Source organism: Aeromonas sp. R5-4 (assembly GCF_040908215.1).
Lineage (GTDB): Bacteria > Pseudomonadota > Gammaproteobacteria > Enterobacterales > Aeromonadaceae > Aeromonas > Aeromonas veronii.
Genome location: NZ_JBFODG010000034.1, coordinates 287,127 through 344,797, shown reverse-complemented (window position 1 = coordinate 344,797; position 57,671 = coordinate 287,127). Strand labels below are relative to the sequence as shown.

At 60.2% G+C, this 57,671-nt stretch carries 47 protein-coding genes and 1 riboswitch (2 of these 48 cut by a window edge); of the genes, 28 read left to right on the top strand and 19 right to left on the bottom strand.

The window, feature by feature from the left end; all coding sequences use genetic code 11:
• A protein-coding gene (locus AB5Y83_RS20075) for an IS3 family transposase (protein WP_279487891.1) occupies positions 1-851 on the bottom strand; the annotation gives its coding sequence in 2 pieces (ribosomal slippage) (positions 1-503 and positions 503-851; 1,221 coding nt in all); it reaches 369 nt to the left of the window's first position.
• A gap of 228 nt (positions 852-1,079) precedes the next feature.
• Between AB5Y83_RS20075 and AB5Y83_RS20070 the strand changes: the two genes are divergently transcribed.
• The 8 genes from AB5Y83_RS20070 (at position 1,080) to AB5Y83_RS20035 (ending at position 10,779) form a co-directional block, all read left to right on the top strand.
• Positions 1,080-1,565, top strand: a complete 486-nt coding sequence (locus AB5Y83_RS20070; RefSeq protein ID WP_005333692.1) for a YqhA family protein — start codon at positions 1,080-1,082, stop codon at positions 1,563-1,565.
• A gap of 128 nt (positions 1,566-1,693) precedes the next feature.
• A complete protein-coding gene (locus tag AB5Y83_RS20065) occupies positions 1,694-2,143 on the top strand; it encodes a hypothetical protein (protein WP_005352687.1) in 450 nt (149 codons plus the stop codon).
• A gap of 4 nt (positions 2,144-2,147) precedes the next feature.
• On the top strand, positions 2,148-5,138 hold the full coding sequence (locus AB5Y83_RS20060; RefSeq protein ID WP_162516136.1) for a YncE family protein: 2,991 nt from the start codon (positions 2,148-2,150) through the stop codon (positions 5,136-5,138).
• Positions 5,138-5,977 carry an FTR1 family protein gene (locus tag AB5Y83_RS20055; RefSeq protein WP_042029904.1) on the top strand — a complete coding sequence of 280 codons (840 nt, stop codon included), beginning with the start codon at positions 5,138-5,140 and terminating at the stop codon, positions 5,975-5,977. Before AB5Y83_RS20060 ends, AB5Y83_RS20055 begins: the two co-directional genes overlap by 1 nt.
• Before the next feature lie 102 nt (positions 5,978-6,079).
• A complete protein-coding gene (locus tag AB5Y83_RS20050; protein WP_139731043.1) occupies positions 6,080-7,504 on the top strand; it encodes an NAD(P)/FAD-dependent oxidoreductase in 1,425 nt (474 codons plus the stop codon).
• Between the two features lie 48 nt (positions 7,505-7,552).
• A complete protein-coding gene (locus tag AB5Y83_RS20045; RefSeq protein ID WP_368175837.1) occupies positions 7,553-8,113 on the top strand; it encodes a hypothetical protein in 561 nt (186 codons plus the stop codon).
• Positions 8,114-8,126: 13 nt separating this feature from the next.
• Positions 8,127-9,497 (top strand): hypothetical protein, encoded by a 1,371-nt coding sequence (locus AB5Y83_RS20040; protein ID WP_368175836.1) that lies wholly within the window; start codon positions 8,127-8,129, stop codon positions 9,495-9,497.
• 70 nt (positions 9,498-9,567) lie between these two features.
• A complete protein-coding gene (locus tag AB5Y83_RS20035; protein WP_236294031.1) occupies positions 9,568-10,779 on the top strand; it encodes a Bcr/CflA family multidrug efflux MFS transporter in 1,212 nt (403 codons plus the stop codon).
• 76 nt (positions 10,780-10,855) lie between these two features.
• Here the strand turns inward: AB5Y83_RS20035 and nhaD are convergent, their stop codons facing one another.
• Both nhaD and AB5Y83_RS20025 read right to left on the bottom strand, forming a co-directional pair.
• On the bottom strand, positions 10,856-12,280 hold the full coding sequence (nhaD, locus tag AB5Y83_RS20030; protein ID WP_058060016.1) for a sodium:proton antiporter NhaD: 1,425 nt from the start codon (positions 12,278-12,280) through the stop codon (positions 10,856-10,858).
• A gap of 107 nt (positions 12,281-12,387) precedes the next feature.
• The gene (locus tag AB5Y83_RS20025) at positions 12,388-12,855 is read right to left on the bottom strand and encodes a DUF4357 domain-containing protein (protein ID WP_005333716.1); all 468 of its coding nucleotides are present in this window, start codon (positions 12,853-12,855) and stop codon (positions 12,388-12,390) included.
• A gap of 197 nt (positions 12,856-13,052) precedes the next feature.
• Here AB5Y83_RS20025 and AB5Y83_RS20020 point away from each other — a divergent pair, with 197 nt between their 5' ends.
• The 5 genes from AB5Y83_RS20020 to AB5Y83_RS20000 all read left to right on the top strand — a co-directional run bounded on the left by AB5Y83_RS20020 (position 13,053) and on the right by AB5Y83_RS20000 (position 19,535).
• Complete coding sequence (locus AB5Y83_RS20020; protein ID WP_368175835.1) at positions 13,053-13,733, top strand: ABC transporter ATP-binding protein; 681 nt, start codon at positions 13,053-13,055, stop codon at positions 13,731-13,733.
• A gap of 30 nt (positions 13,734-13,763) precedes the next feature.
• Entirely contained in the window at positions 13,764-16,193 is a 2,430-nt protein-coding gene (locus AB5Y83_RS20015; protein WP_368175834.1) for an FtsX-like permease family protein, read from the top strand.
• A gap of 185 nt (positions 16,194-16,378) precedes the next feature.
• Positions 16,379-17,431: a lipocalin-like domain-containing protein gene (locus tag AB5Y83_RS20010; protein ID WP_368175843.1), complete on the top strand. Its 1,053-nt coding sequence runs from the start codon at positions 16,379-16,381 to the stop codon at positions 17,429-17,431.
• A gap of 511 nt (positions 17,432-17,942) precedes the next feature.
• Complete coding sequence (locus AB5Y83_RS20005) at positions 17,943-18,563, top strand: hypothetical protein (RefSeq protein WP_159158712.1); 621 nt, start codon at positions 17,943-17,945, stop codon at positions 18,561-18,563.
• A complete protein-coding gene (locus AB5Y83_RS20000) occupies positions 18,564-19,535 on the top strand; it encodes a Kiwa anti-phage protein KwaB-like domain-containing protein (protein WP_120414474.1) in 972 nt (323 codons plus the stop codon).
• A 176-nt stretch (positions 19,536-19,711) separates the two neighbouring features.
• On the opposite strand, the gene AB5Y83_RS19995 is transcribed toward AB5Y83_RS20000, so the two are convergent.
• Positions 19,712-20,503: an alpha/beta fold hydrolase gene (locus AB5Y83_RS19995; RefSeq protein ID WP_368175833.1), complete on the bottom strand. Its 792-nt coding sequence runs from the start codon at positions 20,501-20,503 to the stop codon at positions 19,712-19,714.
• Between the two features lie 118 nt (positions 20,504-20,621).
• Here AB5Y83_RS19995 and AB5Y83_RS19990 point away from each other — a divergent pair, with 118 nt between their 5' ends.
• Genes AB5Y83_RS19990 through AB5Y83_RS19980 form a run of 3 tightly spaced genes read left to right on the top strand, consistent with a single transcriptional unit; the run spans position 20,622 to position 21,883 of the window.
• Positions 20,622-21,005: an MmcQ/YjbR family DNA-binding protein gene (locus AB5Y83_RS19990; protein ID WP_019446158.1), complete on the top strand. Its 384-nt coding sequence runs from the start codon at positions 20,622-20,624 to the stop codon at positions 21,003-21,005.
• Positions 21,002-21,490, top strand: a complete 489-nt coding sequence (locus AB5Y83_RS19985) for a GNAT family N-acetyltransferase (RefSeq protein WP_115520955.1) — start codon at positions 21,002-21,004, stop codon at positions 21,488-21,490. Before AB5Y83_RS19990 ends, AB5Y83_RS19985 begins: the two co-directional genes overlap by 4 nt.
• 57 nt (positions 21,491-21,547) lie before the next feature.
• Complete coding sequence (locus tag AB5Y83_RS19980) at positions 21,548-21,883, top strand: DUF3802 family protein (protein ID WP_368175832.1); 336 nt, start codon at positions 21,548-21,550, stop codon at positions 21,881-21,883.
• 261 nt (positions 21,884-22,144) lie between these two features.
• Here the strand turns inward: AB5Y83_RS19980 and msrA are convergent, their stop codons facing one another.
• On the bottom strand, positions 22,145-22,777 hold the full coding sequence (msrA, locus tag AB5Y83_RS19975) for a peptide-methionine (S)-S-oxide reductase MsrA (RefSeq protein ID WP_201914474.1): 633 nt from the start codon (positions 22,775-22,777) through the stop codon (positions 22,145-22,147).
• Positions 22,778-23,045: 268 nt separating this feature from the next.
• Between msrA and argA the strand changes: the two genes are divergently transcribed.
• A complete protein-coding gene (gene argA, locus AB5Y83_RS19970) occupies positions 23,046-24,374 on the top strand; it encodes an amino-acid N-acetyltransferase (RefSeq protein WP_005345063.1) in 1,329 nt (442 codons plus the stop codon).
• A 107-nt stretch (positions 24,375-24,481) separates the two neighbouring features.
• Positions 24,482-24,705: riboswitch (Lysine riboswitch) on the top strand.
• Between the two features lie 90 nt (positions 24,706-24,795).
• Entirely contained in the window at positions 24,796-26,148 is a 1,353-nt protein-coding gene (lysC, locus tag AB5Y83_RS19965; RefSeq protein WP_368175831.1) for a lysine-sensitive aspartokinase 3, read from the top strand.
• An 81-nt stretch (positions 26,149-26,229) separates the two neighbouring features.
• Here lysC and AB5Y83_RS19960 read toward each other — a convergent pair whose 3' ends face one another.
• Positions 26,230-27,315 (bottom strand): hypothetical protein, encoded by a 1,086-nt coding sequence (locus AB5Y83_RS19960; RefSeq protein ID WP_368175830.1) that lies wholly within the window; start codon positions 27,313-27,315, stop codon positions 26,230-26,232.
• A gap of 255 nt (positions 27,316-27,570) precedes the next feature.
• Here AB5Y83_RS19960 and AB5Y83_RS19955 point away from each other — a divergent pair, with 255 nt between their 5' ends.
• Positions 27,571-29,826: an LTA synthase family protein gene (locus tag AB5Y83_RS19955; protein ID WP_368175829.1), complete on the top strand. Its 2,256-nt coding sequence runs from the start codon at positions 27,571-27,573 to the stop codon at positions 29,824-29,826.
• Positions 29,827-29,890: 64 nt separating this feature from the next.
• Here AB5Y83_RS19955 and AB5Y83_RS19950 read toward each other — a convergent pair whose 3' ends face one another.
• Positions 29,891-30,907 carry a S66 peptidase family protein gene (locus tag AB5Y83_RS19950; protein WP_368175828.1) on the bottom strand — a complete coding sequence of 339 codons (1,017 nt, stop codon included), beginning with the start codon at positions 30,905-30,907 and terminating at the stop codon, positions 29,891-29,893.
• A gap of 264 nt (positions 30,908-31,171) precedes the next feature.
• Here AB5Y83_RS19950 and AB5Y83_RS19945 point away from each other — a divergent pair, with 264 nt between their 5' ends.
• The 5 genes from AB5Y83_RS19945 to cysG all read left to right on the top strand — a co-directional run bounded on the left by AB5Y83_RS19945 (position 31,172) and on the right by cysG (position 36,725).
• A complete protein-coding gene (locus AB5Y83_RS19945) occupies positions 31,172-32,014 on the top strand; it encodes a patatin family protein (protein ID WP_005333746.1) in 843 nt (280 codons plus the stop codon).
• A 200-nt stretch (positions 32,015-32,214) separates the two neighbouring features.
• On the top strand, positions 32,215-33,273 hold the full coding sequence (asrA, locus tag AB5Y83_RS19940) for an anaerobic sulfite reductase subunit AsrA (protein WP_368175827.1): 1,059 nt from the start codon (positions 32,215-32,217) through the stop codon (positions 33,271-33,273).
• A 1-nt stretch (position 33,274) separates the two neighbouring features.
• A complete protein-coding gene (gene asrB / locus AB5Y83_RS19935) occupies positions 33,275-34,114 on the top strand; it encodes an anaerobic sulfite reductase subunit AsrB (protein WP_021229668.1) in 840 nt (279 codons plus the stop codon).
• A gap of 11 nt (positions 34,115-34,125) precedes the next feature.
• Entirely contained in the window at positions 34,126-35,136 is a 1,011-nt protein-coding gene (gene asrC, locus AB5Y83_RS19930; RefSeq protein WP_158109271.1) for a sulfite reductase subunit C, read from the top strand.
• Positions 35,137-35,333: 197 nt separating this feature from the next.
• Entirely contained in the window at positions 35,334-36,725 is a 1,392-nt protein-coding gene (cysG, locus tag AB5Y83_RS19925) for a siroheme synthase CysG (protein ID WP_368175826.1), read from the top strand.
• Between the two features lie 100 nt (positions 36,726-36,825).
• Here the strand turns inward: cysG and AB5Y83_RS19920 are convergent, their stop codons facing one another.
• The 9 genes from AB5Y83_RS19920 to AB5Y83_RS19880 all read right to left on the bottom strand — a co-directional run bounded on the left by AB5Y83_RS19920 (position 36,826) and on the right by AB5Y83_RS19880 (position 47,110).
• Entirely contained in the window at positions 36,826-37,428 is a 603-nt protein-coding gene (locus AB5Y83_RS19920) for a hypothetical protein (protein WP_368175825.1), read from the bottom strand.
• A gap of 252 nt (positions 37,429-37,680) precedes the next feature.
• Positions 37,681-37,998 carry a heavy metal-binding domain-containing protein gene (locus AB5Y83_RS19915; protein ID WP_005333757.1) on the bottom strand — a complete coding sequence of 106 codons (318 nt, stop codon included), beginning with the start codon at positions 37,996-37,998 and terminating at the stop codon, positions 37,681-37,683.
• Positions 37,999-38,170: 172 nt separating this feature from the next.
• Positions 38,171-38,971: a cell division protein DedD gene (dedD, locus tag AB5Y83_RS19910; RefSeq protein WP_075115149.1), complete on the bottom strand. Its 801-nt coding sequence runs from the start codon at positions 38,969-38,971 to the stop codon at positions 38,171-38,173.
• Positions 38,972-39,045: 74 nt separating this feature from the next.
• Complete coding sequence (gene folC / locus AB5Y83_RS19905; RefSeq protein WP_368175824.1) at positions 39,046-40,305, bottom strand: bifunctional tetrahydrofolate synthase/dihydrofolate synthase; 1,260 nt, start codon at positions 40,303-40,305, stop codon at positions 39,046-39,048.
• A 2-nt stretch (positions 40,306-40,307) separates the two neighbouring features.
• The gene (gene accD / locus AB5Y83_RS19900) at positions 40,308-41,171 is read right to left on the bottom strand and encodes an acetyl-CoA carboxylase, carboxyltransferase subunit beta (RefSeq protein WP_005333765.1); all 864 of its coding nucleotides are present in this window, start codon (positions 41,169-41,171) and stop codon (positions 40,308-40,310) included.
• 119 nt (positions 41,172-41,290) lie between these two features.
• Entirely contained in the window at positions 41,291-42,100 is an 810-nt protein-coding gene (truA, locus tag AB5Y83_RS19895) for a tRNA pseudouridine(38-40) synthase TruA (RefSeq protein WP_368175823.1), read from the bottom strand.
• 202 nt (positions 42,101-42,302) lie between these two features.
• The gene (locus AB5Y83_RS19890; RefSeq protein ID WP_368175822.1) at positions 42,303-44,507 is read right to left on the bottom strand and encodes a FimV/HubP family polar landmark protein; all 2,205 of its coding nucleotides are present in this window, start codon (positions 44,505-44,507) and stop codon (positions 42,303-42,305) included.
• A gap of 271 nt (positions 44,508-44,778) precedes the next feature.
• Entirely contained in the window at positions 44,779-45,795 is a 1,017-nt protein-coding gene (locus AB5Y83_RS19885) for an aspartate-semialdehyde dehydrogenase (RefSeq protein ID WP_368175821.1), read from the bottom strand.
• Between the two features lie 193 nt (positions 45,796-45,988).
• Entirely contained in the window at positions 45,989-47,110 is a 1,122-nt protein-coding gene (locus AB5Y83_RS19880; protein ID WP_368175820.1) for a 4-phosphoerythronate dehydrogenase, read from the bottom strand.
• Positions 47,111-47,358: 248 nt separating this feature from the next.
• Between AB5Y83_RS19880 and AB5Y83_RS19875 the strand changes: the two genes are divergently transcribed.
• The 3 genes from AB5Y83_RS19875 to AB5Y83_RS19865 all read left to right on the top strand — a co-directional run bounded on the left by AB5Y83_RS19875 (position 47,359) and on the right by AB5Y83_RS19865 (position 50,477).
• Entirely contained in the window at positions 47,359-48,102 is a 744-nt protein-coding gene (locus AB5Y83_RS19875; protein WP_201956061.1) for a phosphatase PAP2 family protein, read from the top strand.
• Positions 48,103-48,202: 100 nt separating this feature from the next.
• Positions 48,203-48,880, top strand: coding sequence for a ribonuclease T (gene rnt, locus AB5Y83_RS19870; protein WP_005333780.1), 678 nt, complete (start codon positions 48,203-48,205; stop codon positions 48,878-48,880).
• 274 nt (positions 48,881-49,154) lie between these two features.
• Positions 49,155-50,477 (top strand): Na+/H+ antiporter family protein, encoded by a 1,323-nt coding sequence (locus AB5Y83_RS19865; RefSeq protein ID WP_005333782.1) that lies wholly within the window; start codon positions 49,155-49,157, stop codon positions 50,475-50,477.
• Positions 50,478-50,564: 87 nt separating this feature from the next.
• On the opposite strand, the gene purL is transcribed toward AB5Y83_RS19865, so the two are convergent.
• Positions 50,565-54,488 (bottom strand): phosphoribosylformylglycinamidine synthase, encoded by a 3,924-nt coding sequence (purL, locus tag AB5Y83_RS19860; RefSeq protein ID WP_368175819.1) that lies wholly within the window; start codon positions 54,486-54,488, stop codon positions 50,565-50,567.
• A gap of 149 nt (positions 54,489-54,637) precedes the next feature.
• On the opposite strand from purL, the gene mltF reads away from it, so the two are divergent.
• Positions 54,638-56,122 (top strand): membrane-bound lytic murein transglycosylase MltF, encoded by a 1,485-nt coding sequence (gene mltF / locus AB5Y83_RS19855; protein WP_005344877.1) that lies wholly within the window; start codon positions 54,638-54,640, stop codon positions 56,120-56,122.
• Positions 56,123-56,494: 372 nt separating this feature from the next.
• Here the strand turns inward: mltF and AB5Y83_RS19850 are convergent, their stop codons facing one another.
• Entirely contained in the window at positions 56,495-56,719 is a 225-nt protein-coding gene (locus tag AB5Y83_RS19850) for a zinc ribbon domain-containing protein (protein ID WP_005333789.1), read from the bottom strand.
• A gap of 124 nt (positions 56,720-56,843) precedes the next feature.
• A protein-coding gene (gene der, locus AB5Y83_RS19845; RefSeq protein WP_005333794.1) for a ribosome biogenesis GTPase Der crosses the window boundary here: on the bottom strand, positions 56,844-57,671 show its 3' portion. Its footprint extends 669 nt past the window's final position; the window shows 828 of its 1,497 coding nt (coding positions 670-1,497); its start codon lies off the right edge, out of view; it ends in the stop codon at positions 56,844-56,846.

Sequence of the window (57,671 nt, the reverse complement as noted above, 5' to 3'; positions counted from 1 at the left end):
ATGGCCCACTATCTTGCGTGAGTAGGCATCCGTCACCAGGCTCAGGTACAGCGGTCCGCTCCTGGCGGGCAGATAGGTGATATCTGCGACCCAGACCTGCTCCGGAGCCACCGGCGTAACCTGCTCTGGTCCCGCCTTGCGCAAGTTGGGATGACGGTAGAAACGGTGAAAACTGTGGGTGGTCTTGTGATACGCCCGCTTAGGCTGCACCAGCAAGCGGTGCTCGGCCAATATCTGAAACAGCCTGTCCCGCCCTACCTTGAGCCCGCCATCCTCCTGACCCTGCAGCAGATAATGCAGCTTGCGAGTGCCGACCCGAGGTTGTCGCAGTCGAACCTGACGCACAAAGCGCACCACCTGTAGCCCTTGTGCATGGCGCTCGTCGGCGACCCGATTGCGCTTGTAGTAAGCCTGCCGGCTTATCCCCGGAAACAGGCAAGCCCTGACAATGGTCAGCCTCTCGACTTGCCGCTGCGAGAGGACTTGCCGGGTCGCTTTTTTACGATGGAGACGCCGTAGTCATTCTTCAGTACATCGACGATGGCCTCAAAGAACTGGGCCTTCTGACTCATCAGCGCCAGCTGCTGCTCGAGTTCCTTGATGCGCTGTTCGGGCGTCTGGTTGTCGGGGTCAGGCATGGTGATGCTCCTGCAGGCGCGCACAGAAGCCCCCAGGCTCCAATCTTGCCGACCATGTTTACGCAACCATACCAGAACGGTGGAGCGGCCCTGAATGCCATAACGGACCTGAGCCTGTTTGTAGGTGAGCTCGCCTTTTTCAATCTGCTCGACCAGTGCCAGTTTAAAAGTCAGCGAGTAATCGCGCTGTGTCCGTTTCACACCTTGTCCCATCGGGTTCTCCATTTATTGGGGGGAAAGGTGTAAACCATATTCAGGACGGGACAAAAATCACAAATAAGACAGCGGGATGCGGTTTTATTTTTTATGATGGCTTTTTATTTTTTTATAGGCGCAAGCAGGGGGCGACCCGGCATAATCAGTCCCCACGGCCTTGCAACGCTGCGGGCTGCTCGCGCCATACTCACTCTATTTACCCCTGTTCCCAACATCGGAGTTCTCATGCGTCGATTCAATTTCATGCTCAATGGCAGCAGATTGATGATGTTCCCCTTCTACATTGGCATTCTAATCTGCGTGGTATTGCTGATGGTGAAGTTTGCCATGCAGCTCTATCAGCTTTCTGTAAACATTTTCGAGATCCCCTATCTGGACCTCATTACCGGCGTGCTGACCCTGGTGGACTTTATACTGGTGGCCCAGATGCTGATCCTGGTTGCTATCTGTGGCTATGTGCAATTTATCCAGACGGAAGAGCAGCGCGCCTCCCTTAGCAGCAACTGGCTTAGCAAGATCAACTTTGCCTCCCTCAAGCTCATCGTCATCAACTCGCTGGTGACCATCGCCGGAGTGGAGGTGCTCAAGGCGTTTCTCGAAGATGGCATCATCAACGAAGTCGATATGAAGTGGTCCGTGGTGGTGTTTCTCGCCTTCTCGCTGGCCGCGCTCATCTATGCGGTGACCGAGCGGATGGCGGAGCATAAATAGTCGAGTTCGATCACTGTGCTTGTTCAGCCTTGATTCACCAGCAATACAATTGATAACACTTTTCATTACTCTTACTGCGTTATAAACTTGCTCCCCCCGGGCTGCCCCGCCCGGGTGCTGGAGCCTTTATGACAAGCCTTTCTCTCTCACCCCGACAATTCTGGCAGTGGCTGGCCTACCACCATCAGGCTGCCGAGGGCACCCTCTATCTGATGTTCTTCTCCGGTCTGCTGCTGTGGGAACCGCTGACCCCGCTCTGGTCGCTGGCTCGCTGGAATCTGTTTTTCCATGTGATGCTCTCGCTCACCCTGTTCCCGCTGCTATTTGGCGCCTTCTGGCTCTCCCATCGCAGCTTGTTGAACCGCAGCAACAAACCATTTTTACGCACCACGGGGCGGATTATTGAAGCCCTGCTGCTGATCTGTCTGGCCAGCGGCCTGCTGCTGGTGCTGCACGGCACCCCGGGCGATGCCATGGGCAACCTCGCCAGCTGGGCCCACTGGCTGAGCGCGTTGGCGTTAACTCCTCTGGTGCTGCGCCACGCCTGGCGCTGGACCATCTTGAAATGGCGCTCCTGATCCCATGTTGAAGTCATCGTTCTCTGCATATTTGTCACCCCTGCTGGCCCTCGTCCTGCTGCTGGCCAGCCCCTTTGCGTTGGCCCAGCAGATGGGCGCCGGGATGATCGCCTATGAGGAGGGGCAAAGCCCGCGCCTCGTCACCGCCAACCTGAGCGCTGGCTCGGTCACCCTGCTTGAGCGCGATAGCGGCAAGCGCCTAAAAGAGGTGCCGCTGGGGGGCGATCTGCGCCAGCTGGCCCGCGCCGATGATGGCACCCTGCTGGTCACCGACTACAGCGGCGATCGCCTGCTGCTGCTGGATGATGATCTCGATCTGGAAAAGGCGATCCCCACCGGCCATAGACCATACGGCGTCATCTTCGATGCCAAGCGGCAGTGGTTCTGGATCACGCTGTTCGAATCCGCTCGCCTGCAGGCCTACGACACCACAGGCAACCTCAAGCTGGATGCAGAAACAGCCGAGACTCCCCGTGGACTGGCATTGACCGACAACGATCGCCTGCTGCTGACCCACGCCATGACAGGCCAGCTCGCCATCTATGATCTCGCCAAGCTTGGCCACGGCGCCAAGGGGGCTTCGCTTCCCAAGCCCAAGCTCATCACCCTGACCGAGACCCACAGCGACACGCCGAGCGACTCGCAGGGGTTGCCGCGCCTGCTCGACGGCATCGCCCTCTCCCCCGATGGCAGCGAAGCCTGGCTGCCCCATGTGTTGTGGAGTTTCGACCACCCCTTCCAGTTTCAGAGCACCGTCTTTCCGGCCGTCTCCATCATCGATCTCGATGAGGAGAAAGAGAGGGTCGATGAAAGAAAACAGCTCTTTTTGCAGATCAACCTGCCAAGCGTCGGCAACCGCAGCCAGATCGTCTCCAACCCGTTCGCTGCACGCTTCGCCACCGACGGCAAGCGGGTCTATCTGACCCTGGCGGGCTCGGAAGATCTGCTGGTGTTTGATCTCTCCCGCAGCGGTAAGTCCAACAACAACCGCCACCGCCGCAAGAAGTTTCAGGGGGGCGCCAAGGCGACCCAGCTCTTGCGTCACCTGCCGGGCCAGAATCCGCGGGATCTGCTGATCGACGGTGACCATATTCTGGTGCACAACGCCATGGGGCAGGATCTCACCCGCCTCAATAGCGGCGGCAGCGGCCCGTTTGCCCGAGTCACGGTCGATGTGCCCCACTTCGCCAAGCTGGTAGAGACAGATCCGCGCCCCAAGCCGCTTCAGCGCGGCGAGCGGCTATTCAACCTTGGTAACACCGCCGCAAATTCACGCTTCCCCATGGCGGGGGACAACTGGATGAGCTGCAGCTCCTGCCATCTGGACGGGTTCAATTTCACCAACCGCTATCTGATGGCAGCCCATCGCCAGAAGAGTGGCGACAATGCCATCAACGGCCACGCCAACCTCACCAACATGGTGGCGGGGGATTTTGTCGGCGAATACCTGCGCATGACCCAGCAGACCCAGGGCGGCATGGGCCATGACACCCGTGATGGCGCCGAGCCGGTTGACCCCGCAAGGCCCCAACCGGAAGTGAAAGCGATGATGGAAGATCTGCACGCCTTCGTCACCGCCGATGGCAACCTCCCCTATCTGGCCAACTGGCTGCGGCTCGATGCCCCGCGCACGGATCCAGCCAAGGCGCCGACCACTCACCCGAAAGAATGGCTCAACTCCGCCTCCTGCCAGAACTGCCACCAACAGGCCTTCAAAGATTGGAGCGAGAGCAACCACCGGCTGATGGGCAACTCCCACCCCTACTACAAGGTGGTGCAGGCGTTGGCCCGCGAAACCGAAGGGGAAGCGTTCGGTCAGTGGTGTCAGGGCTGCCACATGCCCCAGCAGGTGATGACAGGCCAGCTGGATCTGCCCAAGGGCTCCCACATGTTCGAGCAGGGGGGCGCCTCGCTGATTGCCGCTCACAAAGCGGGCGAACCTGTGGTGGAGGAAGGGACCGGCTGCGTGCTCTGTCATCGCATCTCCAAAGTGGAAGATGCGGGCGGCAACAGCGCCTTTACCGTGAATTTGAAAGACCGCGAGAGCTATGTGTTCGAGGATGCCCCGGGCGGCAGCCTCCAGCACTGGCTGGCCGAGCGACAGATCAACGCCCGTCCGGCGGCCCACAAAGCCTCCTATCAGAAGGATTTCTACCGCGACGCGGCTCTGTGCAAGTCGTGCCACAACGAGTTTGCCCCGGGCACCGGCGCCAATATCGTCAACACCTGGGACGAGTGGGAAAAATCCAGCTTCGCCAAGGCCGAGGATCCCGCCAAACGGCGCACCTGCATCGACTGCCATATGAACCCGGAGCCGGGCAATGGCGGCGCACCGGTGGCGGGCCAGTCCACCGAAAACGGCACCATGAAGGCGCGGCTCTATCGCCACAACTTTACCGGCGCCCAGCACCAGCTGGTGGGGCTGCGCAACCCTGAACTCGAACAGGAGAGTCTGGCGCTCTTGCGCTCCAGCGCGACCCTCTCCGCCCGTATTGAACAGGCTGCCGATAGTCAGCAACTGGTGGTGCGGGTCGCCAATACCGGCGCGGGCCATGCCCTGCCCACCGGAGTGGCCGATTTTCGTGAACTCTGGCTGGAGCTGACCGTCACCGACGCCACCGGCAAGGTGGTGCTTGCCAGCGGCCAGCCGGTGGATGGCGCTGTCCCTGAAGATGCGCGACTGTTCAGAAAAGTATTCGGCGATGCCGAGGGCAAGCCGGTGGGGCTCAAGTTCTGGCGCTACGCCAAGCTCTTGGAAGATACCCGCATTCCGGCCGATGGCTGGCGGGATGAAGCCTGGCCGCTACCCGCAGATGCCCAAGGGCCCTTCAAAGCCGATATCAAACTCAATTTCCGCACCTACCCCAAGTGGGTCAATGATGCGGTGCGCGCCGCCGAGCCGAGCTTGCCGGAGCCACCCATAGTGCAGCTAAATCGGTTGCAACTTGCCTTGCAGCCTCTCCCCATCACGCCCGCTACGGAGCCTCAATCCTGATGTTTGCAAGTTTTCTCATTACCCTGCGCGAGGGGCTGGAAGCCTTCCTGCTGGTCGGCATCTGCCTCTCCTACCTCGCCAAGCTGGGGGCGAGCCGCTACAACAAGTTCATCTATCTGGGGGTGGGGCTCGGCCTTATCGCCTCCCTTGTCGTTGCCTTCCTGTTCCAGGTGGTGGTGAGCCAGTTCGAGAGCGAGCGTTACAACCATCTCTTGATGGCGGGGATCCTCATCTTCGCCACCTTGGTGCTCACCTATATGGCGATCTGGATGCAGAAGCAGGCCAAATCCCAGGTGGGGGCCATGACGGCGCGCATCGATGCGGCCATCGATGGCGGCAACCTGTTTGGTCTGGTGCTGCTTGCCTTTCTGGCGGTGATGCGCGAAGGGTTTGAAACCGTGCTCTTCTTCTCCGCCCTGCTCTACTCCGGGCAAGGGGTGGATCTGCAATCCGGCCTGATGGGCGCGCTGGCGGGGCTGCTGGTCTCCATCGCGCTGGTGTGGGGGCTGCTGCGCTCCACCCGCAAGGTGGCGCTGGCGCCTTTCTTCCGCTGGACTGGGCTGCTGATCATCATCATCGCCGCAGGCTTGCTCTCGTCTGCCGTCAACATGTTGCAGGCGGCAGATATCATCACCTTCTGGACCACGCCGGTGTTCGACATCAGCCACATTCTCGACGATCAGGGGGTATTTGGTACCTTCCTGCGCGCTCTGTTTGGCTACAATGCCTCACCCGCTGGCTTGCAGCTGCTGACCTGGGCCCTCTATCTGGCGATCTTCGTTACCCTCTGGCAGCGCAGCTATCGCCCGCAGGTAAGTGCCGCGACTGGCAAGGGCTGAGCCAACACGCCCTGTGGCAACAAGGCCACGGGGTAACAACACCATTCGGGAGCCGCGCCTTGGCGCGGTTCCCTTATCTATCAAGCAGTTTCGGAATAGGTCATGAGCGATAACAACAAGAAGCACATTGCAGTGCTGGGCGCTGGCCCCGCCGGTTTGATGGCCGCCTGGCGCCTGCGCCGCGCCGGTTTTGCAGTCACCCTGTTCGAACAGGAGCCGGTGGTCGGCGGCATGTGCGCCACCCAGACCTTCAAGGGGCGCGACGGGGAGTATCGCTTCGACTACGGCGGGCACCGCTTTATCACCAAGAACCCCGAGCTGCTCGCCTTTATCGACGAGCTGATGGGGGATGACCTGCTCCACGCCGAGCGCAAGAGCGTGATCCGCTTTGGCGGGCGCACCTATGACTACCCCCTGAACCTGCCCAACCTGCTCAAGACGGCGCCACTGGCCCTGATGGCCGGGGCGGTAAAAGACTTGCTGCTGTTGCCTTTTGCCAAGAAGCCCACCGATTTTGCCAAGGCGAGCTTTGCCGAGTGGATCCAGAGTCACTTTGGCCGCACCCTCTACCGCCAGTTCTTCGAGGGCTACACCGGTAAACTGTGGGGCATCAACCCGGATAAGCTCTCCGCCGACTGGGCCGGGCAGCGCATCAGCCTGATCGACCTCAAAGACGTGGCGCGCCGCCTGCTGCCAAGACGCAACGGCAGTATCTCGGTGCGCACCTATGCCCGCAAATACCGCTATCCCAAATATGGCTTCGGCCAGATCTTCACCACGCTGGGGGAGCGGCTGGTGGCAGAGGGCGTTGAGCTGAAGACCGGCGCCACCATCACCCGCCTTGAGCAGGCCGATGGCCGCATCGAGCGGGTGTATTGGAAACAAGATGACATTGAGCAGAGCGAGCGCTTTGATCAGGTGATCTCCACCCTGCCGCTGCCGCTCACCTGCCAGCATCTGGGTTTGCCGTGCGATCTGCATTACCGGTCGCTTCGCTTCGTCAATATGCCGCTCAAGCAGGAGAACCTGTCGGACAACACCTGGCAGTACCTTTCCGATCCACATATTCTGGCCACCCGCCTGCAGGAGCCGCGCCGCCGCAGCCCCTTTATGGCGCCCCAGGGCCAGACCTCGGTGATGCTGGAGATCCCCTGCAATCCGGGGGATGCCACCTGGCAGGCGCCGCTGTCCGATCTGCGCGGCCGGGTTACCGCCGATCTCGCGAGCCTCGGCGTCGATACCGCCAAGCTTGGCGATGAGACCTTCGAAGCCCGCAGCGAATACGCCTATCCGCTGATGGATCTCGGCTATCAGGCGCGCCGCAACGAAGCCATCAAGGCGCTGATGCCCATCACCAACCTCATCATGACCGGCCGTCAGGGGACATTCCGCTACATCTTCACCGACACCGCGATGGAGATGGGGATGATGGCCGCTGACATGGTGATCGACGGGGTGGACAGACGCCATGCCATCTTTAACCATCGCAACGAAAATACCGTGATTGAAACCCAGAGCGTGGCCTGATGGCCGCGCCATTGGCATAACCTCTTGGCATTAAGTAAGGAGAACAGGATGACCATCCGCCCGGGTTTACTCGCCCTCACCCTGCTGCTGACCCTGAGCGGGCAGGCACAGGCTTACTCCTACGCCGCCGCCGGCAAGGAGCCGCTGATCGACGCCCGCGAAACGCTGCTGGGCGCAGCCACTGACGGCAAGGATGCCAGCGCCACCTTGAGCGAAATTGCTGAGGAGCTGACCTATCTGGAACAGCACCATAAGGTGGAGCTGCAAGCGCCACTGGCCGCCGCCATCAAGGCCCAAGATGCCGCAGCCACCGCCGCCCTGCTCAACCGCGCCTACAAGGCGGAGATCGAGCGCCGCCTCGAAGGGGCCAGCCAGAACCTTGGCGACTACCAGACCGCCAAGGTGCTGGTGGTCAAGAGCAAGCGCTTCCTCGATTTGATCCTCCCCTCCCTTAGCGAGGGGGATCGCAAGGCGGCCGAACTGGCGCTGGCCAAGGTGCTGGATGCCATCGGCAACCCGGGGGTATTCGGGGTGGGCGCCAAGCCCGCCGATGCCGCCGCCTTTAGCGATGCAGAAAAAGCGCTGATGGCCGTGCTGGCACCGCTTTGATGGCCTCTCATCGATGATGACAGCCCCCCTCATCCCCAACCCTTCTCCCGCAAGGGGAGAAGGGGGGCGTCTTCACGGCCGATTACGCTTCGCTAATCGACCCTACTTACTGCTCCTGTTACTGATCCTGCTGCAACTGGCCTGGCTTGGCTGGCTGCTGGCCTTCCCGGTGGCGCTCGATTCCGACGATGCCCTCAATTTCGCCCACGGGGTGACGCGCTTTAGCGTGCTGGAGTTCTCCCCCCACTTTCCGGGCTACCCCGCCTTTATCTGGCTGGCACGGCTGATCAATCTGGCGGTGGACGATCCGGCCCGCGCGGTGCAGTGGGCAAGTCTGCTCGGGAGCAGTTTGCTGGCGCCGCTCACCGCCTTGTTGGCGGTGAGATTGTGGCAACGGCCAAGCCTGCTCGCCCCAGTCTGGCTGCTGGTGCTGGCCCTGCCGCTCACCCCGACGCTCGCCCTCTCCGGCCTTTCGGATGGGCCAGCGCTCGCCGCCTGGCTGGGCGCGCTCTTGGCTTTGCAACAGCGCAAGATAGCGCTGGCGGGTCTGTTACTGGGCCTTATGCTGGCCCTGCGCCCCTCCTATTTTGTGCTGGCCCTGCTGCCGCTTTGGCTCGGGCTGGCGCAGAAGGAAACGCGCATCAGGTTTGTGCTCCCGATTGTTCTGGTGGGGCTATCCTGCCTGCTGTTTGTCTGGCAAGCCGATGGCTGGGCCTATTTCAGCGAAGGGCGCCGCTTTACCGACGGCCACTTTACCCTGTGGGGCAACACGGCAGCGGCCCACAGCGATCGACTGCTGAGCTGGGCGCGCACCTTCAGCGATCAGCTCACTCCGCTCTGGCCCTTGGCTGTTGGGACGCTGCTGGTACTGCCGCTTTGGCAAAGATCAAAAAACCACCCTGCCGCCCTCTCTCCACTCTGGACGCTCTACTGGCTCGCCCTGCTGCTCTGGACCCTGTTTGGCCAGAACCCTGACAATCCCCGCCATCTGGCCCCCGTCACCCTGCTCGGTATCGTGCTGCTGGTGGGTTGGCTGCCGCGCAGTGGCGAGTGGGTGGTCGCGGTGGCCGGATTGCTGCTGCTCGGCGCGATCTTCACCCTGCCCCGTCCGCCCGCCATGGTGCAGGCGGCAAAACTGGCAGAAAAAGCGTGCCCGGCACTGGTGACCCAGTGGGGCGTGCGGCTGCTGCGGGAGACCACGGCCTTGGCCGTCACCGATGGCTGGTACAAGGGGGATGCGGCGCTGGCGCTCTCTCAGGGAGCCTGCCGTCTCAGTCGCCGCCCCATCGCCGCGAACGAAATGCCCACCGCGGTGCGCCAGCACTGGTTTGCCCCACGCTTTGCCGCCGAGCCCGGACTCTGGCTCGCCATACCGGATCCATAGCCGCGACAAAACTGATAGACTGCTTTTTTCGCGCTTTTCAACCCGACGTTTCGCATCAACTGGACACCCTATGCCCCAATCGCCCACTGCTCAGGCTGCCGCCCTCTCCCCCCGTTTTCTGTTTATCCTGCTGGGTGCCCTGGCGGGTCTGACCCCGCTGGCGGTGGATATGTATCTGCCCGCTATTCCGGCCATCGCCCGGGATCTGGCCACCAGCATCGACGGCGCCCAGCTCACCATCAGCGCCTTTTTGGGCGGCTTTGCCATCGGCCAGCTCTTCTACGGCCCGCTGGCCGACAGCTATGGCCGCAAGCCGGTGATCCTGGCGGGGCTGGTGATGTTTGCCATCGCCTCGGTGGGCTGCGCCATGGCGGACTCCCTGCCCGAATTGCTGGCCTATAGGATGTTGCAGGCAGCGGGCGGTGCGGCGGGCTCTGTGGTGGTCAATGCCCTGCTGCGAGACCTGTTCGAGAAGGATGCGTTTTCTCGCGCCATGTCGTTCGTCATTCTGGTGATGACGCTGGCGCCGCTGGTGGCCCCTGTGGTGGGCGGCTATATCAGTGCCCACGCCGACTGGCGGGTGATCTTCTGGCTGCTGGTGGGGATCAGTCTGCTGATCTGTCTGGTGATGCAGTGGAAAATTCAGGAAACCCTGAAACCGGAGCACCGCCAACCTCTTAATCTGGGCCAGATCCTCAAGAACTACTGGGGGGTGCTCTCCCATCGCGGCGCCATGGGTTATGTGCTGTGCGGCTCCCTGTCCAGCTCCGGCATGTTCGCCTTCTTAAGCGGCTCCCCTTACGTCTATATCGAGTACTTCAAGGTGCCGACCGAGCACTACGGCTGGCTGTTTGGCCTCAATATCCTGCTGATGATGGTGGTCACCTTCATCAACAGCCGACTGGTGAAAGGGGTGGGCGCCGAGCGGATGCTGCAATACGGTCTGCTGGTGCTGCCCTGCGCGGGCGCCCTGCTGGTCTACAACGCCTGGAGCCAGACCGGCGGTCTGTGGGGCATCGTCATTCCGGTGGTACTGTTTGTCGGCCATATCAGTCTGGTGGGCGCCAACGCCATGACCGGCCTGATGGGCCACTTCCCCCAATCTGCGGGTACCGCCTCGGCACTGGCGGGCACCCTGCGCTTTGGCATCGGCGCCCTGGTCGGCATTCTGGTCAACCTCAATCCGCCCCACTCGCCACTGCCCATGGCCATCGCCATCGCCTGCTGCGGCGTGGGTTCCACCCTGAGTTACTGGCTGCTAACCGGCAAGCGAGGCGATTGATCCCCCTCCCCCCTGTCAGGAAAACGAAAGAGGCTTCCGTCAACGGAAGCCTCTTTTCGTACTGGCGCCAAGACGTTCAGAACTGGGCACTGTTGAGCCAGAGGTGCGCCCCTATGCTCACAAGATAACCGAGCAAGATAGCCGGCAGCCACTTCAGGTGGCCAAAGAAGGTATACATGCCGTGGGCCTGTCCCATCAGGGCCACCCCGGCCGCAGAGCCGATGGAGAGCAGGCTGCCGCCCACTCCAGCGGTCAGGGTCACCAGCAGCCACTGCCCCAGCGCCATATCCGGGTTCATCGACAGCACGGCAAACATCACGGGAATGTTGTCGATGACGGAGGACAAGACCCCGATGAAGATATTGGCCATGGTGGGATCCCCAGCGTCATACAACCAGTGTGAGACCAGCTCCAGATACCCCATAAAGCCCAGCCCACCGACACACATCACCACCCCGTAGAAGAAGAGCAGGGTATCCCACTCCGCCTTGGCCACCTTGTTGAACACGTCAAATGGCACCACAGAACCCAGACTGCGCAACCGCACCTCATCACCATTGCGTTCGTAGAGCGCACGCTTGCGGGCAAGGGACCGCGGCAGCGACTTGCGCAAATAAAACCCGAAAAACTGCAGATAACCGAGCCCCAGCATCATGCCCAGTACGGGTGGCAGGTGGAGGAAACTGTGGCATAGCACCGCCGTGATGATGGTCAGCAAGAACAGCGCGACGATGCGACGGGCCCCCCGCTTGAGATCGACCACCTCGTTATCAGCCTCCGGCACATGACGCGGCACCATCAGGCTCATCAGGATGGCTGGCACCAGAAAATTGAGCAGAGAGGGAATAAGCAGGGTGAAGAACTGGCCAAATTGCACCTTGCCCGCCTGCCACACCATCAGGGTGGTGATATCGCCAAAGGGACTGAACGCCCCTCCGGCGTTGGCTGCGATCACTATGTTGATGCAGGCAAGATTGACAAAACGCCGATCACCGTTGGCCACTTTCAACACCACAGCGCACATCAAGAGCGCTGTGGTCAGGTTATCTGCCACCGGCGAAATACAAAAAGCAAGCCCGCCGGTCAACCAGAACAGGGTGCGCAAGTGAAAGCCGGATCGCACCAGCCAGGCGCGCAGGGCATCGAACAGCCGCCGATCCTCCATGGCGTTGATATAGGTCATCGCTACCAGCAGGAACAGCATCAGCTCGGCATATTCCAACAGGGTATGGCGAAATGCCTGCTCGGCGACAGGGCTCATCCCCTGCTGTGCATAGGCGATACCGATCAGGATCCAGATCACCCCGGCGGCCACTAGCACGGGTTTGGACTTGCGCAGTTGCAGATACTCTTCAGCCATCACCAGGGCGTAGGCCAACACAAACAATCCGACACAAAAAAGTCCGATTGAAGAGGATGTCAACAGAACAGGGCCACTACTGGCATGGGCGGGAGGGATAAACAGGGACAGCAGCAAAATAACAGGGGTGAGCGCAGACATGGTCTCTTCCTTTTAGAACCGTCTGGCAATGATGCTAGCACCTGGATGAAAAGAAAAATTCATCCAGGTCAATTAACGCTTAATTGGTTTGCTGTCGAAACGCGGGATTATTTCTTGCCGAAACCCGACTGCTTGAGGGTATAGCCTGCGCTGTTTTGCCAGGCATCCAGACCGCTGCGGTTATTGCCCGCCACCAGACTGGCGGCCAGACTCGGGCTGTTGAACAGCTGATCGGCGGTAAAGACAAAGCCACCCTGACTGCGGGGCACTATGACCCCCTTCTCCAGCAGCTCGTGACGCAGCTCGATCACCGCTTCACGCAAAGAGGCGGCATCCTCGCCATTGGCGGTGGAACCGGCCAGCACCATAAAGCCCGGATTTTGCCGCTTGCCCACCGGATAACCGTGGGCCTCGGCCCCCTTGCCGTTGAAGTGGTAGAGCTCGCGCTCCCCCGGCCGATTGTCGGAGAGTGCCTTTTGCAGGGTCATCAGCTCGTTGTAGATCTCGATGGGGACGACGGCAGCCTGCTTGTTGCCCTTGCTATCGATGATAAAACTGACTTGCTTGTGTAACATCCTTGCTCATCCTGTGACCCATGGAAGCCCCTATTCTAACCACCTCGGGCAAGCGGGATCCAGCGAGGATCCACTGCTCTTTTGCCGCCTTGATCACTAACTTGCACTCTTGATCAACCGTAAGGGGTGTTGATCAATGCTGGCCGTGCTAGCGTACCAAGCATGATGAAAGCCATTGACCATCAAACGGTTATCCCATGCTGACCCTGCGCAACCTCTGCAAGAGCTTCGATAACGGCAGTGAGCGACTGCCGCTGTTCCACCATCTCGATCTCGCCCTCCCCGCTGGCGAGATCACCCTGCTGCTGGGCCAAAGCGGCTGTGGCAAGTCCACCCTGCTCAATCTGATCGCCGGGCTGATTGCACCGGACGAGGGGGAGATCTGGCTTGGGGAGACCCGGATCGACACCCGATCCCCCGACGAGCGGGCGCGCCTGCGGGGCCACCATTTCGGTATCGTCTATCAGGATTTCAACCTGCTGCCGACCCTCAACGTGGCCGAGAATCTGGCCCTGCCGCTCGCCATCAACGCTCTGCCACCGGATGAGACAAGGATTGACCAGTTGCTGCACCGACTCGATATGAGCCATAAGCGCCATGCCTGGCCGGAGCAGCTCTCCGGCGGTCAGCGACAGCGGGTGGCTCTGGCCCGCGCCCTTATCCATCAGCCCCAGTGGCTGCTCGCCGACGAGCCCACCGGCAGCCTCGATGAGCACAATGCCGAGCAGGTGATGGCGTTAATGATCGCGGCGGTGCGGGACACTGGCGCAGGCTTGCTGCTGGTGAGCCACAACCCCGCCTATGCCGAGCTGGCCGACAGGGTGCTGCGCCTCGAAGGGGGCCAACTTATCGAGCTCAAGGGGCCCCGTCATGACTAAACAGCGACTGCGCCTGCCGGAGTCACGCTGATGCTGCCACTCAAAGCGCTGCTGCGCCTCTATCGCAGCCACCCCTGGTTGCTGCTGATGAGTCTGGCCGGGCTGGTATTGGGGGTGTCGCTGGTGGTGGCCATCGAGCTGCTCAATCACAGTGCCCGCACCAACTTTGTCGCCGCCCGCAGTCAGCTGGCAGGGGAAGCCAACTACCGGCTGGCCCCCGCTGGCGGGCTGGATGAACAGCTTTATGTGCAACTGGTGACCAGCCAGCCCGCCCTCGATACCATGCCCCAGCTCCATGGCTGGCTCAAGGATGAAGAGGGGCGCAGCTTTCAACTGCTGGGAATGGATCTCTTCAACCCCGGCCCCCTGCGCCAGCTGTTTGGCGCCCGGCCTGATAGCGACCCCGCCTTCTCCTTAAACCGTGCCGACAGCGTCTGGCTGGCGGCCCCCGAGGCAGATCGACTTGGCTGGCAAGCGGGCCAGAGCCGACGCTTTGTATTGGGCGGCAGCGATGGCGCCAGCGCACGCCCCCTGCCCCTGACGCTGGCGGGCACCTTCGAGCCGGGCGCCGTGCCCATGGAGCGACTGCTGATAACCGATATTGGCCTCGCCCAACCGCTGCTGGGCAAAGCGGGTCGGCTCGATCGCATCGTCTTCAAGCTAAGCGAATCAGAAGCTCGCACACTGCAGACCTCCCTGCAAACCGATTACCCTAACCAGCCCTTGTGGCTTGAGCCCATCAGTCCGGCGCTCGATGCCAGCCAGCTTGGCGATGCGCTGGCCCTTAACCTGACGGCGCTGTCATTGCTCGCCATGGCGGTGGGATTGTTTCTGGTGTTCAACGCCCAACGATTTGTGCAGAGCGTGCGCCGCCCCCAGCTGGCCCAGTTGATCATTCTGGGCATGGGGCCGAGCCGGGTACTGCGTTGGCTCATTCTGGAGCTCGTTATTCTCGCCACGGTGGGCACCCTGCTCGGGGTGCTGCTCGGCAGCCTGTTGGCGCTGGCGCTGATGGGGCAGCTCACCCAGGCGCTGGCCGATCTCTATGGGCCCAACCCCATCGATCTGTTGCGCCTCTCCCCCGTGAGCCTGCTCAAGGCACTGTTGATCGGGCTGCTCGGCACACTGGCCGCCAACCTGCCCGGCTGGTGGCAACTGCTGCGCCAATCCCCCCTCGAACTGCGAGCGGGAAGCAGCCGTCCCCCCGCTCACCCGTGGCGACGGCGCGTGCTGGCCATCGCCATCTTGCTGCTGTGCGCTCTGTGCCTGTGGTTGCCGCAAACGGGTCTGAGTGGCGCCCTCTTTATCGCCGGAGGCTGGCTGCTGGCCATGGCGCTCTGGCTGCCCGATGCCCTGCGCGGCCTGCTTGGCTGGCTGCGACGGCGCGCGGGCGGCCCCCTCACAGCCCGGCTCGGGGTGGCCGAGACCCTCTATCACCTCGATCGCACCGCCATCGCGGTGATGGCGTTGCAGCTCGCCATCGCGGCGGCTATCGGCATCGGGGTCATGGTGTCGAGTTTTCGCTCCAGCGTGGAGATCTGGCTCGGCCAGCGTCTGGCCGCCGACCTCTATGTCACCGCCCCCAAGGGAGTGGCGGGCAACAAGGGCACCTTGAACGAAGCCACCCTCGAGACCCTGCTCGCCAATCCGCTGGTGAGCGCCGCCTCGCGCCGCTCGGTGCATCCGGCCCGCTGGCAGGGGCAGCCCATCGAGTGGGCGCAGATGGACTTTATCCCCCAGCTTAAAGCGGCCTATCCGCTGCTGGCCGGACGCTGGCCGACCCGCCCCGACGAAGTGCTGGCGAGCGAACCGCTGACGGTGCGCCTCGGGGTCAAGGTGGGCCAGACATTGGCGATCAGCGGCGAGCAGGGGCCAAGGCAGCTCACCGTCACCGGCGTCTATCAAGACTACAGCAGCGACAAGGGACAGATCCTGCACGCCTTCGAGGCGGGGACGGTGCAATCCCTCGCCCTCTTTAGCAACGACCCCGAACAGCTGGCCGACCGTCTGCGCGAGCGCTTTGGCGAGCAGCTCAATCTGCTCTCCGCCCCCGCCATCCACAGCGCGGCGCTCAAGGTGTTTGACCAGACCTTTGTGGTGACCGAGCTATTGAAACTGCTGATCCTCGGCATCGCTTTTGTCGGGATTGGCTCGGCTTTTATGGTGCTGGGGCTGGCGCGCCGTGGCGAGCTGCAGACCTTGCAAAGTCTGGGCTTGAGCCCCCGCCACTGCCGCCAGCTGCTGGTGTGGCAAGGGGCGGGATTGGGGCTGCTCACCGCCCTGCTGGCCCTGCCGGTGGGGTATGGCCTCGCCTGGGTGCTGATCGAGGTGGTCAATCCCCGCGCCTTTGGCTGGCGCCTCGCCTTCGAAGCCGACCCCCTCCATGCGGTCACCGCCCTGTTGCTGGCACCGGTCTGTGGCGCATTGGCCTCCTGGTATGCAGCAAGGAGAGTGGTATGAAATATCGGTTAGCGCACTGGCTCAGCCATGGCTTGAAGCTCCCATCGACCACTTCCCTCTCTCCGCCCCTTCTTCAACGCAAAGAAGAGCACAGTGCGGCATTGAACCATCCCCTCTCCCTTCGGGAGAGGGCCTGGGTGAGGGGGATCTTGTCCTCCTTACGGCCCCTGTGGCTCGCCACCCTCTTGCTCCCGCTGATTGCCATGATTGGCAGCGCGCAGGCCAGCGATCTGGGCGCCCTGCTCAGCGGTGGCAGCGACAGCTTTAAAAAGGTGCTGCCGGGGCAAACCATCCAATTGCCGGAGGATCACGCGGCCCACCCCGATTACCGCTCAGAGTGGTGGTATCTCACCGGCAACCTCAAGGATGAGCAGGGGCGCGAATATGGCATGCAGTGGACCCTGTTTCGCCAAGGGATTGAGCAAGATCTTCGCACCAGCAACCCCTGGCTCACCCCCCAGCTCTGGCTGGCCCAGTTTGCCATCACGGATCTCGAGCGTGGCAGCCACCAGCAAGATGAACGGGCCAGTCGGCAGGGGCCGGGACTGGCGGGGGCCAACGGCGGCCAATATTGGCTCAGGGAGTGGCGGCTTGCCTCGCAAGGGGCATCGCTCTTCCCCGCCACCCTCAAGGTGCAGAGCAAGATTGGCGAGCTGAACCTGACCGTCACTGCCGCCAAGCCGCTGGTGCTGCAAGGCAAGGCCGGTTACAGCGAGAAGAGCCCGGGCAACGCCTCCTTTTACTACTCCTACCCGCGCCTCACTCTTCGCGGCACCCTGACTCGTGATGGCGAAACCCGCACCGTCACCGGACAAGGCTGGTTTGATCACGAGTGGAGCAGCTCGGTATTGGCCGAGTGGCAATCGGGCTGGGACTGGTTTTCGCTGCAATTGGCCGATGGCCGCGAGCTGATGCTGTTTCGCCTGCGCACCAAATCGGGCCGCGCTAATCCCGAAAACCAGCCAGAAAACCGCTACGGTATTTTGATTGAGCGGGACGGCAGCAGCAGGGTGCTCGCCCCCGACGCGATTCGCCTTACGCCGGGCAACACCTGGCGCGGCCCCAAGGGGCAGAATTACCCCGTTGAGTGGCAGCTAAACGCCGCCGGAATGAGCCTCACCATCAAAGCCCGTCAGCCCAATCAGGCCATGACAGGTCGCTTTGACTACTGGGAGGGAGCGGTAACGGTGGAGGGAGATGCCAAGGGGGTCGGCTATCTGGAGATGACCGGCTACTGAACACCCTCGACAAACGTGGCCGGTCTGCTCGATGACCTAAAAACAAATCGCCCTTATAACAGGGCATAACCGTGATATTGCCCAGCCATTTCTGTCACTTGGCGCCAGTCGCCAAGGATGCCTTATCTGTTTATTTATCAAACACCCTCACCCACCCAACCCGCAGCCAACTTGGCTCAAGTCTGATCCTTGTCAAAAAAAACCTCAAAATTCGAGCGGTAACTAACTTTTTACTCACTTAAATTGGTCGCTGTTTGATAGGATTCTCATCCGACACTTATAGCCCAATGGACCACCGAGAAGTGGTAATGACTTACCTTGCTTCAATCTGGTTGGAACAGTGCGCTGGAGATATAGTCCTGTGTAACTGAAAGTGAGAACTCCGGTCAGTATGTCTACTGTCTCTATAGTTAAAACTTTAACTCGCAGTACGATCTGAACTTTATAAATTCTGACGATGACTAAGACATTTACAATAATATTATACTAGGTGAGTTGAGGGGGGGGAGTAATGAATCGTAAGAGCAAAACTAGACTATTATCCTCAATCGCCATTTTTATTAGCGGTTACACACCATTATTTTTAATTATGATCATAAAAGATGTAAAGGATATTTTATGGTTTGATCTCAACACTAACGCACCATTTTTTAATTCTATAAAATTAACGGTGCCATATTGGCTTGAGTTTAAAAATGTAGAAATAGTTTATTCATTACTGCTTTTGTCAATATTAAGCCTGACATTGCTATGTTACATACTTAAAAACATAACTAACAAACCTTATAGCATATATGTAATAACAGCGAGAAGTCGTTCTAGTGAAGTAGTTAATTATACAATTCCATACATGATTTCATTTGTTGCTTTTGAGCTTAGTGAATGGCAAGACATATTTTCATTATGCCTATTTTTATCAGTCTTGTGTTTATTATCCATTCGTAGTCAAAGTGTATTCATCAATCCTATTTTAGCTGCGCTTGGTTATGGCTTATATGATTGTAAATACAATGAATCTGGGAATGAAAAAGAATGCATCATGTTATCTAAACATGACTTATTATCTGGAAATAATGAAAGATACGTCAAACTCAATAACTATATGGGAATAATCTCTAATAAAGGTGTTTAAATGCAAGATAAGTTGCTAATTCTAGATAACATTAAAACTATAGATTTCAATGCCTTTGATGTTCGTTTGTGGGTAATCAAAAAAAGCACAAACGCAGGCCAGCATTCTTACCGGGCTCTGAGCGCATCAATTGATGGCTTAGATGCAGACTTAATAGCAACATTGCGCAAGTTTTTCTTTGGTGTGGAACAACAAGTAGAGCCAATTAGAGAGTTGTCAGCTTACTCCGCACTTACAGTAGATACAGATGAAGATCGAGCTCTAGTACATACTGTTGATGCTACAGATTTTGCAGCAATTATTGATAAAATTAATCTTGGTGCAGATAATGAACCAGTAACAGATATCAAAGAATTTCACAATGCATGGGCATTAGTTGTTGAGTTCAAATTCAATGAGCACTGTTTTTATGCATTCTCTAAAGTTAAAGGTGGCTGGAACCTCAAGAGAGTATCGACCATATCTAGCTGGACGTTTTCAGATGGCGACTTTAAAAAAATAGATGTATGCAATACTTTTTCATTTAGAAATTATTTTGATTTTATTGCGTACGGTGAAAATGTTTTTATTCGAGACAAAGCCAATTATGAGTTAGGCCTTAATATTAGAGAAGGCCTTGAGGCAAAGCGTGATGTTTTAGTAGATGCTCTTGCTGAACACGGGATAATCACTTCAGTTGACGATTTAAAAATTGCAATAGGTAATAATAAGACTTTGTTAAGACGTTTGGTCTCAGCAGAAGAAACTCGTTACTTCGAAGATCAACAGTTTATTGAAGATATGAAAGCAATAATAGTTGAGCATCAATGGGAAATAAATGTAGATAACGATGGTAAGTTTGTCATCGATGAAAATAACATTGATTTATTTTTAAAGTTAATAAATGACAAAAGATTCATATCTTTAATCAAAAAGCAAATGGTTGATGCTGATAGAGTTGAAATTGTACAGCCTGCGAATAACGCAGACTAACATCTTAATAATATGATCAGAAAGGGACTATGGATACATTATTCTAGTCCCTATATACCTATACCCAGTTATATCAGGAACACTTAGCTACTTATTTAGCATCTAATAGAGGGCAATAATCAATTGATATATCCAATCTAACACAAACAGATCCTTAATAACGGATAGGAAACAGATTATTTCCCCCCGCCCCCCAGCGATTGAATAAATGTCAGGGTGCGGCGATTAAACTGCTCCGGCTGCTCCACATTGCAGACATGGCCGCACTGTTCAATGACCGCCAGCGAGGAGCTGGCATCGCGGGCCACCTGTTCGCGCACCGGTGCCAGAAACATATGATCCTCCTCCCCCATCACATAGAGGGTGGGAATGGGCAGGGAGCGTTCGCGGAAGTAACGCATCAGCGGGTTGACCTCGGTGGCAAGGCGGAACCAGCGTTTGAACTCTTTCTGGCAGAGCTTGCGGGCTTCGCGCACAAAGAGGTTGCGCGACTCCTGATGGTGCTGGCGCGGCATGATGATGAAGGCAAACAGCCGATAGAGCCACATATAGGGCAGGAAGTGCTGGCCGAGTCGGCCCAGCTGTACCAGCACCCGCGAGCGGATATCGAGCCGCAGAATGGCGCCCCCCAGTACCATGCTTTTCACCCGCTCCGGGCAGAGTTCGGCCAGATGACGAATCAGGATGGTGCCAAGGGAGATGCCGACAAAGTGGGCGCGGCGGATATCGAGATGATCAAGCAGCCGAACGATATCTTCGGTCACTTCCCGAAAGCTGTAGTGGCCCTTGACCACCTGTTGCAGTTGGTGGGACTGGCCATGGCCGCGCAAATCCAGCAGCAGCACGTTGAAGTGCTCGCGATAGGCGCGCAGCTGCTTGAACCAGATGGAGGAGCTGCCACCAGCGCCGTGGACAAACACCACCCAATCCCGCTCGGGACCCAGTTCGAAAGTCTTGTGATACAACATCCAATAGGCTCCCTTGGTGATGGGGGGTATACTCGGCTGCGCGCATATTAACAGAACAGGCCCGCCGATAGATATGCGCCTGACATGACCCAGATCACCCCTTGCGCGAGAACTTTCCATGGATTTGACCCGTTTGCGCCACTTTCTGCTGACCCTGCCGGGCGCCACCGAAGATACCCCGTTTGGCCCGGAGATCCTGGTCTACCGCATCGCGGGCAAGATGTTCGCGCTGGTGGATTGGCAGGCCGAGCCGCTTACCATCAACCTCAAATGCGAGCCAGAACTGGCGTTGCTGCTGCGCGAGATCCACCCCGAGGTCAAACCGGGCTGGCATATGAACAAGCAACACTGGAACACAGTGACCCTGAACAGCACCTTGCCAGATGATCTGTGGCAGGGCTGGGTGCACCACTCCTATGAGCGGGTTGTCGCAGGTCTGCCCAAAGCCAAACGGCCACAGGCGCCGCGCCCCCTCCCCCCCACTGACGGCCCAACCTTATGACGCCAGCACTTAGTCCAGCACTTTGTATTGTCCCCCTTGGTGAGGCACATATCCCCGCTCTCGTGACCCTGTTTGAGCAGGCGGTGCGACGCAGCGGCCCCGAGCACTACAGCGCCGAACAGGTGGAGCAGTGGGCCCTCGGTTCACAACATCCGGGCTTTGTCAGCCAGCTGCGCGAGCACCACGGCTGGGTGGCGGAGCAGGCAAATGTGCCCCTCGGGTTTGTCACCCTGAGCCCCGATGGCCACCTCAGTCTGCTCTATGTCAGCGCCGACCATCAGCGCCAGGGATTGGGCAATCTGCTGCTCACCACGGCGCTCGCGGGGGCCCGAGGGCTCGGCCTGACCCTCATCACCACCGAGGCCAGCGCCTTCAGTTATGAGCTATTTTTACGACATGGCTTTACGTTGACCGGGCTGGAGTGCGTGGAGCGGGGCGGAGTCAGTTTTACTCGCCATCGCCTGCACTGCTGCTTGCCAAGCTAGGGCAAGCCACTAAAATACGCTTAATTTTCGTATTGTTACTGTATTGAGGCAGCAACCATGGTGGTAGAAAGTGAAGGCTATATCTCGCTGATCGAGTATCTGGTGGAGAGTTTGGGATTGTTTGAATCCCAGCAGCAGAACGATGGTGAAGAGACCATCGAAGATCTGGTCAGTGGTCGTGTTGCCAGCAACCTGATGGCCATTTGCGAGCAAAACCCCCAGCTCGCTCCCAAGGTGCGTTTCGCCATCATGCAGGAGGCCGACGCCGTGGTCGCCGATCTGGAAGAGGTGCTCTCCGCCGTCTGGCTGCGCGCCCCGACCCCGGAACAGAAAACCTTCCTCATCGAGTTTATCGATCTCATCAAGAACCTGTTCGACAGCGCCATCGGCTGATCTGCCGTCCGGCTCTCCCGCCCAACGCAAGATTTCAAAGCAGCAGATAAGGAAAAGGGCCGCCTTGGTGGGCAGCCCTGCTTGCTATCATTTTCAACCCGCCAGTGCGTTCATTCATCAGGCGGTTATCAAGGCAAGAAATGTGTCTGGACTTTGCATCCGATCCCTGGACGCTACCTAGTTAGTCCCGACTGGTCGCAATAAGTTCCCTCCTCCGACCATTTATTTTCACTTTTATTAAGAAATCGACTACAAACCTGTTCAGCGGTTCAGGCTGGGCGGCAAACAGACTCCAATGCCACCCAATCCGCAGTAACCATCCGGGTTTTTCTCCAGATATTGCTGATGATAATCCTCGGCGTAGTAGAAGGGCGCCAGCGGCAGAATGCGGGTGGTAATGGCCCGGCTGTCGCCGCTTGCCGCCATCGCCTGCTGGTAGGCCGCCATGCTCTGCTGGGCAATGATCTGCTGACTCTCGTCGCCATAGAAGATCACCGAGCGATACTGGGTGCCAATGTCCCCGCCCTGACGCATCCCCTGCGCCGGATCGTGCTGCTCCCAGAACAGTCTGAGCAGATCGCCGTAGCTGATCACCGCAGGATCAAACACCACCTGCACCGTCTCGGCATGGCCGGTCAAGCCGCTGCACACCTCTTTGTAGGTGGGATTCTGGGTCACGCCGCCCTGATAACCGGCCGCGGTGGAGTAGATGCCCGGCTGCTGCCAGAACAGGCGCTCCACGCCCCAGAAACAGCCCATGCCAAACCAGGCGATCTCCATGTTCTCAGGCCAGGGACCCTGGGTCGGGTTGCCATTCACCGCATGCTGCTGACCAATCACCATCGCTTCGCGTCGTCCCGGCAGGGCATCTGCCGGTGAAATAATCTGTTCCATGAATTCTGTCCTTGTATAAAACCCTGTGAAATCACACAGCTGACGAAAAGGAGCATCGAAGATAGCAGTTTATCGCGCCGGATCAACCGGCGGGCCCCTCCCCGCTCGCCCCAACGGCCATCTGCGCTTCCTGCCACCTGTTCCCAATCCGCAAGGCCAACCCGCCCCTCGTAGACCAGAAACGGTCAAAATCAATATTTAGTCTTGATTTGTGAATTAATTTTCATATATTGAGCCAATCGCTGTTTTTTTATGGAAGAAATATCAAGTGCGTGAACGTGAGCCCAGTCTGGTCAATGCCTTCCGGCAATCCACCCCCTATGTCAATGTGCATCGGGGGGCCACCTTTGTGCTGATGATGGGGGGAGAAGCCATCTGCCACCCCAACTTCGCCAATATCGTCAGCGATATCGCCCTGCTGCAGACACTGGGCATACGCCTGGTGCTGGTGTTTGGTTCACGTCCGCAAAACGATGAAGCGCTGGCCCGCGCCGGTATCGAGGCCCAGTATCACAAGCGGATCCGGGTCACCGATGACGAGAGTTTTACCATCATCAAACAGGTGTGTGGCGGCCTGCAATACGACATCACCGCCCAGCTCTCCATGGGGCTCGCGAACACACCAATGCAGGGAGCTCGGATCAGCGTGGTGAGCGGCAACTTCGTCACCGCCCAGCCGCTGGGGGTGGATGATGGCATCGACTTTTGCCACAGCGGCCGGGTGCGCCGCATCGACGTGGAGGGGATCACCCGCCAGCTCGATCAGAAGAGTCTGGTGCTCATCTCCCCCATCGGCTGCTCGGTCACCGGCGAGAGCTTTAACCTGAGCTCCGAAGAGGTGGCCCGCCGGGTGGCGGTCGATCTCAAGGCGGACAAGCTTATCTGCTTCAGCAGCACCCAGGGGGTGATGGACAGACGCGGCGAAGCCATCTCCGAGCTCTTCCCCGAGCAGGCCGAAGAGCTGCTGGTTGAGCTGGAGCAGGCGGGCGAAGAGATGTCCGGTACCGCCCGCTACTTGCGCGCAGCCATTGCCTCTTGCCGTGGCGGCGTGCCCCGCTCCCATCTGGTGAGCTATCAGGATGATGGCGCCATGTTGCAGGAGCTGTTCAGTCGTGACGGCCTCGGCACCCAGATCGTGCGGGAAAGTGCCGAGCAGGCCCGCGCCGCCACCATCGAGGATATCGGCGGCATTCTGGATCTCATTCGCCCGCTGGAGGAGGAAGGTATTCTGGTGCGCCGCTCCCGCGAGCAGCTGGAGATGGAGATCGACAAGTTCACCATCATCGAGCGCGATGGCCTCATCATCGGCTGCGCGGCCCTCTACTGCTTTATGGAAGAGGCGATGGCGGAGATGGCCTGCGTCGCCATCCACCCCGACTATCGCAACTCCAACCGGGGAGATCAGCTGGTGGCCAAGGTGGCCGAGCGGGCCAAGCGGCTTGGCATTCGCCGCCTGTTCGTGCTCACCACCCGCTCCATCCACTGGTTCCGGGAGCGGGGCTTCGATCCGCTGGAAGTGGAAGATCTGCCGGTGGCGCGCCAGCGTCTCTACAACTGGCAGCGCCGTTCCAAGGTTTTGTCAAAGACCATTGCCTAAGTCATTGATCCTGCGTTGAGTTAGCTGACAATTTGAACTTTTTCACAAACTCGATTGACAGTGCAATCCAACGCAGGGTATTTCTAAATGCACTCCACCGCCCTGGTGGAGCCAGAAGAGGAGCGCTGCCCAGGCAGCCCAAGGGAGGACGCCAGCGTCCGGTGAACTTGGGTCAGGGGGAGCAGCGCCGAGACGAGTGAGGAGACTGGTAACCTCAACGTCGGCTGCGGGGGCTGAATCCCCCGGGTTGTCATCGGTAGTGATCATCCCCCACCGCGCCCTGTCAGGGGCGGTACGGGATGGGCTCTGCAGGTGGAGTGCTTCTGGCCGGGATAGCTTCGTTCATTCCTGCCATTTTCAGCCTCCTCCTCTCTTTTTTGCCCGATGGAACCGGAATCTTAAAATAAGACAGGAGTAAGCAATGAGCCCGATCAATGTCGCCAAGTTTGGCGGAACCAGTGTCGCCAACTTCACGGCCATGAATCACTGCGCCGATATCGTGCTGGCCAATCCCGCCACCCGGGTGGTGGTGCTGAGCGCCAGCGCCGGTGTCACCAACCTGCTGGTCGCTCTGGCACAAGGGGAGCTGGACGAAGCGGGCCGCGACGAGCAGCTGGCCAAACTGGCCGGGATCCAGCAGGCCATTCTGGCCGATCTCGGCAACCCCGTTGATGTGAGCGCCCTTATTCATGGCCAGCTGGACGAGATCCGCCTCATGGCCCAGCAAGCCCACCAGCATACCGATGCAGAGCTGGCCGATCGCCTCATCGCCTGCGGCGAGCTGATGTCTACCCGCCTCTTTACCGAACTGCTGCGCCAGCGCGGCGTCAAGGCCCACTGGCAGGATGTGCGCCAGCTGATGCGCACCGACAGCCGCTTTGGCAAGGCCACCGTCGATCTGGCCACCACCCGAACCCTCTGCCAGCAGACGCTGGGCCCGCAGCTGGGCGACAGCCTCATCATCACCCAGGGCTTTATCGGCGCCGATGGCGATGGGCGCACCACCACGCTGGGGCGCGGCGGCTCTGACTACAGCGCGGCCCTGCTCGCCGAAGCGCTCGATGCCGCCAGTATCGAGATTTGGACCGATGTGCCCGGCATCTACACCACGGATCCGCGCCTCGTCACCCGAGCCCGCCCGATCCCCGAAATCAGCTTTGTCGAAGCAGCCGAGATGGCCACTTTCGGCGCCAAGGTGCTGCACCCCGCCACATTGCAACCGGCGGTGCGCCAGAATATTCCGGTGTTTGTCGGCTCAGCCAAGGATCCTGCCGCCGGTGGTACCTGGATCCGCGCCAGCACAGATTCAAGCCCGCTGTTTCGCGCCGTCGCCCTGCGCCGCCAGCAGGTGCTGGTGACCCTGCACAGCCTCAACATGTTCCACGCCTACGGCTTTCTGGCCGAAGTGTTCGGCATTCTGGCCCGTCACCGCATCTCGGTCGACCTCATCACCACGTCGGAGGTGAGCGTGTCACTGACGCTGGATCACACCGGCAGCCAGAGCAACGGCGAGCCGATCCTGAGCGACAAGGTACTGGCCGAACTGGGGCAACTCTGCAAGGTGGAGGTGGAAACCGGTCTGGCACTGGTGGCGCTCATCGGCAACCGGATGAGCGAAGTGAACGGGGTGGGCAGTCAGGTCTTTGACGCCCTGCGCGAGCACAACATCCGGATGATCTGCTACGGCGCCAGCGCCCACAACCTCTGCTTCCTGGTCAAGGAGAGCGAGGCGGGCAATATCGTCAACCGCCTCCATCAGGAGCTGCTGGACTGATCCTCAACCGAGGCAATTCCGCCCATGCAACAGGGCGCCCGCAAGGCGCCCTGTTCATTTGTACTCCGCAAAGGTATTGGCTCAGGCAAGGCTGGTGGCAGGCAACTGACAGGCGACGGCTTCGCGGCGCAGCTGCTGCAAGCGGGCCAGCAGCCCGGTCTGGCCGAGCTCCGTCTCCTGAGGCGAGAGATTGTCCACCAGCAGCGGATAGTGATCCGTCACCGCCTGCATCAACCAGTCGAGGCGACGCAGGGTGAGCGGGCCGCAACTCTGGCCGCTCAGATCATCGGCCACATCGAGCCGGTGGCTGCGATACATGTCCCGCCACCAGTTGGCGACCAGCGCCTCGTCGCTCGCCAGCGCGGCGCTCCACTCCCCTTGCAAGGCGTGCAGGCGGGCCAGCACGGGCGCGCTGGCTCCTTCGCGGATCAGGTGGTGGATCTCCCGTTTCACCCACTTGAGGCAGAGCTCGCGCCAGTAGCGAAATTGCGGCAGAGGATCGGCCTCATCGAGCCAGAGTCCGGAGAGGGTGCGGGTCTCCAGTCGCTCCGGCACATGAAACTGCGGGTCGACCAGACCATTGGAGTTGTATTCAAAGCGGGGATCGAAGGTCCACATATAGCCAAAGTCGAACACGCAGATCTGCTCGCCGTCATCGAGCAGGTTGCCCGGGCTCGGGTCCCAGTCAAACCAGCCCCAGCGGGCCAGCTCACCCTGCACCTCCAGCATCTGGGCCAGATTGCGCTCGTTGAGCTGATGGACCGGCACACCCCGCAACCAGGGGGAGACCAAGACCCCGGCCCGCGCCGAGCCGAAGCTGGTGCAGACCACATGGGAGAGGACAGTAGGGTGCAGCTCCCGCAGCGCCTCGATTTCGCGTCGCCGCTCCAGCTCGGTCAGAAAGGCGGTCTTGCCATCGAGGTTGGCCACCAGTGAATCCTGACGTCGCCGCTTGAGGCACCAGTGATGCCCCTCCACCTTGAGGTGAAACACCTCGGCGGTGAGACCGTGGCGGTATACCTTGACCACAGCCGGATGGCTATCCTTCAGCTTGACCAGTTGGGCCAGCGGCAGCGGACAGTCTCGTTCGCGTCCGACCCGGATCTCTTCCTTGCTCTCCAGCATGCGCAGCAATCTGGCCTGACGTGCCATCACTTTGGGATTCATACATGTACCTCCAGTCGCTATCGAGAGACTAAACAGCAGATCCCTCCCAAGCCAGTGGCAAAACCCCATGATGACGCTTTCATCACATATTCCGAACAATCCCTCGACCTGGATCACAATTTGCAAGGTTGAACTGTAACCAAATATTCATTAAGTGGTCATTAAATTGACAAGCTGAAACAAGGCCCGCACCATCGGGTCAAACTCTATGCGGATGAACGATCTCTCCCTCACTCGCTCAAAGGATGAGCTTATATGAATCGCCCCTCCTCAGGCCGCCCCCGCGTCCTGAGTCTGCCTTCTCTGCTGCTTGCCCTGCTGGGCGGATTGCTGCTGTTGACCCTGTTGTTGCCGCTGATAAATCCCGGCAGCTGGCTGGGCCGTGCCCAGCCGCTGGTGCTGGGCCCCGCCGACAACCCGCTGGCCACCCTCACCCGCCACGCCCTGCTCTATAAAAGCGACAGCCGCGGCCTCTATCTGGTGGTACGCAGTCAGTGGCAGTTGCGAGGGCCATTGCAAGCGGGGGACAAGGTACGGGTAGAGCTGCTCAACGACAAGGGGGAGCGGATCGACCAGCTGAGTCAAGCGGTGGATAAGCGTCAGGTGTGCCGCAATAACCGCTGCTCGCTGGATCTCAACAGCACCCTGCGTGCCCCGGACGATGCGCTGGCCAGCCGTTATCAGCTGCGCATCGGTCTGCTGCTCAAGGATCGCCCCGAGAGCGGCGATTTCAGCCAGATCCTGCAAACCCTGCCGGAGCAGGGCTTCAACCTCACCTATCTGGTGGTGAGTCTGACGCTGGTGCTGGCCCTGAGCGCCGCCGTGCTCAAAACGGTGCTGCCAAAGCTGCGCCGCAGCCTGCGCTGGCGGATCATCGGCAGCCTGCTGCTCGGCAACCTCACCTTCGTGCTGCTGCACGGCTTCGTGGTGTTCAAGCTGGGGGAGTTTCTGCTCTGGTCAGGCTTTCGCCCGGAGCACTACTATCTAGCCTGGGGCAGCATGGTGCTGGGCTGGAGCCTCTGCGCGCTGGCGGGCTTCAATCTCTATATGGGGCTGGTCTTTACCGCGCTGTCAGGCATAGGTCTGCTCGCCAACTTTATGAAGATCGCCATCTACGGCGTGCCGCTCGGCGGGGATGATTTTGGCAACCTGCTGGCGCTGCTGCGGATCCTGCTCGACCAGCACCCCATCCTGCCCATCTTCACCGTGTTGCTGGCACTGTTTCTCTGCTGGCGCTTTGCCCTGTCACGCTGGGTATTGCGCACTGCCGCTGCCACCGTCGCCTTCTTTGCCCTGTGCGTCTTTGCCACCCAGACCGGCAACAAGCTGCTGGGAGCCAACATTCGCTACGTGGATCGCGCGGTCAACTACCACAGGGACATCATCCGCTCCGGCCCCGGCCTCTATCTGTTCAATCTGGTGGACGAGATGCTGCAAAGCGGCAGCGTGTTTCGCTACCCCTTGCAGATCAACGAGCTGACCCCGCAGCTGAGCTATCCGCCCCAGGGCATAGCGCCGCGCTGGGATCTGGTGATCGTGCTGCAATATGAGTCGCTCTGGCTCGACTGGAAGGGGAGGATCTGCGCCCCGGCTCCCACACTCTCCCTGCCCGCCAGCGTGCAGCAGTGGCAAAAAACCATCCACTCCCCCACCACCGGCGGCATGACGGTGCTGGCGGAGTTCGAGATGAACACCGGCTTGCCGGTGGGCTTGCTCAAGCAGGGGGTGGTGCCCTACTACTACCTCTCGCAGCAGGTGCCGGGGCTGGCCCAGAGCGCCAGACAGAGCGGCTATAAGACCTTGTTTGCCCACCCCTATGTAGAGAAGTTCTGGGGCCGCGCCAAGGCGATCCCGGCGCTTGGCTATGAGGAGCGCTGGTTCGACACCCGCTTCACCACCCTTGAGCACAAGGGGCTCTATATCTCCGATGATGCCCTCATCGACCACATACTCAAGCGCAGCGAACAGGATGACAAACCGCTGTTTGCCTATGCAGTCACCATGCAGGGGCACGGCCCCTTCGATGGCCCCCGCTATCAGGGGCAGGAGCGCAGCGGCGCCTGCCCGAACCAGAGCGAGAGTGACACCCAGCTGCTCAACACCTATTACACCGGGGTGGTGGATGCCATGGCCTCGCTGGAGCGGCTGCTCAAGACCCTAGACCAGTCGGGCAAGCGCTATCTGGTGGTGGCATTTGGCGATCACCAGCCGTTTTTGATGTCCGCCGGCAAGGGCATTCACGGTGACAAACCGGCGCGCGATGCCACCTACCAGATCCCCATGATGGCCTTCACCCGCGCCGATGACCCCCTCAATCTGGCGACCCAGTTTGCGCCGGTACGCCAGCTCTACCAGATGGGTCAGGCCACTCGCCAGCTGCTGGCGGGGGATATCACCCCCATCGAAGAGAAGCCCCTGCTCCATCCGGTACTGGGGGAAGAGAAGGGATTCGACCCTTCAAGCCTGGTGCCGCAGATCCGCGCCAGCTTCCGGCCCGATGCACTGCCCTGATCCCTCTCCACAAAAACAGACAAGGCCGCATCAGCGGCCTTGTTGTTGGACATACATTTCGCCCTCATTTTGCTCGCCACCAGGGCTGCAGCAAGGTGAGCTGCTGGCGGTCGAGATCGAGCGCCACCTCGATGCCCAGCGGCAACGTCAGCATGGGGTGGGTATGGGCGCAGTCAAACTCCGCCAGAATGGGGAAGTTCGGCACCCCCACCACCTCCAGCAGGATATCGAGGGGGCGCTTGCCGCTCCCCTGATCGTTGAACAGCTCGTGCTTGCCGAGGATAAGCGCGCCGATCCGCTCAAACACCCCGCACAGCTTGATATGGGCAAAGGAGCGCTCCAGCGTCTCGGCAGATTTCAGGCTGTCCTCCAGCAGCAAAATGTCACCACGCTCGATGACGGGCATATAGGGGGAGTCCCAGATCCCCGCCATGGTGTTGAGATTGCCGCCCATCAGTCGCCCCACTACCCGGCCTGAGCCCACCGAGATCAGCCGATTGGGCTGGCACTGCTTGGCCCGGGCCTGGTTCTCCCAGTCCAGCCGTTCATCGCTCCATTGTGCTGGCGTAGGCAGCGTGCAGGGGACGCCAGCTTCATCGGCCAACGCAATCTGTAAAAAACTGGCCAGCGTCTCATCCACCAGCGGCGGCAACTCGCCAAAGGAGGCCACCAGCGCCGGGCCATAAAAGGTAACCAGGCCAGTTTGAGCGTGGATGCCGAGCAGCAGCGCCGTCACATCGGAGTAGCCAACGATGATCTTGGGATCGCGCCTCAGCGCCTCAAAATCGAGGTAGGGCAGCAGGGAGTTGGAGTTGCTGCCGCCAATCACCGACATGATGCTGCGTACTTCTGGGTCGCGAATAAGGGCGTTGAGCTCCTCGGCCCGCGCGGCGATGGAGCCGGAACGCCAGTGATCCTGCTGGCCGGTGAGGCTGCCCGCCTTGAGCCTAAAGCCCTGCCCCTCAAGAAAGGCTTTTGCGCGGGCAAAACGGTTGGGGGCCCAGGCGGTCGCCGCGCTGGAGGGGGAGAAAAAAGCGATGGTATCGCCACGTCGGAGCAGCGGGGGAACCAATAACGTCATGACACACTCATCCTTGCCAATATCCAGCCATCACAGAGTCGTTGAGACTCCTACACAACCCCTTTTATCACAACGGGTTTATTACGGTCGTTTAGAAATATAAAACACTTGATTCATTATTAACAGATATTCTAAACACCATCCCCTTCCTAGAATGACCTCATTGCGATGGCCAACCCCGGTTGGTTGTCAGAATGGTCGGCCTGACAGCCCGGACGTTCTCTTTCCCACTTTTTTCTCTGACTTATCAATGAGGTGCCTGTCATGAACAAAAACGCATCCCCCAGCGCATTGGTTGTAGAAGGCGGCGCCATGCGCGGCATATTTGCCAGCGGCGTGCTGGATGCGTTTATCGAGCATGACTATCGCCCCTTCGACTTCGCCATCGGCGTCTCGGCGGGGGCCACCAACTTGCTGGCTTATCTCGCCAGCCAGCATGGCCGCAGCCACGAGATCCTGACCAAACTGGCGTGCAGCCAGCAGTTTATGGATCCCCTGCGTTTTGCCAAGGGGGGCAATCTGGTGGATATCCACTGGCTGTGGAACACCAGCTGCCGCAAGTATCCCCTCGACATTCACGCCTACCGGGAGACCGGCATCCCCTTCTATGCGGTGGTGACCAATACCCTGACCGGCAAGGCGGAGTACATCCGGGTCAAGCCGGAGAACATGAACGAGGTGCTGCCCGCCAGCTGCGCCATTCCCCTCGCCTCCCACGAATACCCGGAGGTGCACGGGGTACCGATGACAGATGGCGGGGTGGCCGACTCCATCCCGGTGATCGAGGCCTACCGCCGCGGTGCCCGTCACCTGACGGTGATCCTCTCCGAGCCCCTTGGCTATCGGCTCAAGCCGATGCCCTTCCCCTGGATGATCCGCACTCTGCTCAAGACCCGCCCCGCGCTGGCACAGGCGCTGGAGCAGCGGGATCGCAGCTACAACGAGGCGCTCGATTTTATCGCCAATCCGCCGGAGGACTGCCAGATCGAGGTGATCGCTCCGGCCGACTACTTCCCCGTCTCCCGTTTCACCCGCGATATCAACAAGCTGGAGATGGGATACGTGATGGGCAAGTGCGCAGGCTATCAGGCCGCCCTGCTCAATTGACAAGAGCTTTACAGGCATGACCCGACCTGCCGCGACGCACGCGCCGCCAACACAATAACAATCGGGTCAGTTGAGCAACATGAGTCATAAAAACAGACCGTGGCGAGGCAAGCGCGGCCAGAACCGATGCCAGACATCCTGACCGGCCCGCTCCTCATCCCTATGCCAGGGCATCTCACCCTCATACAAGGTGTTTATTTATGTCGTTTCTTCTCACCCATCCCGCGCTGGCGCAGCTGTTCGAGCGGCTGCTGCCCGATTACCGGATCATGGCGCCCGCGGCCGAATATCGGGGCGGCCGCTTCTCCGACACCGACAACGTCACCTACCACAGCATCCGCCATCCGGCCGAGCTGGTGTGGCAGGAGAAGTCCCACTTCTCCCCGAAAGAGGTGGTGCTCCCCATCACCCAGACCCTGTTCCACTTCGACAATCTGGAGCTGCGCGAATCAAAGGTGGAGGCCAAGCCCACCCTGCTGTTCTTGCGCAGCTGTGATATCCACGCCCTGCGCAGGCTGGATCAGGTCTACCTGAAAAACGGCCAGAACAGCGACGTCTACTACGCCAGACTGCGCAGCAAGCTCAAGCTGGTACTGCTGGAGTGCCGCGAGAGCTTCGAGAACTGCTTCTGCGTCTCCATGGGCAGCAACGAGACCCGGGACTACGCCGCCGCCATTCGTCTGAGCGATGAGGGTGCCCGTATCGAGGTGAAGGATCCCGAGCTGCTCGGCTACTTTGCAGAGCTGGGTGAATCCGACGACTTCACCCCTGAATTTGTCCAGAGCAACCCGGTCAAGGTACGCACCCCGGACAGCGTCTGTGACGACCCCCAGCGGATCCGCCAGATCCTCACCGCTCATCCGGTCTGGGCCGAGTACGACAGCCGCTGCATCGGCTGCGGCCGCTGTACCACCTCCTGCCCGACCTGCAGCTGCTACAGCGTGCACGACCTCACCTATGCGGAGAATCCCAAGCAGGGTGAACGCCGTCGCCAGTGGGCCAGCTGCATGGTGGATGGCTTCAGCGACATGGCCGGTGGCCACGGTTTTCGCGCCAAGCACGGCGAGCGCCTGCGCTATCGCGCCCTGCACAAGGTCAACGACTACAAGGCCCGTCAGGGGGAGGAGCACATGTGCGTCGGCTGCGGCCGCTGCGACGATCGCTGCCCTCACTACATCTCCTTTAGCAACATCATCAACAAGATGACCGATGTGGTCGAACAGACCATCGCAGCCGACCACGCGCAGGGGGCGAACTGATATGTGCCAGTGCCAACAAACCGCAACAGCAGAACCGCAGCAGGACGTGGTCGAAAACCGCCTGCTGCCCAAGGCCTACACCATTCTGGCCATCGAGCGCCACACCGAACTGGAGTGGAACTTTCGGGTCTCCCGCGACTTTGATGTCCACTACGGCCAGTTTGTGGAGATCTCCCTGCCCACCGTCGGCGAGGCGCCCATCTCGGTCTCCGACTATGGCGATGGCTATGTGGATCTGTTGATCCGCAAGGTCGGCAAGGTAACCGATGCGCTGTTTGCCCTCGATGTGGGCGACAAGGTGTGGATGCGCGGCGTCCACGGCAACGGCTATCCGCTGGAGACCTACCGCAACCAGCACCTCATCGTGGTGGCGGGCGGTACCGGCGTCGCGCCGGTCAAGGGGCTGCTGCGCCGCTTCAGCAAACATCCGGAAGAGGTGAAATCCCTCGACATGATCCTCGGCTTCAAGAACGAGCAGGCGGTGCTCTATCGCCACGAGATGCCGCTCTGGGCCGAGCAGCAGAACCTTATCGTCACCCTGGACGAGGGCAAGGAGAGCGAGCAGTTTCGCATTGGCCGGGTCACCGACTACATCGACCAGCTGGATCTCGCTGACAAGGAGGATATCCAGGTGATCGTGGTCGGCCCCCCCATCATGATCCGCTTCGTGGTGCTCGCCTTCCTCGAACGGGGCATCCCCAAGGATCGCATCTGGGTCGACTACGAACGCCGCATGGCCTGCGCCGTGGGCAAATGCGGCCACTGCCGGATGGGCGACACCTATATCTGCGTGGATGGACCGGTCTTTCGTTTTGACCAGGCCCAGCATCTGATCGACTGAGGGAGAACACCATGAGTCTCGATATCGACATCATCAAGGCCCGCGCCAAGAACGAATACCGCCTCTCCAAGGTGCGCGGCGAAGCGATGATCAGCGTACGCATTCCAGGCGGGATCATGCCCGCCCACCTGCTGGCGGTGGCCCAGCAGATCGCCGAACAGTATGGCAACGGCCTGATCCACCTCACCACCCGCCAGAAGCTGGCGATGCCCGGCATCAAGTATCAGGACATGGACAAGGTCAACGCCGCCCTCGAACCCTTTATCAAGGAGATCGAGGTGGAGACCTGCGGCATCGAGGTAAAGGATACCCAAGCCGGTTACCAGACCATCGGCGGGCGCAACATCGTCGCCTGTCAGGGCAACACCATCTGCCAGAAGGGCAATATCGACTGCACCGGGCTCGCTCAGCGGATGGAGAAACACCTCTACCCCAACCCCTATCACCTCAAGATGGTGATCGCCGGCTGCCCCAACGACTGCGCCAAGGCCAACATGGCCGACTTCGGCATCCTCGGCATCGCCAAAATCCACTTCAATGCCGAGCGCTGCATCGGCTGCGGCGCCTGCGTCAAGGCGTGCAGCCACCACGCTGTGGATTGCCTCGCCATCAAGCATGGCAAGGCGGTCAAGGAGGAGAGCAAGTGCATCGGCTGTGGCGAGTGCGTGTTGGCCTGCCCGACCCTGGCTTGGCAGCGGGATCCCAAGCAGCTCTATATGGTCAAGCTGGGGGGGCGCACCAGCAAGAAGACCCCCCGTACCGGCAAGCTGTTCCTCAACTGGGTGACCGAAGAGGTGCTGCATGCGGTGATCAAGAACCTGTTCGAGTTCGAGGCCGAGATGCTGGATGGCAAACCCATCTATCTGCACATGGGTCACCTTATCGACCGGGCCGGTTATCACAAGTTCAAGGAGCGGGTGCTGCGCGGCGTCACCCTCAACCCGGAAGCCATGGTCGCTGACCGCATCTTCTGGGCCGAAGATCAGTACGTCGCCAACATGCACGTCAAAGCGGTGCAATAGGAAAAACCTCGTTTGGGGAAGCGTGATCAAGTGGCCGACACCGGTGGGGATCTGTCGTTGGCCCGGGCGTAGATCACCCTTCCCCTTTTTTATTCCCGTCGGGGGATCTTTCCCCCGACCATCCGGGGTGCGTCACGGCGCGCCCTGCTATCTCGCCCGGCGCGGCATTGCGAGCGGGCCAGCATCCGGAGCCTGTTATGGACTTTCTCCCTCTCTTCTGTCAGCTGCAAAACAAGCCGGTTCTGATCGTCGGCGGCGGTGAGGTGGCGGTGCGCAAGGCGCGCCTGCTGCTCGATGCCAAGGCGAAGATCACCATCAATGCCCCGCACCTGGAACCCCAGCTGATGAGCTGGGCCGAGCAGGGTCGCCTGACCGTCTGCGCCGCCAGCTTTCATCCCGAACTGCTCGATGGCAAGTGGTTGGTGATCGCCGCCACCAATCAGCAAGAGGTCAACCAGCAGGTATTTCATGAGGCGAACCTGCGCCAGATCTTCTGCAATGTGGTGGACTCTCCGGCCCACTGCAGCGCCATCATGCCCGCCATCATCGACCGTTCGCCGCTGATGATGGCCATCTCCAGCGCAGGCGCGGCGCCGGTTCTAAGCCGCCAGCTGCGGGAAAAACTTGAAGCCATGCTGCCGCAACACCTCGGCCAACTCGCGGCGCTGGCGGGCAAGCTGCGCGAGCGGGTCAAACTCATTCCGGACAAGCTGGCCCGCCGCCGCTTCTGGGAGCGGCTCTTTAGCCATGAGCGACTGGCATGCCAGCTGGCGCGCGGCCAGCAACAGGCCGCCGAGCAGAACGTCGCCGAGCTACTCGATGAGCCGCTGCAGTGCAAGGGAAGCGTAACCCTGGTGGGAGCCGGCCCCGGCGATGCGGGGCTGCTTACCTTAAGCGGCTTGCAGCAGTTGCAGCAGGCGGATGTGGTGGTCTATGACCGGCTGGTGTCGCAGGAGGTGTTGGCACTTGTTCGCCGGGATGCCGAGCGGATCTTTGTTGGCAAGGAGGCGGGCCGCCACTGCGTGCCCCAGCAGGCGATCAACCAGTTGTTGCTGGAACAAGCGCAGCTGGGCAAACAGGTGGTACGGCTCAAGGGGGGCGATCCCTTTATCTTTGGCCGGGGCGGCGAGGAGCTGGAAACCCTGGCCGAGGCGGGCATCCCCTTCTCGGTGGTACCGGGCATTACGGCAGCCTCAGGCTGCGCGGCCTACAGCGGCATTCCCCTCACCCACCGTGATCACGCCCAGCGGGTGCAGTTCATCACCGGCCACGACAAGGAGGGCAATATTGCCCAGGAGTGGTCGGCGCTGGCGGCCCCCCGCCAGACTCTGGTCTTCTACATGGGGCTGGCCCACGCCGCCCGCATTCAGGATGCGCTGCAAACCCACGGCATGCCCGGTCATACCCCGGTGGCGCTGGTGGAGCAAGGCACCCAGCTCAGCCAGCGGGTGGTGCGCGGCGAGCTGCAGCAGTTGGCCGAACTGGCCCGTCAGGTGAAGAGCCCGAGCCTCATCATCATCGGCTCGGTGGTCACTCTGGCCGACAAGCTGGACTGGTATGGGGAAGCCAACGCCATCCACGGCATCTAACCCCGCACGGCTATCACCCAATAGAGACAACAAAGCAGAGAGCGGCCATGCCGCTCTCTGCTTTTTGCATCAATGACCAAGCCGTGGCACGGCGCGTCTGTTACTCGAGCCGGATGGGGCCGGTATTCTGAACATCGCTGTCATTCCAGTCGCTCTCATCGCGAATACGCGGATCCCCCTGCAAGGTGTAGAGGATGGTGCCCTTGCGAAACTGCAGCGCACCATCGGCCCGCTTGGCCTTCACCTTGACCCCGTTGACCCACACCTGCTCCTTGCCATCCACCTGAATATTGGCCACCGTGGCGCCTGTCTCGCGGTTTTTGGCGATCCACTTGCCCTGATAGGGCGAATCTCCCTTGGCCATCGGCAGTGCGGCTGCCTTGCCCGCCGACCAGGCGTGCACGGTGCAAAAGCCATGAGCTCGGCGATCATGTTTGATGACGTAATCCAGGGTGGGTTCGCTGGCGGGCAGATCGAAGGTGATCCCGATGACCACCTTGCCGTTTGTGGCCGAATAGGCGGCGGGCGCCAGCGTTTTCAGGGTCGCCTTCTTGCCATTGATAAAGACGTTGCCCCCTTGCGACTTGACCCGAATATCGGTGGGACAAGTGGCGCTGAAGTTGGGCAGCGCTGCGAGGGCACTGCCGGCATGGGCGGTCATGGCCAACATGACAAGGGTCAGCAGAGCAGGTTTTTGATTCATATTGATACGCCTTCAAGAGAAGAGAACCTCGTCCGTGAGCGGTGTTGTTCCTGATGGCGGCACTCTAGCTTGACCCTCTCGGGCCACCCAGTTAAAAAAAATAAAACCGGTTAGCGGAATTATTAATAAATATAAATATTTAAAATCAATGAGTTGAGTGATAACCCTGCCAGCCGCCACGTATCAGACAGGCAATAAAAAAGCCGATAACCCGGTTATCGGCTCATTGCCAATGCAAAAGTGGATGCCCGATCAGACCACCACGGCGGTGCCACTGATGCTGACCATCAGCATGCTGCCATTTTGCCCCACCACCTCGTAGTCGATATCGATGCCGACCACCGCATTGGCGCCAAGGGCAGCGGCACGCTCTTTCAGCTCATCGAAGGCGATCTCGCGGGCACGGGCCAGCTCTTTTTCATAGGCGCCGGAGCGGCCGCCGATGATGTCGCGGATCCCGGCGAAGAGATCCTTGAAAATGTTGGCGCCGAGAATGGCTTCGCCAACCACGATGCCGCGGTATTCACGAATGGTTTTGCCTTCCAGCGTGGGGGTCGTCGAGAGGATCATCTTGAACTCCTGTGAGTAGCAGAAGGGCTCAGACTACCCCAACTGCCCGAAAATCCCAACCGGGGGGTGACCTGTACGACGCCGTCCTTAAAAATCACGACGGCCAGATAAAAAAACACCGCGCAAAGGGCGCGGTGTTTGTTTCAGAGGGCCATAGCCAACGGCAACGCCGTTACGGATTGTAAGAGACCACCGAGCCACTGAGGCCGGTCATCTGGGAGATCCGCCCCTGCATGCCCTGCAGTTTGGCCTTGGAGACATCCGGTCCGATAAAGACCCGGTTGAGCTGACCCTGCACCGGTGTGCGCGGCGAGGTGTGGGCAGAGTAGCCCGCCGCCCGCAGCTTGCTCACCAGCGCGTTGACGCTGTCGACGTTCTTGAAGGCGCCAAGCTGGAGGATCCAGCTACCCTGTGCCGGTGCCGCAGCAGGCGCGGGTGTGGTCGGCTGGGTCATCTTGCTTTCAATCAGATCGTCGAGGGACTTGATCTGACCCGCCTGCGGCTTGGCCGGTGCGGGCGCTTTGGCCACTTCAACCGGTTTGGCTGGCGTCGGCTTGGGTGCTGGCTTGGGCGGTTCGACCGTTTTTTTGGCCACCACTTCCGGCTTGGGCTGTGGCTTGGGTTGGGCATTCTGTTGCGGCTGGACCGGCGCCGGTGCGGCAGGGGTTGTCGCCGGCTGTGCACCGTTGCCCTGACCGGCGAGGGTCATAGGGTCAGCCACCTCTTCCACTTGCCACTGCTGGGCCGCAGAGGCCTGTTGCTGGCTGGCCAGATGATCGGCTGGCAGGCTGCTGGCTGCCGAGACCTGCAGCGCAGGCTTGGCAGGCTCCAGCTCGGGGCGCAGCGGGATCTTGGCAAAGGCCTCCTCCTTTTGTGCCAGCTTGTGACCATCCAGCAAGTCCGGCAGGAAAATAACAACCAGGGCCACCAGGATGACGGTGCCCACCAGACGGTTTTGAAACTTCGAGGCCAAGTTGAATCCTACCTTTACGTAACTCAATATGCGATTTGGCTCCCCGCCCGAAGGCCGGGGAGCCGGGGTGTGGCCTAGACGGCGACACCCGCCAGAATGTCGGCGACAGTGTAAAACGAACCAAACACAATGACCATATCGTCCGGACTCGATGCGGCCAACGCTGCCTGATAAGCGGCGCTGACATCATCAAACTCCCTGGCAGGGCCCTTGCCCTCTCCCAACGCCGCAGCCAGCTGCGCAGCAGTGGCGGCGCGCGGGCCGGTGAGGCTGGCCAGATACCACTCGCCGATCAGACCATCGAGTTCGGCAAGGGATCCCGCCATGTCCTTGTCTTTGAGCATGCCGACCACGGCGCGGCGTACACCCAAGCAGGGCATCTTGCGCAATTGCGCGGCCAGATAGGCCGCCGAATGGGGGTTGTGGGCTACATCGACGATCACCAGCGGCGCACTTTGCAACTGCTGCATCCGGCCAGCCAGCCGGGCATTGGCCAGCCCGTCACGAATGGCGGACTCCGACAGCGGCAAGCCGAGGGATTCCAGCGCCGCCAGCACGGTCACCGCGTTCATCAGCGGCAGCGCCGGTTTTGGCAGATCCCGCCACTGGTTGAGGCCGTGATAATCCCAACCGCTCTCGTGCTCATCGCCACGAAAATCGATACCGACCTGACACAGGTTGGCGCCAAGACGCGCCGCTTCGCTCGCGATAGTCGCAGGCGGATTGGGCTCGCCACTGATGGCGGGTTTACCAGCGCGATAGACCCCAGCCTTCTCCACCGCCACAGCTTCGCGGGTATCACCCAGCCAGTCGCAGTGATCGAGGGCAATGGAGGTGATCATCGCCACATCGGACTCCACCACATTGGTGGCGTCGAGCCGACCGCCCAGTCCCACTTCCAGCAGCAGCACATCGGGGGCGGCACGGCAGAAGAGCCACAAGCCAGCCAGGGTGGCGAACTCGAAGAAGGTAAGGGCAATCTCGCCACGAGCAGCTTCCACCTCGGCAAAGGCGGCGCAGTGATCGCTGTCGGGCAGCTCTTGCCCGTTGACCCGCACCCGCTCGGTAAAGCGCAGCAGATGGGGCGAGGAGTAGACGCCGACCTTATAGCCTGCGGCCATCAGAATGCTGGCCGCCATGGCACAGCTGGAGCCCTTGCCGTTGGTGCCCGCCACCGTGATCACCTTGAACGGCAGCTGGGTGAGACCCATGCGCCGGGCAACGGCACCGACCCGATCCAGCCCCATGTCGATATTGACCGGATGGATCTGCTCCAAATAAGAAAGCCAGTCGACAAGCGACCGGCTTTGGGATTGTTGCATGTTTGAACTCATCTTCACTCTTCGATGACGTGAGTATTCAGCATTTTGGCGAGCAGGCTGGCCAGACGGTTACGCATTTCGCGGCGATCGATGATGATATCGATGGCACCCTTTTCCAGCAGGAACTCGGAGCGCTGGAAGCCTTCCGGCAGTTTCTCGCGCACGGTCTGCTCGATAACGCGCGGGCCGGCAAAGCCGATCAGCGCCTTGGGCTCGCCCACGTTGATGTCACCCAGCATCGCCAGACTGGCAGAGACGCCACCCATGGTGGGGTCGGTCAGCACGGAGATATAGGGCAGGCCCGCCTTGGTGAGTCGGTCCAGCGCTGCACTGGTCTTGGCCATCTGCATCAGGGAGAAGAGGGCTTCCTGCATGCGAGCACCACCAGAGGCGGAGAAGCAGACCAGGCCACGGCCTTCCTTGATGCACTCCTCGACGGCGCGCACGAAGCGGGCACCGACCACGGAGGCCATGGAGCCCCCCATGAAGGAGAATTCGAACGAACAGGCGACAACCGGTACCCCTTTGAGGGTCCCTTTCATCACCACCAGCGCATCTTTCTCCGCCGTCTCTTTCTGAGCGGCAGACAAACGATCCTTGTAGCGCTTGGAATCCTTGAATTTCAGTACATCCTGCGGCTCCAGCTCGGCACCGATCTCGGTACGACCCTGCTCATCGAGGAAGCTCTCGAGACGGGCGCGGGCGCTGATGCGCATATGATGATCACACTTGGGGCACACTTCGAGGTTGCGCTCCAACTCTGCCCGGTAGAGCACCTGTTCACAAGCACTGCACTTGGTCCACACCCCTTCCGGAATGTTGTGACGACGGGGCGCAGTGATCTTGCTCTTGGGAAGAATCTTCTCAAGCCAGCTCATGGAATTCCTTAATGCTTTTGTGCCTGACAAAACGCATCGAGCCTAGATTGTTCAATGACTTAATAGCTCGATGGCAACAAATGACGGGTCATTAAACCACAATTTTTCGGGCGCAGTTACTAAAAACTGGTCGTACCCGGTGCCGAGTCCGGCAGCCACAGCGGGCCGAGCGGCAACTGCGGCAGAGCAAACTCGGCCGGGTAATCCACGTCGACCAGATAGAGACCACCGGCCTTGGCAGTCGGCCCGGCCAGATTGCGATCCTTGGCAGCCAGCACCTCGGCAATCCACTCCACCGGTTTGAGCCCCTGCCCCACCAGCAGCAGGGAGCCGGTAATATTGCGCACCATATGGTGCAGGAAGGCGTTGGCGCGAATATCCAGCACGATATAGGGCCCCTGACGGCAGACACACAGATGGGTCACATTGCGCCACGGGGTGTTGGATTGGCAGGCGACGGCACGGAAGGTGCTAAAGTCGTGCTCCCCCAGCAGGCTCTGGCCCGCCTGGTGCATCAACTCGGCATCGATGGTCTCGTGGTAGTGGCTGACGCCACTGCCGAGGATCGCCGGCCGGTAGTTGTGGTTGTAGATGACATAGCGGTAGCGACGGGCGGTGGCGCTGAAGCGGGCATGGAAGCTCTCGTCCACCTGCTTGACCCAGCGCACGGCGATATCCGGCGGCAGGTTGGAATTGAGCCCCAGGGTCCAGGCCCCTTCGGCACGGTTCGCCTCGGTATCGAAGTGGATCACCTGACCGGTCGCATGGACACCGGCATCGGTGCGTCCGGCACACTGGATGGAGACAGGGTGGTTGGCAATCCGGCTCAGCGCCGTCTCCAGTTCAGCCTGCACGCTGATCACTTCACGCTGACGCTGCCAGCCGAAATACCGGCTGCCGTCATATTCAATACCTAGGGCAATTCGCATGGATAAACTTGTCTTGTTGTGAAAACGCAGTGAAAGAAACGGGGCGGATTATACGCGCTCAGCCTGAAAAGTCCCACCACACGCCGCAATTGGCCTGAATGGTCAGCCTGCGAGGCCATGCTCACCCCATAACAAATCGCCAAAAGGAAGAGGGCAGCCTGCTGGCTGCCCCCGTTTTGCTGATCCCGTAATGGGAAATCCTTTAGCCCAACCGCTTGAGCAACTTCTCGGCTTCGGCGCGCTGGTGATCACTACCCTGCTCCGCCGCCTCTTGCAGCAGCTCGCGGGCACTATCCTTGTCGTCAATCTCGAGGTATGCACGGGCCAGATCCAACTTGGCACCCACACCGCCGTCGTCGGCATCCACGTCAAATCCGGTGGATTCCGGCAGCACCTCGGGGAAGCCATCCAGCCCCACATCCAGCGAGAAGCCCTGATACGGCTCCTGCTCCGGCGCAGTGGCATCCGCTTCAGCCAGCAGCTTGTCGATCTCGACGTAGCCACTCTCCTGCGCCTGCTCACGGGGCTGGAGATCTGCCGGATGTGATTCCACCTCGGCAAACGCATCTTCGAAATCGGAGAGCGCCAGCTCGTTGGGATCCCACTCCAGATCCAGTTCCGCTTCCTTCGCCTTGACAGGCTCAAGACCGAGCTCGGCCAGCATGGCATCCGCACTCTCGTCGGCGTCCTCTGCGGCACTGAGATCAATGGCGTTATCATCTTTGCCAGCAGCAGGCTCGTCGAGGGCATTGTCGAAATCGCCGAGATCGAAGCTCGCCAGATCGTCGTCAGCGGAGCCGACTTCGTCGATGGAGCTCAAATCGGGCTCGAGGTCGGCTGAGAGATCCGCATCCAGCTCGGCAAACAGGGCTGCCTGCAGCTCCTCTTCGCTCATGATCTCGTCAGCGGCCTTGGGCTTGGGGTTGAACTCGCTCGCCAGATCCATGGCGGGCTCGTTGGCCAGCGCAATGGGCTCATCCAGCGAGAGATCGAGATCCGGCACCAGGTCCGGGTCACGACTGGCTGGCTGGACCGCCATCCGCTCGGGCTCAAAGCCCTGCAGCTCCATCTCGCCGTCGTCGCTGAACACCAAGTCGACATCCTGCTTGGCGGCTGGCTCGTCAGGCTCCATCGGCATAAAGCCATCCGGGGTGTTGAGATCCGGCACCGGGCGCACCGGCTCGTTGTCGGTCACATCGACGCTCAGCAGATCATCAAACTCGCTCTGCTCCTGATCCATCATCATGGCGGTGGATTCGGAGAGGCTCTTCTCCTGCTCTTCCAGTTCGCGGCGGGCACGGGCACGCAGCCACAGGGTCACCAGCGCCAATACCAGCAGCACCGGCAGCAGAATGATCATGGCGAGGTTGAGCGGTGAGGCAAGCAGATCCATCAACCAGTTTTTCTCAGGTTCAGGCTCGGCTACCACCGGCGGGACCGGTTGGGCCTTGAGCTCGGCAATCTCTTTTTGCAGCGCCGTCTGATCCTGCAGCTGTGCCTTGAGGGTCTCCACCTCTTCGGTCAGGGATTGCAGACGCAACTTGAGCCTGTGGTTCATCTCGGTCACCTGGCCGAGCTGGGCATTGGCATCTTCCAGTGCCAGCGCCATCTCGGTAGCCGGTTTGCCCACCGGTTTATCCAGATCGGAAGGCAGAGGCGTCGGGGTGGTGCCTTCTGCTGCGCTCGGAGCAGGTGCTACCGCCTCTTTCGGCGCAGGCTCGCTCACCTTGGCCACTTCTTTGGTTTCAGCCGCCGGTTGCGGTGCCACCACCGGGGCGGGAATGGGGGCGGCTTTCGCCACTGGCAGCGGCGCAGGCGCAGCCTTCACCGGCTCGGTCTTGGCGGCTTCAACCTTCGCGGGTTTGGCGGCAGCCGGCTTGGCGGTGTGGGCCTGCTTGTCAGCCAGATATTTGGGGCTTAACCCCTTCCAGCTGGCGTTGTCGCTACGGAACTTGGCGCGGGCCTGAGCATCAGTGATGACGCTCGCCTCGGCCGCAGTCGGCAGCAGAATGCGGGATCCCACCAGAATGTGGTTGATATTGCCATCGGCAAAACTGCGGGGGTTTTTCTCGTAAATCGCCACCATGGTCTGGTAGACGCTGACCCGATTGGAGGGGCGATATTTGCTCGCCAGGCTCCATAGGGTATCGGTCGGACGAACAGGGCCATAGCTACCGGCATTGGCAGTGACCTGACGCACCACCGGCTGGGCGGTTGTACGCACCGGTTGTGCGACGGGTCTGGCGACCGGCTGCGCCAGTGGCTGGGAATTGACGGCGGGAGGTGCGGGTTCGTCAGGGCCTTTTAGCTCGACAAAAAAAGGCTCCCGCGCCGAGTCTTCAGCCTGGACGGTGCCCAGCAGACCCAATGCGAGTAGCGTTGCCAATGTTATGCGGGAATGTCCCATATTCGTTCCTTCGTATGACGGCCCTATCACATTGAAAAATCTGGATAGTTACCCCAAAACAGTCGGTTCAATATAAATCAGGCTCGCCTGGCAAGCCAGCAGTCCGACACATTTAGCACCCAACTTGACCCTGAGTGTAGGAAAAAACTTAATCAGTTGATATCGCAACAGAATCTTGAAGTGACGGAGTGCGGCATGGGTCACACCCCGGTTTGATCACAGGCCGGATGCGCAGCACTCCCTGCTGCGCATCGGTGGCATCTGACCAGCCTTACAGATAGTCGCGAACCAGCAGCTCGGCAATCTGTACACTGTTGGTTGCCGCGCCCTTACGAACGTTATCGGCCACGATCCACATATTGATACCACTTGGATGAGAAATATCCTGGCGCACCCGACCCACCAGCACCTCATCCTTGCCGGTTGCGTCACGCACCGGGGTCGGATAGTCCCCTTCGTCATCAAACAGGGTCACACCCGGCGCACTGCGCAGCAGATCCTTGACCTGTTCGGCATCGAGCGGCTGGTGCAGTTCGACGTGTACCGCCTCGGCGTGGCCGTAGAAGACCGGCACCCGCACGCAGGTGGGGTTCACGGCAATGCTGGCATCCCCCAGGATCTTCTGGGTTTCCCATACCATATTCATCTCTTCACGGGTGTAGCCGTTGTCAGTGAAGCTGTCGATCTGCGGGATCAAGTTAAAGGCGATCTGTTGCGGATAGAGGGTCGGTTCCACCGGACGACCGTTGAGCAGATGAGCGGTCTGGCCCGCCAGCTCGCTGACCCCCTCTTTGCCGGATCCTGACACGGATTGATAGGTGGCCACGTTGATGCGGGCAATGCCCACTTCGTCGTGCAGCGGCTTCAAAGCCACCAGCATCTGGATGGTGGAGCAGTTGGGATTGGCGATGATGTTGCGATTGCGAAAATCGGCCAGCGCATCCGGGTTCACTTCCGGGATCACCAGCGGGATATCTTCGTCGTAACGGAAGCAGGAGGTGTTGTCGATGACGATACAACCGTGCTCGGCAGCAATCGGCGCCCACTTGGCCGAGACCTCGGCACCGGCGGAGAAGAGTGCGATCTGTACCTGGCTCCAGTCAAACTCCTCCACATCGAGGATCTCGAGGTTCTTGCCGCCAAAGCGCACGGTATCACCGGCGCTGCGGCTGGAAGCCAGCGGATAGAGGGTCGCTACCGGAAATTCGCGCTCTTCCAGGATCTCGATCATCGCCTGACCCACGGCGCCGCTGGCACCCAATACCGCTACGTTAAACTGCTGGCTCATTCTGTTCTCCTCTGATAATGCTGCAATGGCGCCGGGTGGCGCCATGGTCGGCAGGCTCCCGCACGGCGAGATGACGCTGCCTGATATGGCTGAGCCGGCGCAGCAGGATCTGCGCCAGCTCAGTAAAAAAGGGGGTCGAGGTAGCCAGTACGGCTCACCCCTTCCGGTTATCTTCCAACTCTTGGTCCCCGATTCAGGGGCGTGACAGCGCAAATCCCAGCTCGCCCAGCGCCTGGTCGGCAAACGCACCCTCAACTTGCAGGGAGGATAGTTCACGGCGCTCGGGGTAGTGTTTGCGCTGCTCGTCAAAGCTGCCGGGTAGACCGAGTCGGGCCCGGAAACGGGCATCATCGCGGCGCACGTCATAGACCAGATGCACCAGTTGCTTGATCAGCGCCTGATCCGGTGCGCGGCCCGGCACCACCGCCTGCACATCGGGGACTGGCAGGAGCTTACTCAAATCCTGACGAGGCTGGCGTCCCAGCTGCTGGCAGAGCGCCTGATAGAGCATCCAGGTACCGCGGGCCTTCCCCTCCAGGCTGTAACCGGCGATATGGGGGGTGGCAATCTCGGTATGGGGCACCAGCGCAGCCAGTGGCTCGGGCTCGTTCTCCCACACATCCATCACCAGTCGTAAAGGCTTATCGCTCAGCTGGCGTGCCAGCAGGGCCCGGTTATCCCACACCTCGCCACGGGATGCGTTGATCAGGATCTGTCCGGCAGGGCGCGCGGCAATCTGTTCGGCATCGAGCAGATGGTAGGTGGCATCCACTCCTTCACGGGTGATGGGCACATGGAAGCTGACGATATCGGCGCCAAGGGCGGTCTGGTAATCGACAAAGCCCGCATCGGGATTATCCCGCGCCCTGGGCGGATCGCAGCGCAGCACCCGCATGCCGAGTGCTTGGGCCTTGGTCGCCACACACTCGCCGGTATTGCCCGCGCCAATCACCGCCAACGTCATGGCTGAGAGCTCGAGTTCATAGCGCTCGGCCAGCACCAGCAAAGCGGAGAGCACATAGTCCCCCACCGAATACTTGTTGCAACCGGGAGCGCTGAAGAAGGGAATATTGCGGCTTGCCAGCAGCGCCTTGTCCACATGGTCGGTGCCTATGGTGGCGGTGCCGACAAACCCGAGTTTGGGGCTGGTCGCCAGCAAATCGCCGTTGACGCGGGTGACCGAACGCACCAGCAGCACATCGGCATCGAGCAGATCGCAGGCCTGCATCTGCCGTCCGGGCAAGGCGATCACCTCGCCAAATTCGGCAAACAGCTCCACGGCATGGGGCATATTCTCATCAACGACTATCTTCATCGGGCTCTCTTTGGTCACAACCGCCACGGGGGCGCCATTCTAGCGCAAAGCCGCCCGAGATTTCAGCCTGTGATGCAATCCGGCGCGAAACGGGACCACATTGCGCGGCAGCCGCTCCATCCGCCCGCTCAAACAGCGGATGTCGCCACAAATGTGTAAGCAGAGGTAACAAACGTGCTGCTCGGCTTTGTCCGGGCATATCACGGTGGCACAATGCCCCTCTTTTTTCGCGATCACCCATACCCACCATGCCGCCACACGCTTCGTCGCTCCCAATGTCAACCGCTTCACTCACCCGCAGTCAGGTGCTTGGCTTCACTGCCCTGTTAATCCTGCCCCTGCTGCTGCTCGCCACCCTGCCCTGGCAGCCTTTTCTGACCGGCTCCCTGCAATCAGGCTGGTTATGGTGGTCATACGCCCTCACCCGCATGGTCGATATTCCCGGGATCGGGGTCAGTGGCGCCCTCTTGCTGTTGCTGACCCGCTACAAAATCAAACTGGAGCTGGCTCCCTTCATTGCGCTGGGGTGTGCGCTGGCAGCCCTGCTCGCCAGCGACTGGGTGCTCAAGAGCCTGATCAAACACCTGACCGAAGAGCCCAGACCCTATCTGCTCTGGCTTGAGAGTCAGTCGCTGATCCCGGCCATCAAGCACTTCTACGCCAGTAGCGTCGATGTGCGCAGCGAACAGGTTCACGCCGCCAGCCAGCTGCTGGCCCTGCCAGAGTGGCTCGGCCACCACTGGCAGGACGAGGTGAACTACGCCTTCCCCTCTGGCCACAGCATCGCCGCCATCAGCCTGGCCCAGTTCTTTGGTCTGATCTGGCTGGCCCGCGCTCCCACGGGCGTCTGGCTGCTGCCGTTGTGGGCGCTGGGGATTGGTCTGTCACGCATGGTAATGGGAATGCATTGGCCGGTGGATGTGCTGGCCAGCGCCCTGTTGGGCACGCTCACGGCGCTGATTGCCGCCCGCTGGTGGCTGCACAGATATTGAATCCTGCGCCATCTTGCCGCGGCTTACTGCAACGGGATGGGGGGACAAGCCTGTGCTTTTTTGCCATAATGCCGCCTCATTTTATCCCGACCGAGATCCCATGACCGACGCAGTTCATACCCTCAAGGGCCGTTTCCGTGGTTTTTACCCCGTCGTCATTGATGTTGAAACAGCCGGGTTCAACGCCAAGACCGATGCCCTGCTCGAAATCGCGGCTTACACCCTGAAAATGGATGAGCAGGGCTGGCTCGTTCCCGATCAGGTATTCCACTTTCATGTCGAGCCTTTCGAAGGGGCCAACCTGGAAAAGGCTGCGCTGGAGTTCACCGGCATCGACCCCTACAACCCGTTGCGTGGCGCTGTCTCGGAAAAAGAGGCGCTGACCGAGATCTTCAAGGGGATCCGCAAGGGGATGAAGGAGCAGGATTGCGGCCGCGCCATCATAGTGGCCCACAACGCCACCTTTGATCACGGCTTCGTGATGGCTGCCGCCGAGCGCGCTGGCCTCAAGCGCAATCCGTTCCACCCGTTTGCGACCTTCGACACCGCTGCTCTCTCCGGATTGGCGCTGGGTCAGACCGTGCTGGCCAAGGCATGCCAGAGCGCCCGCATCCCGTTTGACAATAAAGAGGCGCACTCTGCCCTCTATGACACCGAACGCACCACAGAGCTGTTCTGTCATATCGTTAACCGCTGGAAGAGCATGGGGGGTTGGCCGCCAGCGCATCCGGATGATGACACAACCGATGCCCCTGCTGATGATGAGGGGCAAGAATAAACGGACGAAGGCTGCCACTGGCAGCCTTTGCTTTTTTGGGGAAGTGATTGATTGCACGGCGCACCGGAAATCGCTATCAAGGCCACTATCCACCGCTGCGCACGTGATACACGGAGACAAACAGGTCACAAACCCTCATGTTGAGCAACCTTGTGCCACATGCTGCTGCGATATGAGGGGTTTGACTGATTTTTTACTCGACATTTGTCACATTTTTCGCAAACTAACTCCCCTTCACATGACAGACAGCAATAACAAACTATAAGGAAATCAAATGAATCCAGTTGTTATCGCAGTCGGGCTGATGCTGGTGCTCAGTCTGCTGCGGATCAATGTGGTGGTCTCGCTGGCGCTGGGGGCCATTGCTGGCGGCCTGGTCGGTGGGCTGTCGTTGACCGATACCCTCACCACCTTCAGCGGTGGTCTGGGCGGTGGCGCCGAGATTGCTCTCTCCTACGCCATGCTGGGCGCCTTTGCGGTTGCCATCTCCCGCTCCGGGATCACCGACTTGCTGGCCCGCAAGGTGATCAACCAGTTGGGCAAGGATGCCAGCTCGACCCGCATCATGTGGGTCAAAACCCTGCTGCTCTCTTCCGTGCTGGCCGTGGCGATCTCGTCCCAAAACCTGATCCCGGTTCACATCGCCTTTATTCCCATCCTGATCCCGCCACTGCTGCATGTGATGGCGCAGATGCAGATCGACCGTCGTCAGGTGGCCTGTGTCCTCACCTTTGGCCTGACAGCCACCTATATGGTGCTGCCGGTCGGCTTTGGCGGCATCTTCCTGAATAACATTCTGGCCAAGAACCTGATCGATAACGGCGTGCCCATCACCACCAGCCAGATCCCGCTGGCGATGGCCATTCCGGTTGCCGGTATGGTACTGGGCCTGCTGATTGCGGTATTCATCAGCTATCGCAAACCGCGCCAGTACGATCTGGCCAAGATCCTGGATGCCGAGCCCGAAGCGGTCGAGCTCAACCTCACCCACATCTGGGTGGCCCTGCTGGCCATTGGCGTAGCGCTGGGGCTGCAACTGATGACCAACAGCATCGTACTGGGTGCACTGGCCGGTTTTGTCATCTTCACCTGCGGCGGCGTCATCAAGTTTCGCGAAAGCCAGGATGCCTTCACTCAGGGGGTGCGGATGATGTCGCTGATCGGCTTCATCATGATCTCCGCCGCCGGTTTTGCCGCGGTGATGAAGGCAACCCACGGGGTCGACTCTCTGGTTCAGGTGGTCGCCTCAGGCATCGGCCAGCACAAAGGGATCGCCGCCTTCCTGATGCTGCTGGTGGGCCTGCTCATCACCATGGGGATCGGTTCTTCCTTCTCCACCGTGCCCATCATCGCCACCATCTATGTGCCGCTCTGTCTGCAGCTCGGCTTCTCACCGATGGCGATCATCGCCCTGGTCGGTACCGCTGGCGCGCTAGGGGATGCGGGTTCACCGGCCTCCGACTCGACGCTGGGCCCCACCTCCGGCCTCAACGCCGACGGCCAGCACGACCATATCTGGGACAGCGTGGTGCCCACCTTCATTCACTACAACATCCCGCTGGTGATCTTCGGCTGGATTGCCGCCATGGTGCTCTGATATGTAAAGTCAGCATCTAACTGAACTATTCATAAAAAAACCGGCCAATTGGCCGGTTTCTATTTTTATGCGCTGGTGCTGTCTCTATTAACCCAGACGAACCCGGGCGTTGCGGAACATCCGCATCCAGGCGCCGTCCTCGCCCCAGTTGTCGGGGTGCCAGGAGTTGGCCACGGTGCGGAACACCCGCTCCGGGTGCGGCATCATGATGGTGGCGCGACCGTCGGTGGTGGTCACGGCGGTGATACCATCCGGCGAGCCGTTGGGGTTGGCCGGGTACTGCTCGGTCACGCTGCCGCGGTTATCGACAAAACGCAGCCCTACCAGACCGCTCTGCTGCAGTGCGCTCAGGTGAGCGGCATCGCGCACCTCGACACGCCCTTCCCCGTGGGAAACGGCAATCGGCATCACCGAGCCTGCCATGCCGGCGAAGAAGGCCGACGGGGACTCCTGCACCTCAACCAGACTGAAGCGGGCCTCGAAGCGCTCGGAGCGGTTGCGCACAAAGCGCGGCCAGAGATCGGCACCCGGGATGAGTTCTCGCAGGTTGGACATCATCTGGCAACCGTTGCAGACACCCAGAGAGAGGGTATCGCCACGCTCGAAGAAGCGCTGGAACTGCTCGCGGGCGTTGTCATTGAACAGGATGGACTTGGCCCAGCCTTCACCGGCCCCCAGCACGTCACCGTAGGAGAAGCCGCCACAGGCCACCAGGGTCTGGAACTCCTCCAGCTTGATGCGACCGGAGAGAATATCGCTCATGTGCACGTCCACCGCCGCGAAACCGGCACGATCGAACGCCGCCGCCATCTCCACATGGGAGTTGACCCCCTGCTCGCGCAGCACCGCCAGACGGGGTGAGACCCCGCGGGCAATGTTAGGTGCAGCCACATCCTCGGACGGGTTGTAAGTCAGCTTGGCATGCAGACCCGGATCGGTGGCGTCCTGACGGGCCGCGTGCTCACTGTCGGCGCACGCCGGGTTGTCGCGCAGGCGCTGCATCTGCCAACTGGTCTCGCCCCAGATGGTGCGAAGGGCAGTGCGGCTGGCGCGATAGACCTCCTGACCGCCCCGCTGCAGGGTGATGAGATCCCCCTCGCGCACGGTGCCGAGCACATGGGAGCAGGCTGCCAGACCGTGACCGGCCAGCAGGGTCATCACCGTCTCTTTGTCTTCACGACGCACCTGAATGACGGCGCCCAGCTCTTCGTTGAATAGCGCCGACAGCAGCTCGCCGCCGATGCGATCGAGCTGGATGTCGAGGCCGCAGTGACCGGCAAACGCCATCTCGGTCAGGGTGACGAAGAGGCCACCGTCAGAGCGGTCGTGATAGGCGATCAGTTTGCGATCGGCCACCAGCGCCTGAATGGCGTTGAAGAAACCCTTGAGCTGAACCGGATTGTCGAGATCCGGCGCCTTGTCGCCCAGTTGACGATAGACCTGCGCCAGCGCAGATGCGCCGAGGCGCTGTTTGCCGTTGCCAAGGTCGACGAGGATCAGGTCGGTTTCACCGAGATCGGTACGCAGTTGCGGAGTAACCGTGTTGCGCACATCCTCGACCCGGGCAAAGGCGGAGATGAGCAGGGAGAGCGGCGAGGTGACGCTGTGCTCCTTGCCATCCTGCTGCCAGCGGGTCTTCATGGACATGGAGTCCTTGCCCACAGGAATGGTGATGCCAAGGGCCGGGCAGAGCTCCTCGCCCACCGCTTTGACCGCCTCATAGAGACCGGCATCTTCCCCCGGGTGACCGGCAGCGGCCATCCAGTTGGCGGAGAGCTTGACCCGCTTCAGCGACCCGATATGAGCCGGCGCCAGGTTGGTGAGCGCTTCCGCCACCGCCATGCGAGCGGAGGCGGCGTGGGAGAGCAGCGCCACCGGGGTACGCTCGCCCATCGACATGGCTTCGCCGTGATAGCTGTCGTAGGTGGCAGCGGTGACGGCGCAATCGGCCACCGGGATCTGCCAGGGACCAACCATCTGATCGCGATTGACCAAGCCAGTCACGCTGCGATCGCCGATGGTGATAAGGAAGGACTTCTCCGCCACGGTCGGCAGACGCAGAACCCGCTCGGCCGCGTCACTCAAAGTGATGCCATCGAGCTGGAGCGCTTTGCCCTGTGCTGGCAGGGTCACCACGTCGCGGTGCATCTTGGGGGCCTTGCCCAGCAGCACGTCCAGCGGCAGATCGATGGGCTGGTTGTCAAAGTGGCTGTCAGAGAGGGTCAGATGCTTCTCTTCGGTCGCGGTGCCGATGACGGCATAAGGGGCGCGCTCACGCTCGCACAGCGCCTTGAACAGCGGCAGCTTGTCCTGCGCTACCGCCAGCACGTAACGCTCCTGGGATTCGTTGCACCAGATCTCCAGCGGGCTCATACCCGGCTCGTCGCTCTGGATGGCGCGCAGATCGAAACGACCACCGCGCTCACCGTCGTTGACCAGCTCCGGCATGGCGTTGGAGAGACCACCCGCCCCCACATCGTGGATAAAGACGATAGGGTTGTCGTCACCCAGCTGCCAGCAGCGATCGATCACCTCCTGGCAACGGCGCTCCATCTCGGGGTTGTCACGCTGCACCGAGGCAAAGTCGAGATCTTCGGCTGACTGGCCGGAGGCCATGGAGGATGCGGCACCGCCGCCCAGACCGATGTTCATCGCCGGGCCGCCCAGCACGATCAGCGCCGCGCCGACCGGGATCTCCCCTTTCTGGACATGTTCGGTGCGGATGTTGCCGATGCCGCCTGCCAGCATGATGGGTTTGTGGTAGCCACGCACCTCGACGCCGTTGTGGCTCGGCACCTCCTCTTCGAAGGTACGGAAGTAGCCGAGAATGGCCGGACGGCCGAACTCGTTGTTAAACGCGGCGCCGCCGAGCGGCCCCTCCTGCATGATGTCGAAGGCACTGACAATGCGGCTCGGCTTGCCGAAATCCTGCTCCCAGGGCTGCTCGAAGCCGGGAATGCGCAGGTTGGAGACGGAGAAACCGACCAGACCCGCCTTGGGTTTGGCACCGCGACCGGTGGCACCCTCGTCGCGGATCTCGCCGCCGGAGCCGGTGGCTGCCCCCGGGAACGGGGAGATCGCGGTCGGGTGGTTGTGGGTCTCCACCTTCATCAGGATGTCGACCTGTTCCTGGTGATACTGGTATTCGCCGTTGGCCGGGCTCGGGAAGAAGCGGCCACCCTGGCTCCCTTCCATCACGGCGGCGTTGTCTTTATAGGCAGAGAGGACATGATCCGGCGTCTGCTCGAAGGTGTTCTTGATCATCTTGAATAGCGACTTGGGCTGCTGCTCGCCATCGATGGTCCAGTCGGCATTGAAGATCTTGTGACGGCAGTGCTCGGAGTTCGCCTGGGCGAACATGTAGAGCTCGATGTCGTTGGGGTTGCGACCCAACTTGGTGAAGTTCTCCACCAGATAGTCGATTTCGTCGTCGGCCAGCGCCAGACCGAGCGCCACGTTGGCTTCGGCCAGGGCTGCGCGACCACCGCCCAGCACATCCACCTGGGTGAAGGGGCGCGGCTCGTGGTGAGCAAACAGGGCGGCAGCTTCGCTCATCTCGGCAAACACCACTTCCATCATCCGATCATGGAGCACGGCGGCAATGGCGCTGCGCTGGGCGTCACTCAGTTCACCCTGCCCCTTGATGGTCAGGTAATAGGCGATACCACGCTCCAGCCGCTTGACCTGTTTCAGGCCGCAGTTGTGGGCGATGTCGGTTGCTTTGGAAGACCAGGGGGAGATAGTGCCGGGGCGGGGGGTAACAAGAAACAGCTGACCGCTGGGGGTGTGTTCGGGGATGGTCGGGCCGTAGCGCAAGAGCTGGCCCAAGGTCGCTCGCTCGGGGGGAGAGAGGGGGCTTGTCAGCTCGGCAAAGTGCACATACTCGGCATAGACATCCTCTATCTCTACTCCGCTCTCTACTCCACTCTCGTTTCTCATCTGTGCGAAGCGTTGCAGCAGTTTTTGGACACGAAAATCAGACAGTGCTGGGGCACCACGCAAGATATCCATATGACCTTTCTCACCAAGTTTTAAAGTGGGGGGGAATTGAGACGCGCGTATTATAGGGATCTGGCTCACAGTGGACAAACGTTTTTCTCACTTCGTGCAGTGTGACTCTGCGCACACTCTCTGGTATAAAGGTGCCTCTTTTTTGACAAATGCCGATTTTTTCAACAAAGGTACTCACCTACTTGCGCTGCATTTTTCGACTGTTTATCGGGCTGTTGTTGACGCTGACACTGGTTGGCTGCGACTTCTATAGCCCCTCCAGCCAGCTGGAGCAGATCCGCCAGCGAGGCGAGATCCGGGTTGGCACCATCTATGGTCCCACCTCCTATTACCAGCGTGACGACCTCGCCCAGGGGTTCGATTACGAGCTGGCGCAAAATTATGCCGACTGGTTGGGGGTGAAACTCACCATCATCCCGGTCGACACCACTGACCAACTGGTCACCCTGCTGAAAAAGGGCAAACTCGATCTGGCGGCTGCCGCCATCATGGTCACCCCCGAACGGCGCGAGCTGTTTCGCTTCGGCCCGGGCTTCTATCAGGTCTCTCCCAAACTGGTCTACCGCAACGGCAAACCCAAGCCAGCTTCGTTGAACGATATCAAGGGCAAGTTGGTGGTGGCCGCCGGCTCCACCGGTGAAGATCTGCTCAAAGAGATGAGCAAAGAGAATCCGAAACTAGCCTGGAGCACCAGCGACAACGCCGATGTGGAGGAGCTGCTCAAGCAGGTGGTGGATGGCAAGATTGACTACACGGTGGTGCAGGATACCGTGCTGGCCCGTACCCAGCGCTACTACCCGGAGCTCACCGAGGGGCTGACCCTGGCCCAGAAGCAGACCGTTGCCTGGGCCATGAGCAAGCTGCCCGATGACAGCCTCTATGCCAGCGTGATCGACTTCTTCGGTCAGCGTTTTATGGATGGTGCCATCGCCAAGCTGGACGAGAAGTACTTCGGCCACGTGCAGAACTTCGACTTTGTCGATACCCGCACCTTCCTCAAGCGCGCCAAGAGCCTGCTGCCCAAGTACCAGCCGCTGTTCCAGACTCACGCCAAGAATATCGACTGGCGTCTGCTCGCCGCCATCAGCTATCAAGAGTCTCACTGGGACCCACAGGCCCGCTCTTACACCGGCGTGCGCGGCATGATGATGCTGACCGAGCCCACCGCCAAGGCGATGGGAGTCAACGACCGGCTTCATCCGGAAGAGAGCATCAAAGGTGGCTCCCTCTATCTGCAACAGATGATGGAGAAGGTGCCGGATTCGGTGCCCGATGACGAGAAGGTGTGGTTTGCCCTCACCGCCTACAACATAGGTTACGGCCACATGATGGACGCCCGCCGCCTGACCAAAGAGCTCGGCAAGAATCCTGACGCCTGGAGCGACGTGAAAGAGGTGCTGCCGCTGCTGCAACAGGCGCGCTGGCACCGCAAGGTGCGTTATGGCTATGCCCGTGGCAGCGAGGCGCGCAACTATGTCAACAACGTGCGCCAGTATTACCAGAGTCTGCTCTGGCTCGACAACGAGCAGCAGAAGGCACATCAGCGGGAGAGTCTCGACAACGACAGCGAGCCCGAGCTGGCCGAGCGCCCCACCGCCATCGCCGAAGTGGTCAATCAGATCACCATGCGCTAACCAGCCATTATTCGGCTGTTTTCACGCAAACTTCTCTGTTACCATCGATTCATATCGGAGCCTATCCGAAATCGCATTGTTTTCATTATGTTGAGAGATTAAATAACAGCAATTTCGGATGGGCTCCATCAATGACCCAAGGCCGGGATGGCCAACTGAGTTGGGAGGAGACCAAGATGCAAAAACGTAGAAAAATCAGTCTGGTCAGAAAAGCGAAGTGCAGCTGGAGCCCCAGACGCAAACTCAAGCTTAATGACATCAAGCGCAATCTGTGGCGCAGAAATCGATCCTATACCCTGCTTATTGCAGAGCACACAGCATAAACCCGGCATTCGCCGGGTTTTTTATCTTCTTTCTCACCTGAATACTGTCTTACACCAGCGCCGCCTTGAACTGTACCGACCGCTTGGAGATCAGCGAGTTGCAGTGGTTGCAGAAGTAATCCACCGCGCCGCACGCCTTGAGACGCTCCAGCTCCTGCTGGCAGGTGGGGCAGATGGCCGTGACGCGAACAGGGGCCTGGCACTGGCCACAGGTTTGCTCCTTGCTGCGGGTATCCAGTTCAGCCTGGCATGATGGACAAAGCAGGGCTTCCATAATCAACTCCTCGAAAAGTGGATCTGCCATGGTCTTGTTCCATGGCAGATCCCCCTCACCTTATTCCTCACCTTAACATGGCGAGGATAACAAAGCGGCTGCCGGTGAGGGCAGCCGCAAGGACTTATTTCTTCTTCATTTTCAGCAGGCGTTTACGCTGACGTTCCTGACTCAGGGTCATGGTGTTCTTCTTCCCTTCAAACGGGTTGACCGACTCCTGGAACTCGACCCGGATCGGCGAGCCCATGATCTTGAGGGACTTGCGGAAGTAGTTGATCAGATACCGCTTGTAGGAGTCCGGCAAGTCGTTCAGCTGGTTGCCGTGGATCACGATGCGCGGGGGGTTGTAGCCACCAGCGTGAGCATACTTGAGCTTGACGCGGCGACCGTTGACCATCGGCGGCTGGTGATCTTCCTGCGCCATCTGCATGATGCGGGTCAGCATGGCCGTGCTGGTACGACGGGTGGCGGACTGGTAAGCCTCCTGAATGGATTCAAACAGATGGCCGACACCGCTACCGTGCAGGGCGGAGATGAAGTGAACGCGAGCGAAGTCGATGAAGCCCAAGCGACGATCCAGCTCGTTCTTCACATCCTCTTTCACCTTCTGATCCAGACCATCCCACTTGTTCACCACCAGCACCACGGAGCGACCGGCGTGGAGCACATAGCCAAGGATGCTCAAGTCCTGATCGGTGATGGTCTCCTGGGCGTCGATCACCAGCAGGCAAACGTTGGCATCTTCAATGGCTTTCAGGGTCTTGATAACGGAGAACTTCTCCACCGTCTCGTGCACCTTGCCACGACGACGCACACCGGCGGTGTCGATGACCACATACTTCTGCTCGTCACGCTCCATAGGAATGTAAACGGAGTCACGGGTGGTGCCGGGCATGTCATAGACGATGACCCGATCTTCACCCAGCATGCGGTTGGTCAGGGTCGATTTACC

Coding starts and splice junctions, on each gene's coding strand:
- AB5Y83_RS19920 (WP_368175825.1), bottom strand. CDS start 37,428: ATGAATCAAAAACCTGCTCTGCTGACCCTTGTCATGTTGGCCATGACC.
- AB5Y83_RS20060 (WP_162516136.1), top strand. CDS start 2,148: ATGTTGAAGTCATCGTTCTCTGCATATTTGTCACCCCTGCTGGCCCTC.
- AB5Y83_RS19960 (WP_368175830.1), bottom strand. CDS start 27,315: ATGAATCCCAAAGTGATGGCACGTCAGGCCAGATTGCTGCGCATGCTG.
- AB5Y83_RS20015 (WP_368175834.1), top strand. CDS start 13,764: ATGCTGCCACTCAAAGCGCTGCTGCGCCTCTATCGCAGCCACCCCTGG.
- AB5Y83_RS19955 (WP_368175829.1), top strand. CDS start 27,571: ATGAATCGCCCCTCCTCAGGCCGCCCCCGCGTCCTGAGTCTGCCTTCT.
- AB5Y83_RS19985 (WP_115520955.1), top strand. CDS start 21,002: ATGACGCCAGCACTTAGTCCAGCACTTTGTATTGTCCCCCTTGGTGAG.
- AB5Y83_RS19915 (WP_005333757.1), bottom strand. CDS start 37,998: ATGATCCTCTCGACGACCCCCACGCTGGAAGGCAAAACCATTCGTGAA.
- AB5Y83_RS19890 (WP_368175822.1), bottom strand. CDS start 44,507: ATGGGACATTCCCGCATAACATTGGCAACGCTACTCGCATTGGGTCTG.
- purL (WP_368175819.1), bottom strand. CDS start 54,488: ATGGATATCTTGCGTGGTGCCCCAGCACTGTCTGATTTTCGTGTCCAA.
- nhaD (WP_058060016.1), bottom strand. CDS start 12,280: ATGTCTGCGCTCACCCCTGTTATTTTGCTGCTGTCCCTGTTTATCCCT.
- cysG (WP_368175826.1), top strand. CDS start 35,334: ATGGACTTTCTCCCTCTCTTCTGTCAGCTGCAAAACAAGCCGGTTCTG.
- AB5Y83_RS20045 (WP_368175837.1), top strand. CDS start 7,553: ATGACCATCCGCCCGGGTTTACTCGCCCTCACCCTGCTGCTGACCCTG.
- AB5Y83_RS19865 (WP_005333782.1), top strand. CDS start 49,155: ATGAATCCAGTTGTTATCGCAGTCGGGCTGATGCTGGTGCTCAGTCTG.
- asrA (WP_368175827.1), top strand. CDS start 32,215: ATGTCGTTTCTTCTCACCCATCCCGCGCTGGCGCAGCTGTTCGAGCGG.
- AB5Y83_RS20020 (WP_368175835.1), top strand. CDS start 13,053: ATGCTGACCCTGCGCAACCTCTGCAAGAGCTTCGATAACGGCAGTGAG.
- AB5Y83_RS20000 (WP_120414474.1), top strand. CDS start 18,564: ATGCAAGATAAGTTGCTAATTCTAGATAACATTAAAACTATAGATTTC.
- AB5Y83_RS20025 (WP_005333716.1), bottom strand. CDS start 12,855: ATGTTACACAAGCAAGTCAGTTTTATCATCGATAGCAAGGGCAACAAG.
- AB5Y83_RS19980 (WP_368175832.1), top strand. CDS start 21,548: ATGGTGGTAGAAAGTGAAGGCTATATCTCGCTGATCGAGTATCTGGTG.
- AB5Y83_RS20065 (WP_005352687.1), top strand. CDS start 1,694: ATGACAAGCCTTTCTCTCTCACCCCGACAATTCTGGCAGTGGCTGGCC.
- lysC (WP_368175831.1), top strand. CDS start 24,796: ATGAGCCCGATCAATGTCGCCAAGTTTGGCGGAACCAGTGTCGCCAAC.
- AB5Y83_RS20005 (WP_159158712.1), top strand. CDS start 17,943: ATGAATCGTAAGAGCAAAACTAGACTATTATCCTCAATCGCCATTTTT.
- AB5Y83_RS19945 (WP_005333746.1), top strand. CDS start 31,172: ATGAACAAAAACGCATCCCCCAGCGCATTGGTTGTAGAAGGCGGCGCC.
- AB5Y83_RS19885 (WP_368175821.1), bottom strand. CDS start 45,795: ATGAGCCAGCAGTTTAACGTAGCGGTATTGGGTGCCAGCGGCGCCGTG.
- AB5Y83_RS19880 (WP_368175820.1), bottom strand. CDS start 47,110: ATGAAGATAGTCGTTGATGAGAATATGCCCCATGCCGTGGAGCTGTTT.
- AB5Y83_RS19995 (WP_368175833.1), bottom strand. CDS start 20,503: ATGTTGTATCACAAGACTTTCGAACTGGGTCCCGAGCGGGATTGGGTG.
- AB5Y83_RS19875 (WP_201956061.1), top strand. CDS start 47,359: ATGCCGCCACACGCTTCGTCGCTCCCAATGTCAACCGCTTCACTCACC.
- folC (WP_368175824.1), bottom strand. CDS start 40,305: ATGAGTTCAAACATGCAACAATCCCAAAGCCGGTCGCTTGTCGACTGG.
- AB5Y83_RS20040 (WP_368175836.1), top strand. CDS start 8,127: ATGATGACAGCCCCCCTCATCCCCAACCCTTCTCCCGCAAGGGGAGAA.
- asrB (WP_021229668.1), top strand. CDS start 33,275: ATGTGCCAGTGCCAACAAACCGCAACAGCAGAACCGCAGCAGGACGTG.
- AB5Y83_RS19850 (WP_005333789.1), bottom strand. CDS start 56,719: ATGGAAGCCCTGCTTTGTCCATCATGCCAGGCTGAACTGGATACCCGC.
- asrC (WP_158109271.1), top strand. CDS start 34,126: ATGAGTCTCGATATCGACATCATCAAGGCCCGCGCCAAGAACGAATAC.
- AB5Y83_RS19950 (WP_368175828.1), bottom strand. CDS start 30,907: ATGACGTTATTGGTTCCCCCGCTGCTCCGACGTGGCGATACCATCGCT.
- AB5Y83_RS20050 (WP_139731043.1), top strand. CDS start 6,080: ATGAGCGATAACAACAAGAAGCACATTGCAGTGCTGGGCGCTGGCCCC.
- msrA (WP_201914474.1), bottom strand. CDS start 22,777: ATGGAACAGATTATTTCACCGGCAGATGCCCTGCCGGGACGACGCGAA.
- mltF (WP_005344877.1), top strand. CDS start 54,638: ATGCCGATTTTTTCAACAAAGGTACTCACCTACTTGCGCTGCATTTTT.
- AB5Y83_RS20055 (WP_042029904.1), top strand. CDS start 5,138: ATGTTTGCAAGTTTTCTCATTACCCTGCGCGAGGGGCTGGAAGCCTTC.
- AB5Y83_RS20035 (WP_236294031.1), top strand. CDS start 9,568: ATGCCCCAATCGCCCACTGCTCAGGCTGCCGCCCTCTCCCCCCGTTTT.
- truA (WP_368175823.1), bottom strand. CDS start 42,100: ATGCGAATTGCCCTAGGTATTGAATATGACGGCAGCCGGTATTTCGGC.
- AB5Y83_RS19990 (WP_019446158.1), top strand. CDS start 20,622: ATGGATTTGACCCGTTTGCGCCACTTTCTGCTGACCCTGCCGGGCGCC.
- accD (WP_005333765.1), bottom strand. CDS start 41,171: ATGAGCTGGCTTGAGAAGATTCTTCCCAAGAGCAAGATCACTGCGCCC.
- AB5Y83_RS20070 (WP_005333692.1), top strand. CDS start 1,080: ATGCGTCGATTCAATTTCATGCTCAATGGCAGCAGATTGATGATGTTC.
- rnt (WP_005333780.1), top strand. CDS start 48,203: ATGACCGACGCAGTTCATACCCTCAAGGGCCGTTTCCGTGGTTTTTAC.